Origin of the sequence: Streptomyces sp. NPDC006655, from assembly GCF_040703965.1 — a bacterium.
Taxonomy (GTDB): Bacteria; Actinomycetota; Actinomycetes; order Streptomycetales; family Streptomycetaceae; genus Streptomyces.
The window spans coordinates 1-57,671 of the sequence record NZ_JBEYJU010000026.1 but is presented as its reverse complement, the minus strand read 5'-3'; the positions used below and the strand labels follow the sequence as shown (position 1 = coordinate 57,671).

The 57,671-nt window shown below is 71.6% G+C and carries 48 protein-coding genes and 1 pseudogene (1 of these 49 running past the window's edge); 38 read left to right on the top strand and 11 right to left on the bottom strand.

The features are described from left to right. Positions 1-729 carry the end of an NAD-dependent DNA ligase LigA gene (gene ligA / locus AB0958_RS17475; RefSeq protein ID WP_366891295.1) on the top strand. Its footprint begins 1,467 nt before the window's first position, so the window shows 729 of its 2,196 coding nt (coding positions 1,468-2,196); the start codon falls outside the window, past its left edge; it ends in the stop codon at positions 727-729. A 212-nt stretch (positions 730-941) separates the two neighbouring features. Next, positions 942-3,179, top strand: coding sequence for a bifunctional diguanylate cyclase/phosphodiesterase (locus tag AB0958_RS17470; RefSeq protein ID WP_366891294.1), 2,238 nt, complete (start codon positions 942-944; stop codon positions 3,177-3,179). A gap of 50 nt (positions 3,180-3,229) precedes the next feature. Here the strand turns inward: AB0958_RS17470 and AB0958_RS17465 are convergent, their stop codons facing one another. Further along, entirely contained in the window at positions 3,230-3,817 is a 588-nt protein-coding gene (locus AB0958_RS17465) for a TetR/AcrR family transcriptional regulator (RefSeq protein ID WP_366891293.1), read from the bottom strand. A gap of 93 nt (positions 3,818-3,910) precedes the next feature. Between AB0958_RS17465 and AB0958_RS17460 the strand changes: the two genes are divergently transcribed. The 12 genes from AB0958_RS17460 (at position 3,911) to AB0958_RS17405 (ending at position 14,617) form a co-directional block, all read left to right on the top strand. Next, positions 3,911-4,282: a DUF4267 domain-containing protein gene (locus AB0958_RS17460; protein ID WP_366891292.1), complete on the top strand. Its 372-nt coding sequence runs from the start codon at positions 3,911-3,913 to the stop codon at positions 4,280-4,282. Positions 4,283-4,318: 36 nt separating this feature from the next. Next, positions 4,319-4,846: a cupin domain-containing protein gene (locus AB0958_RS17455; RefSeq protein WP_366891291.1), complete on the top strand. Its 528-nt coding sequence runs from the start codon at positions 4,319-4,321 to the stop codon at positions 4,844-4,846. A gap of 150 nt (positions 4,847-4,996) precedes the next feature. Further along, on the top strand, positions 4,997-5,293 hold the full coding sequence (gatC, locus tag AB0958_RS17450; RefSeq protein WP_007384860.1) for an Asp-tRNA(Asn)/Glu-tRNA(Gln) amidotransferase subunit GatC: 297 nt from the start codon (positions 4,997-4,999) through the stop codon (positions 5,291-5,293). 6 nt (positions 5,294-5,299) lie between these two features. Beyond that, complete coding sequence (gene gatA / locus AB0958_RS17445; protein ID WP_366891290.1) at positions 5,300-6,793, top strand: Asp-tRNA(Asn)/Glu-tRNA(Gln) amidotransferase subunit GatA; 1,494 nt, start codon at positions 5,300-5,302, stop codon at positions 6,791-6,793. Beyond that, positions 6,790-7,032, top strand: coding sequence for a hypothetical protein (locus AB0958_RS17440; protein ID WP_046726919.1), 243 nt, complete (start codon positions 6,790-6,792; stop codon positions 7,030-7,032). The genes gatA and AB0958_RS17440 overlap by 4 nt, the downstream gene beginning before the upstream one ends. Positions 7,033-7,047: 15 nt before the next feature. Beyond that, positions 7,048-8,562: an Asp-tRNA(Asn)/Glu-tRNA(Gln) amidotransferase subunit GatB gene (gene gatB / locus AB0958_RS17435; RefSeq protein ID WP_366891288.1), complete on the top strand. Its 1,515-nt coding sequence runs from the start codon at positions 7,048-7,050 to the stop codon at positions 8,560-8,562. Positions 8,563-8,890: 328 nt separating this feature from the next. After that, positions 8,891-9,253, top strand: a complete 363-nt coding sequence (locus AB0958_RS17430; RefSeq protein WP_366891287.1) for a hypothetical protein — start codon at positions 8,891-8,893, stop codon at positions 9,251-9,253. 255 nt (positions 9,254-9,508) lie between these two features. Then, positions 9,509-10,081 carry a GNAT family protein gene (locus tag AB0958_RS17425; protein WP_366891286.1) on the top strand — a complete coding sequence of 191 codons (573 nt, stop codon included), beginning with the start codon at positions 9,509-9,511 and terminating at the stop codon, positions 10,079-10,081. A 35-nt stretch (positions 10,082-10,116) separates the two neighbouring features. Next, positions 10,117-10,773, top strand: a complete 657-nt coding sequence (locus AB0958_RS17420; protein WP_366891285.1) for a hypothetical protein — start codon at positions 10,117-10,119, stop codon at positions 10,771-10,773. A gap of 199 nt (positions 10,774-10,972) precedes the next feature. Then, complete coding sequence (locus tag AB0958_RS17415; protein WP_366891284.1) at positions 10,973-11,164, top strand: hypothetical protein; 192 nt, start codon at positions 10,973-10,975, stop codon at positions 11,162-11,164. A gap of 161 nt (positions 11,165-11,325) precedes the next feature. Further along, positions 11,326-14,361: an AAA family ATPase gene (locus tag AB0958_RS17410; protein WP_366891283.1), complete on the top strand. Its 3,036-nt coding sequence runs from the start codon at positions 11,326-11,328 to the stop codon at positions 14,359-14,361. A 22-nt stretch (positions 14,362-14,383) separates the two neighbouring features. Then, on the top strand, positions 14,384-14,617 hold the full coding sequence (locus AB0958_RS17405; protein ID WP_366891282.1) for a DUF6191 domain-containing protein: 234 nt from the start codon (positions 14,384-14,386) through the stop codon (positions 14,615-14,617). Positions 14,618-14,627: 10 nt separating this feature from the next. Here AB0958_RS17405 and AB0958_RS17400 read toward each other — a convergent pair whose 3' ends face one another. Then, the gene (locus AB0958_RS17400) at positions 14,628-15,794 is read right to left on the bottom strand and encodes a PQQ-dependent sugar dehydrogenase (RefSeq protein WP_366891281.1); all 1,167 of its coding nucleotides are present in this window, start codon (positions 15,792-15,794) and stop codon (positions 14,628-14,630) included. A gap of 86 nt (positions 15,795-15,880) precedes the next feature. After that, positions 15,881-16,879: an aldo/keto reductase gene (locus AB0958_RS17395; RefSeq protein WP_366891280.1), complete on the bottom strand. Its 999-nt coding sequence runs from the start codon at positions 16,877-16,879 to the stop codon at positions 15,881-15,883. Positions 16,880-16,954: 75 nt separating this feature from the next. Between AB0958_RS17395 and AB0958_RS17390 the strand changes: the two genes are divergently transcribed. From AB0958_RS17390 to serA, 6 genes are all read left to right on the top strand, one after another. Continuing rightward, entirely contained in the window at positions 16,955-17,905 is a 951-nt protein-coding gene (locus tag AB0958_RS17390) for a 2-hydroxyacid dehydrogenase (RefSeq protein WP_366891279.1), read from the top strand. 465 nt (positions 17,906-18,370) lie between these two features. Next, the gene (locus AB0958_RS17385) at positions 18,371-21,307 is read left to right on the top strand and encodes an EAL domain-containing protein (protein WP_366891338.1); all 2,937 of its coding nucleotides are present in this window, start codon (positions 18,371-18,373) and stop codon (positions 21,305-21,307) included. A 254-nt stretch (positions 21,308-21,561) separates the two neighbouring features. Continuing rightward, positions 21,562-23,412, top strand: coding sequence for an acetolactate synthase large subunit (locus tag AB0958_RS17380; RefSeq protein WP_132889741.1), 1,851 nt, complete (start codon positions 21,562-21,564; stop codon positions 23,410-23,412). A gap of 20 nt (positions 23,413-23,432) precedes the next feature. Then, positions 23,433-23,957, top strand: coding sequence for an acetolactate synthase small subunit (gene ilvN / locus AB0958_RS17375; protein WP_046726929.1), 525 nt, complete (start codon positions 23,433-23,435; stop codon positions 23,955-23,957). A 130-nt stretch (positions 23,958-24,087) separates the two neighbouring features. Beyond that, on the top strand, positions 24,088-25,086 hold the full coding sequence (ilvC, locus tag AB0958_RS17370) for a ketol-acid reductoisomerase (protein ID WP_366891278.1): 999 nt from the start codon (positions 24,088-24,090) through the stop codon (positions 25,084-25,086). 414 nt (positions 25,087-25,500) lie between these two features. Continuing rightward, positions 25,501-27,090: a phosphoglycerate dehydrogenase gene (gene serA, locus AB0958_RS17365; RefSeq protein ID WP_366891277.1), complete on the top strand. Its 1,590-nt coding sequence runs from the start codon at positions 25,501-25,503 to the stop codon at positions 27,088-27,090. 179 nt (positions 27,091-27,269) lie between these two features. Here the strand turns inward: serA and AB0958_RS17360 are convergent, their stop codons facing one another. Then, complete coding sequence (locus tag AB0958_RS17360; RefSeq protein WP_366891276.1) at positions 27,270-28,772, bottom strand: MFS transporter; 1,503 nt, start codon at positions 28,770-28,772, stop codon at positions 27,270-27,272. 98 nt (positions 28,773-28,870) lie between these two features. Between AB0958_RS17360 and AB0958_RS17355 the strand changes: the two genes are divergently transcribed. Then, the gene (locus tag AB0958_RS17355; RefSeq protein WP_366891275.1) at positions 28,871-29,446 is read left to right on the top strand and encodes a TetR/AcrR family transcriptional regulator; all 576 of its coding nucleotides are present in this window, start codon (positions 28,871-28,873) and stop codon (positions 29,444-29,446) included. 220 nt (positions 29,447-29,666) lie between these two features. Here AB0958_RS17355 and AB0958_RS17350 read toward each other — a convergent pair whose 3' ends face one another. Next, positions 29,667-30,971 (bottom strand): helix-turn-helix domain-containing protein, encoded by a 1,305-nt coding sequence (locus tag AB0958_RS17350; RefSeq protein ID WP_366891274.1) that lies wholly within the window; start codon positions 30,969-30,971, stop codon positions 29,667-29,669. A gap of 142 nt (positions 30,972-31,113) precedes the next feature. Here AB0958_RS17350 and AB0958_RS17345 point away from each other — a divergent pair, with 142 nt between their 5' ends. Next, positions 31,114-32,040 carry a proline dehydrogenase family protein gene (locus tag AB0958_RS17345; protein ID WP_366891273.1) on the top strand — a complete coding sequence of 309 codons (927 nt, stop codon included), beginning with the start codon at positions 31,114-31,116 and terminating at the stop codon, positions 32,038-32,040. 187 nt (positions 32,041-32,227) lie between these two features. Further along, the gene (pruA, locus tag AB0958_RS17340; protein ID WP_366891272.1) at positions 32,228-33,859 is read left to right on the top strand and encodes an L-glutamate gamma-semialdehyde dehydrogenase; all 1,632 of its coding nucleotides are present in this window, start codon (positions 32,228-32,230) and stop codon (positions 33,857-33,859) included. A 9-nt stretch (positions 33,860-33,868) separates the two neighbouring features. Here pruA and AB0958_RS17335 read toward each other — a convergent pair whose 3' ends face one another. Continuing rightward, positions 33,869-34,771 carry a helix-turn-helix transcriptional regulator gene (locus tag AB0958_RS17335; RefSeq protein WP_366891271.1) on the bottom strand — a complete coding sequence of 301 codons (903 nt, stop codon included), beginning with the start codon at positions 34,769-34,771 and terminating at the stop codon, positions 33,869-33,871. Between the two features lie 95 nt (positions 34,772-34,866). On the opposite strand from AB0958_RS17335, the gene AB0958_RS17330 reads away from it, so the two are divergent. Together AB0958_RS17330 and AB0958_RS17325 are read left to right on the top strand one after the other, a co-directional pair. Then, positions 34,867-35,562, top strand: a complete 696-nt coding sequence (locus tag AB0958_RS17330) for an SDR family NAD(P)-dependent oxidoreductase (protein ID WP_366891270.1) — start codon at positions 34,867-34,869, stop codon at positions 35,560-35,562. Between the two features lie 264 nt (positions 35,563-35,826). Beyond that, on the top strand, positions 35,827-35,958 hold the full coding sequence (locus tag AB0958_RS17325; RefSeq protein ID WP_132889751.1) for a hypothetical protein: 132 nt from the start codon (positions 35,827-35,829) through the stop codon (positions 35,956-35,958). Between the two features lie 78 nt (positions 35,959-36,036). Here the strand turns inward: AB0958_RS17325 and AB0958_RS17320 are convergent, their stop codons facing one another. Further along, positions 36,037-37,584 carry a metallophosphoesterase family protein gene (locus AB0958_RS17320; RefSeq protein WP_366891269.1) on the bottom strand — a complete coding sequence of 516 codons (1,548 nt, stop codon included), beginning with the start codon at positions 37,582-37,584 and terminating at the stop codon, positions 36,037-36,039. A gap of 134 nt (positions 37,585-37,718) precedes the next feature. On the opposite strand from AB0958_RS17320, the gene AB0958_RS17315 reads away from it, so the two are divergent. From AB0958_RS17315 to cimA, 7 genes are all read left to right on the top strand, one after another. Then, positions 37,719-38,762: a 3-isopropylmalate dehydrogenase gene (locus AB0958_RS17315; RefSeq protein WP_366891268.1), complete on the top strand. Its 1,044-nt coding sequence runs from the start codon at positions 37,719-37,721 to the stop codon at positions 38,760-38,762. Between the two features lie 278 nt (positions 38,763-39,040). After that, the gene (locus AB0958_RS17310; protein WP_366891267.1) at positions 39,041-40,129 is read left to right on the top strand and encodes a branched-chain amino acid aminotransferase; all 1,089 of its coding nucleotides are present in this window, start codon (positions 39,041-39,043) and stop codon (positions 40,127-40,129) included. A gap of 138 nt (positions 40,130-40,267) precedes the next feature. Next, a complete protein-coding gene (ureA, locus tag AB0958_RS17305) occupies positions 40,268-40,969 on the top strand; it encodes an urease subunit gamma (protein ID WP_366891266.1) in 702 nt (233 codons plus the stop codon). Next, positions 40,966-42,678, top strand: coding sequence for an urease subunit alpha (locus tag AB0958_RS17300; RefSeq protein WP_366891265.1), 1,713 nt, complete (start codon positions 40,966-40,968; stop codon positions 42,676-42,678). The genes ureA and AB0958_RS17300 overlap by 4 nt, the downstream gene beginning before the upstream one ends. Positions 42,679-42,702: 24 nt before the next feature. Beyond that, positions 42,703-43,740 carry an agmatine deiminase family protein gene (locus AB0958_RS17295; protein WP_366891264.1) on the top strand — a complete coding sequence of 346 codons (1,038 nt, stop codon included), beginning with the start codon at positions 42,703-42,705 and terminating at the stop codon, positions 43,738-43,740. A gap of 16 nt (positions 43,741-43,756) precedes the next feature. Next, positions 43,757-44,359 (top strand): TetR/AcrR family transcriptional regulator, encoded by a 603-nt coding sequence (locus AB0958_RS17290; protein ID WP_366891263.1) that lies wholly within the window; start codon positions 43,757-43,759, stop codon positions 44,357-44,359. Between the two features lie 298 nt (positions 44,360-44,657). After that, a complete protein-coding gene (gene cimA / locus AB0958_RS17285) occupies positions 44,658-46,268 on the top strand; it encodes a citramalate synthase (protein WP_366891262.1) in 1,611 nt (536 codons plus the stop codon). 263 nt (positions 46,269-46,531) lie between these two features. Here cimA and AB0958_RS17280 read toward each other — a convergent pair whose 3' ends face one another. Further along, complete coding sequence (locus AB0958_RS17280) at positions 46,532-48,427, bottom strand: lectin (protein ID WP_366891261.1); 1,896 nt, start codon at positions 48,425-48,427, stop codon at positions 46,532-46,534. A 127-nt stretch (positions 48,428-48,554) separates the two neighbouring features. On the opposite strand from AB0958_RS17280, the gene AB0958_RS17275 reads away from it, so the two are divergent. The 3 genes from AB0958_RS17275 (at position 48,555) to AB0958_RS17265 (ending at position 53,601) form a co-directional block, all read left to right on the top strand. Continuing rightward, positions 48,555-51,566, top strand: a complete 3,012-nt coding sequence (locus AB0958_RS17275; protein ID WP_366891260.1) for a glycoside hydrolase family 3 N-terminal domain-containing protein — start codon at positions 48,555-48,557, stop codon at positions 51,564-51,566. A gap of 42 nt (positions 51,567-51,608) precedes the next feature. Then, on the top strand, positions 51,609-53,006 hold the full coding sequence (locus AB0958_RS17270; RefSeq protein ID WP_366891259.1) for a hypothetical protein: 1,398 nt from the start codon (positions 51,609-51,611) through the stop codon (positions 53,004-53,006). Between the two features lie 148 nt (positions 53,007-53,154). Next, complete coding sequence (locus AB0958_RS17265) at positions 53,155-53,601, top strand: VOC family protein (RefSeq protein ID WP_366891258.1); 447 nt, start codon at positions 53,155-53,157, stop codon at positions 53,599-53,601. A gap of 434 nt (positions 53,602-54,035) precedes the next feature. On the opposite strand, the gene AB0958_RS17260 is transcribed toward AB0958_RS17265, so the two are convergent. Beyond that, positions 54,036-54,218 carry a DUF397 domain-containing protein gene (locus tag AB0958_RS17260; protein ID WP_366891257.1) on the bottom strand — a complete coding sequence of 61 codons (183 nt, stop codon included), beginning with the start codon at positions 54,216-54,218 and terminating at the stop codon, positions 54,036-54,038. Beyond that, the gene (locus tag AB0958_RS17255) at positions 54,215-55,036 is read right to left on the bottom strand and encodes a helix-turn-helix transcriptional regulator (protein ID WP_366891256.1); all 822 of its coding nucleotides are present in this window, start codon (positions 55,034-55,036) and stop codon (positions 54,215-54,217) included. Before AB0958_RS17255 ends, AB0958_RS17260 begins: the two co-directional genes overlap by 4 nt. Before the next feature lie 113 nt (positions 55,037-55,149). Here AB0958_RS17255 and AB0958_RS17250 point away from each other — a divergent pair. Further along, positions 55,150-55,548 (top strand): annotated as a pseudogene (locus AB0958_RS17250) (ATP-binding protein); the annotation flags it as partial. Between the two features lie 57 nt (positions 55,549-55,605). Continuing rightward, positions 55,606-55,914: an SRPBCC domain-containing protein gene (locus tag AB0958_RS17245; protein WP_366891337.1), complete on the top strand. Its 309-nt coding sequence runs from the start codon at positions 55,606-55,608 to the stop codon at positions 55,912-55,914. Between the two features lie 115 nt (positions 55,915-56,029). On the opposite strand, the gene AB0958_RS17240 is transcribed toward AB0958_RS17245, so the two are convergent. Further along, positions 56,030-56,476, bottom strand: a complete 447-nt coding sequence (locus AB0958_RS17240) for a MarR family transcriptional regulator (RefSeq protein ID WP_366891255.1) — start codon at positions 56,474-56,476, stop codon at positions 56,030-56,032. Between the two features lie 61 nt (positions 56,477-56,537). On the opposite strand from AB0958_RS17240, the gene AB0958_RS17235 reads away from it, so the two are divergent. Then, complete coding sequence (locus AB0958_RS17235; RefSeq protein WP_366891254.1) at positions 56,538-57,656, top strand: FUSC family protein; 1,119 nt, start codon at positions 56,538-56,540, stop codon at positions 57,654-57,656. Positions 57,657-57,671 lie beyond the last annotated feature (15 nt).

The window sequence follows — 57,671 nt, the reverse complement described above, 5'->3', positions numbered from 1 at the left end:
GACCTCTTCGACCTCACGGTGGAGAAGCTGCTGCCCATCAAGGCGTACGTCCTCGACCCCGACAGCGGGCTGCCCAAGCGCGACCCCAAGTCGGGCGAGGAGAAGGTCGTCACGGTCTTCGCCAACCAGAAGGGCGAGCCCAAGAAGAACACCCTCGCCCTCCTCCAGCACATCGAGGAGGCGAAGACCCGTCCGCTCGCCCGCTTCCTCAACGGCCTGTCCATCCGGCACGTCGGACCGGTCGCCGCACAGGCGCTGGCCCGCGAGTTCCGCTCCATCGACCGCATCGAGCAGGCCACCGAGGAGGAACTGGCCGGCATCGACGGCGTCGGAGGCATCATCGCGACGGCGCTCAAGGAGTGGTTCGCCGAGGAGTGGCACCGCGAGATCATCCGAAAGTGGAAGGCCGCTGGAGTCCCGCTGGAGGACGAGTCCACCGGCGACGACGAGGGGCCGCGTCCCCTGGAAGGACTCACCGTCGTCGTCACCGGAACGCTGGAGCGCTACACCCGGGACGGCGCCAAGGACGCACTGCAGAGCCGCGGGGCCAAAGTGACCGGCTCGGTGTCCAAGAAGACATCGTTCGTGGTCGTCGGTGACAACCCCGGATCGAAGTACGACAAGGCGATGCAGGTGAAGGTTCCGGTCCTGAACGAGGACGGATTCGTCGTCCTTTTGGAGCAGGGGCCGGAAGCGGCGGCCGAAGTGGCCCTTCCGACCGGGGAGTAGCGGTTGAAGGTCACCCGTTCGGCGCATACCAGATGCATACGGGTGGCCAGGGCGCAATCGGGCAACCGTCCACGACCGTTGCCCGGGAAAGCCTTCCGCGGCCTACTGTTGGGATATGCGCCTGCCGTGCCCAGCTGCGGTCGGGGCATTCCCGTGCTCCGCAGGGCACGGACCGCATGGCGTGGGCACCGCCGGCTGTGAGAGGGACGGGAATGGAACCGACCGAGAGCGCCGCCCCGGGCGCACGGCTGCCGCTGCGCCGCCGGGCGTGCGCGTGGCGGGAGAGCCGCGGGACGGGGCGGGGCGACCGGCGCGCCGGGATGCCGGTCGCGAGCCTCGTGGCGGACGCCCGTGACCCGTTGCCGCTGGCCGCCGTCGAGCCGCCGTCCCGTCCGGCCGGCTCCGAACACGACTCCGAACGGCACCTGTCCTGGCCCGCGCTGCCCGCCGGGACCGTGGGCGCCGCCGCGTTCCTCCTCGGCGCCGGCTTCTACCGTGCCTTCACCGACCACCACGCCCTGTTCCCGTCGGGCACGGTCGGCTGGTCGCTGGCCGTGCTGACCGGCTTCATCGTCGGTCACCTGGTGCTGCTCGGGCGCGCCCGCTGGTGGGGCGGCACCGGCTCCGGCGCCGCCCTCACCCTCGCCGTGCTGCTGCTCTACGGCTGGGTCCCGGCCGGCATGGTCAGCCTCACCGTCGTCGTCCTGGTCGGCATAGCCCGGCGCCACCGCTGGCGGCAGGGCGTCCTGCACGGCGCGGTGGACATCCTCGGCATCGGCGCCGGCGCCCTCGTGCTCGGCGCGTTCGGCCGGGTGCCGACCGTCGAGTCCCCCTGGAACCCCGCCGGCTGGAGCCTCACCACGGCCCCTGAGGTCGTGCTGGTGGCGGTGGCCTACCTCGCCGTCACCCGCGCCCTGCTCTGGTACCTGCACGTCCCGCGCGGTGGCAACGTGCCCACCGTCGCCCGCACCGCCCTGGTGCGACAGGGCCTGGTCGCCGTCGCCCTGCTCGGCATCGCCCCGCTCGTCTGCGTGGTCGCCGTCGCCCGGCCGCTGCTGCTCCCGCTGTTCTCGATCCCGCTGGTCGCCCTCGACTCCACCCTGTGGATAGCCCGGGCCCGCGCCGAGGAGCAACTGCGCGACCCGCTGACCGGACTGCCCAACCGGCAGTGGCTCCTGGAGCGGATCTGGACCGCCCTCGACGACGCCGAACGCATCGGCGCCCGCTCCGCCCTCATGCTGATCGACCTCGACCGGTTCCGTTCGGTCAACGACACGCTCGGTCATCTCGCCGGTGACCGGCTGCTGCTCCAGATAGCGGACCGGCTGCGGGCCGCGCTGCCGCGCGGTGCGGAGGCGGCCCGGCTCGGCGGTGACGAGTTCGCGGTCTTACTGCCCGTCGCCGACTCCACGACGTCAGCGACCCGGGTGGCCCGGGGCCTGGTCACCGCCCTCTCCTCCCCGCTCGACCTCGACGGCCTCACCCTCGTCCTGGAGGCCAGCGCCGGCGTCGCCGTCTTCCCCGACCACGCGCTCGACGCGGAGGGGCTGCTGCGCCGGGCCGACGTGGCCATGTACCAGGCGAAGCGGGACCGCACCGGCGTCGAGGTCTACGAGTCCAAGCGGGACTCCAACACCCCGGACCGACTGGGCCTGCTGGGCGATCTGCGCCGCGCCCTGGACGCCCACGAGGTGCAGCTGCACTACCAGCCCAAGGTGCGCTTCGACGGCCAGGTGGCCGGACTCGAGGCCCTCGTCCGGTGGGTGCACCCCGAGCGCGGCAAGGTCCCGCCGGACGAGTTCATAGCGATCGCCGAGTCCTCGGGGCTGATGCCCCATCTGACGGAGTACGTCCTGGAGACCGCGCTCGGGCAGGTCGCCGCGTGGCGGGCGCAGGGGCTGCGGGTGCCGGTGGCGGTCAACGTCTCGCCGCGGGACGTCCACACGCCCGGGTTCGCGGGCCTGGTGGCGGCGCGGCTGGCCCGGCACGGCGTGCCGGCCGGGGCGCTGCAGCTGGAGATAACCGAGCACGTGCTGCTCGAGGACCCGCAGCGGGCCGCAGACACCCTCGCGGGACTGAACGGGCACGGCGTGAAGATGTCCCTGGACGACTTCGGTACGGGGTACTCGTCGCTGGTGCACCTGCGGCGGCTGCCGGTGAGCGAGCTGAAGATCGACCGGTCCTTCGTGGCCCGCCTGGCCGTGGACAACGAGGACGCCGAGATCGTGCGCTGCACGGTCGACCTCGCGCATTCGCTGGGGCTGCTGGTCGTCGCGGAGGGCGTGGAGGACGACGAGACCTGGGAGCGGTTGCGGGACCTCGGGTGCGACGCGGTGCAGGGGTGGCTGGTCGCTGCCGCCATGCCGCCGGAGGAGACCACTGCGTGGCTGCTGGCACGGGGGGCGCGGGGGTGGGAGCGGCCGCGGGCGGCTCTCCCGGCGGCCGAGTAGTTTCCCGCCCGCCCGTTCACCCTCCGCCGCCGCGGGGCGGCCGTGGTCTCTCAGGTGGGACGGGACGCTGTGAAGTGGGCGATCAGCAAGGTCAGGCGCTCCTCGTGGGCGGGTTCCGGCAGGCGGCCGCTCCGGGTCAGGGTCACCAGCCCGTGCAGGGCCGCCCAGAAGGTCTCCGTCAGGATGCCGGGGTTCTCGTGGGTGGCGGTGATCGGCTCGATCACCTGGAGGATCTCGCCGAACGCCGCCTGCAGCGGCTCCGGGGCCTCGGGGGTCGCGAACGGCAGGTCCACCAGGTGGGTGAACATCGCGTCGTAGAGGGCCGGGCGGCGGCGTCCGAAGGACGTGTACGCGGCCGCCACCGCGGCCAGCGCCTCGCGGGTGTTCGTCGCCGACGTGCGCGCCGCCCGTAGCTCCACCGCGAGATCGGCGCAGCCCTGGACGGCCACCGCCGCCATGATCGCGCCCTTGCCCTTGAAGTGGCTGTAGAGGACCGGCTGGCTGTACTCGATCTCGGCGGCCAGGCGGCGGGTCGTCACCGCGTCCCAGCCCTCCGTCTCGGCGAGTTCGCGTGCGGCCGTGACGATCAGCTGCTCGCGTTCGGTCCGTTCGCGTTCCCGGCGGTTCTGAATCGACATGCTCTGGATTCTAGCAGCGCTAGCCAAACTTTCGACGCTCTGCTAGCTTCGATATCAGTCCTAGCACTGCTAGAAACTCTCTCAGGGGAGACCATGACCGTCACCGCGTACACCCTCGCCGTCGCGCTCGACCTGTTCTGCCTGTTCCTCGGCTACCGGTTCCTGTTCCAGCCGGGCCCCGCCGCCGCCGGCTACGGCGTGCCCGCCGATCCCCGGGGCGACGCCGGCGCCTACCTCTCCGTCAAGGGCCTCAGGGACGGCACGTACGGAGTCGTGGGGCTCTTGCTGCTGGCCTTCGCCGGGGCGCACGCCGAGGCCTGGTTCATGCTCGGCGTGGCACTCGTACCGCTCGGGGACACCGTGAACGTGCTCCGCAACGGCGGGGCGAAGGCCGTCGCCTACGGGATCCACTTCGCCACCGCGATCATCGTCCTGATCAGCGCCGCCCTGCTGTTCCTCGTCTGACCGCAGGGCGCGCCGTCACCCACCGGGGGTTCCGCGATGTCGTTGTTCGTACCGAAGTTCGACGAGTCCGTGATCGTGCGGGAGGCCGCCGCCGAGGTGGTCGGCGGTGACCCGACCCGGGTCCGGCTGCTCGCCGACAGCAGCGCCACCGGCGGCGCGCTCTCCACCGTCCGCGTCACGCTCGGCGAGGGTGCCGACGGCGCCGTGCCGCACCTGCACCGCACCTCCGCCGAGCTGTTCTACCTGCTCGACGGTGCCGCCGAACTGCTCTCCGGTGACGACGTCGTCACCGCCGAACGCGGCGACCTGGTCGTCGTCCCGCCCGGCAGGCCGCATGCCTTCGCCGCCGTCCCCGGCAGCACCGCGGACCTCCTGATCGTCATCACCCCGGGCGTGGAACGCTTCGAGTACTTCCGCCACCTCCAGCGCCTGCGCCTCGGCGAGGCCACCCCGGGGAGCCTCCTGGAGGTGCAGGAGCTGTACGACAACCACTTCCTGCGCAGCACGGCCTGGGAGAAACGCCAGGGCAACCCGACGGACACGGGGCCCGGCCAAACCGTTTAACAGCCACCGGGCCCCGCCCCATAGGATTGGGCACTGGCGTCACCTTTCCGCCTGCCTCGCGACGCCTGGCACGCCCTTCGGGCGCACGGCGGAAAGGTGAGGCCAGCACCCCGCTCCACACCACCCACACTCACCCCAGAGGAACGCTGCATGCCTGGCATCACGCGCGAGGAGGTCGCCCACCTCGCCCGGCTGGCGCGTCTGGAGCTGAAGCCCGAAGAGCTCGAACACTTCGCGGGACAGCTGGACGACATCATCGGCGCGGTCGCCCGCGTCAGCGAGGTCGCCGACCAAGACGTACCGCCGACCTCGCACCCGCTGCCGCTGACGAACGTCATGCGCGCGGACGAGGTCCGTCCCTCGCTCACCCCCGAGCAGGCGCTCTCCGGCGCCCCGGCCCAGGAGCAGCAGCGTTTCAAGGTGCCGCAGATCCTGGGGGAGGACTAGACAGCCATGACGGACATCATCAAGCTCACGGCCGCCGAGACCGCCGCGAAGATCGCCTCCGGCGAGCTCACCGCCGTGCAGGTCACCGAGGCCCACCTCGCCCGCATCGAGGCCGTCGACGAGAAGGTGCACGCCTTCCTGCACGTCGACCGCGAGGGCGCCCTGGCGCAGGCCCGTGCCGTCGACGAGAAGAAGGCCCGGGGCGAGCAGCTCGGCCCGCTGGCCGGCGTCCCGCTCGCGCTCAAGGACATCTTCACCACCGAGGGCATCCCGACCACCGTCGGCTCGAAGATCCTGGAGGGGTGGATCCCGCCGTACGACGCCACCCTCACCAAGCGTCTCAAGGCCGCCGACGTCGTCATCCTCGGCAAGACCAACATGGACGAGTTCGCCATGGGGTCCAGCACCGAGAACAGCGCGTACGGCCCGACCGGCAACCCCTGGGACCTCACCAAGATCCCCGGTGGCTCGGGGGGCGGTTCGTCCGCGGCCCTCGCCTCCTTCCAGGCCCCGCTCGCCATCGGCACCGACACCGGCGGGTCCATCCGCCAGCCGGCCGCCGTCACCGGCACGGTCGGCGTGAAGCCGACGTACGGCGCGGTGTCGCGGTACGGCATGGTCGCCTTCTCCAGCTCCCTGGACCAGGGCGGCCCGTGCGCCCGTACGGTCCTGGACGCGGCGCTCCTCCACGAGGTCATCGCCGGACACGACCCGCTCGACTCCACCTCCATCGACGCCCCGGTCCCGCCGGTCGTCGAGGCCGCCCGCAACGGCAGCGTCGAGGGCATGCGCGTCGGCGTCGTCAAGCAGTTCCGCGGCGAGGGCTACCAGGCCGGCGTCATCCAGCGCTTCGACGAGTCCGTCGCCCTCCTCAAGGAGCTGGGCGCCGAGATCGTCGAGCTGGACTGCCCGTCCTTCGACCTCGCGCTCTCCGCGTACTACCTGATCGCGCCCAGCGAGTGTTCGAGCAACCTCGCCCGCTTCGACGGCCTGCGCTACGGCCTGCGGACCGGCGACGACGGCTCGCACTCCGCCGAGGAGGTCACCTCCCTCACCCGCGAGGCCGGGTTCGGCCCCGAGGTGAAGCGCCGCATCATGCTCGGCACCTACGCCCTGTCGAGCGGGTACTACGACGCCTACTACGGCTCCGCCCAGAAGGTCCGCACGCTCATCACGCGCGACTTCGAGAAGGCCTTCGAGCAGGTGGACGTCATCGTGTCGCCCACCACGCCGACCACCGCCTTCGCGATCGGCGAGCGCGCCGACGACCCGATGGCGATGTACCTGGCCGACCTGTGCACCATCCCGACGAACCTCGCGGGCAACGCGGCGATGTCGCTGCCCTGCGGTCTCGCCCCGGAGGACAACCTCCCGGTGGGCCTGCAGATCATCGCGCCGGCGCTCAAGGACGACCGTCTTTACAAGGTCGGAGCCGCTGTCGAGGCCGCCTTCGTGGAAAGGTGGGGGCACCCGCTCCTTGAGGAGGCACCGTCGCTGTGAGCAACGCACTGTCGAAGGCCAAGGGCTTCAAGAAGTCGAAGTCCGGCACGTACCTGTCCATGGCCACCACCGCGTTCGGCGCGGTGAGTGTCGCCAAGCAGATCAAGAAGGCCCGCGCCGAGCACGACACGCTCCGGCTGATCGACGCCACGGTCTCCGCCGTGGCGATCGTGACCGGCCTCGCGATCCTCTACCGCGAGCTGAAGCGGCTGGGCGACGACGACGTCCTGCTGGGCTGAGAGGGAAGTTTCACCGTGACCACCACGACCGACCTGGTGTCGTACGAGGACGCGCTGGCGTCGTACGACCCCGTCATGGGCCTTGAGGTCCATGTCGAACTCGGCACCAGGACCAAGATGTTCTGTGGCTGTTCGACCGAGCTGGGCGCCGAGCCCAACTCGCAGACCTGCCCGACCTGCCTCGGCCTGCCCGGCGCGCTCCCGGTCGTCAACGCGACCGGGGTCGAGTCCGCGATCAAGATCGGTCTCGCGCTGAACTGCGAGATCGCCGAGTGGTGCCGCTTCGCCCGGAAGAACTACTTCTATCCGGACATGCCGAAGAACTTCCAGACCTCCCAGTACGACGAGCCGATCGCCTTCAACGGCTACCTCGACGTGCAGCTGGAGGACGGCGAGACCTTCCGCGTGGAGATCGAGCGCGCCCACATGGAGGAGGACACCGGCAAGTCCACCCACGTGGGCGGCGCGACGGGCCGTATCCACGGCGCCTCGCACTCGCTGCTCGACTACAACCGCGCCGGCATCCCGCTCATCGAGATCGTCACCAAGCCGATCGAGGGCGCGGGCGAGCGTGCCCCCGAGGTGGCGCGGGCGTACGTCCGTGAGCTGCGCGAGGTCATCCGGGCGCTCGGTGTGTCCGAGGCCCGCATGGAGATGGGCCAGATGCGCTGCGACGTGAACCTGTCGCTGCGGCCCCACGGCACCGAGAAGTTCGGTACCCGCTCCGAGACGAAGAACGTGAACTCGCTGCGGTCCGTGGAGCGTGCGGCCCGTTTCGAGATCATGCGGCACGCGGCCGTGCTGAGCGGCGGCGGGACGATCGTCCAGGAGACCCGGCACTTCCACGAGGACACCGGGTCGACGACCTCGGGCCGCGTGAAGGAGGAGGCCGAGGACTACCGGTACTTCCCGGAGCCGGACCTGGTTCCCGTGGCGCCCTCGCGCGAGTGGGTCGAGGAGATCCGCTCGGCGCTGCCCGAGATGCCGCTGGCCCGCCGTACCCGGCTGCTCGCCGAGTGGGGCGTCTCCGCGGTCGAGATGCAGGCCATCCAGAACGCCGGGGCGCTGGACCTGATCGTCGCCACCATCGACGCCGGTGCCGACGCGGCCTCGGCCCGCAAGTGGTGGATGGGCGAACTGGCCCGCAGCGCCAACGAGTCGGGCACCTCGCTGGACGAGCTGGCGATCACCCCGGCGCAGGTCGCCCGGGTCACCGAGCTGGTCTCCAAGGGCGACCTCAACGACAAGCTGGCCCGTCAGGTCATCGAGGGCGTCCTCGCGGGCGAGGGCACCCCGGACGAGGTCGTGGACAAGCGCGGCCTCAAGGTCGTGTCGGACGAGGGCGCGCTCGGCAAGGCCGTCGAGGAGGCCATCGCCGGCAACCCCGGCATCGCCGACAAGATCCGCGGTGGCAAGGTGGCCGCGGCCGGTGCCCTGGTGGGCGCGGTCATGAAGGCGACCCGCGGTCAGGCCGACGCGGCCCGCGTGAAGGAACTGATCCTGGAGCAGCTCGGCGTCAGCGAGGGCTGAGCACCCGGTTCGCACGGTACGGCCCCGCGGGCGCTGCCCGCGGGGCCGTACCCGTCAGACGCGGCGGCCGGCGACCCGTACGAAGCCGGCACCGGGCCGCCATCCGGACGTGGACGCAACTGCCGGTCGGCCGCCGGGCCTCAGAGCGGCGCGGGACCACAGGCCGGCCGCGGTGCCCTGCGCGTGGAACTCCCCGGCCGGGAAGATCGCGGTCGTCGCGTCGCCTGCGGGCCCGTCAGGTCCTCGACGGACGGTCAGTCGGTCGGTTGGTGGTTTCGGTTCCGGTCATCGGTGAACGGGCTCCTTGTGATCTCCGTAGTGGTAGGCGATGCGTAGGAGCTCATGGGAACCGGCAGAAAATGCACCCGCTTCGGTCGTCGGCGAGGGGCCGGACAAGGCTGACCAGCTGAAGCCGGCCGTCCGGGCGGCGGACGACGAGGACGTCATCGAGGACGCCCGCCGGGCCCGCTGGATCGCCACCGTGACCGGGGTGCTGCTGGCCATGATGGGGGTCACCGCGTCCTCGATGAGGCTGAGCGGGGTGCCCGGCCTGGTGCCGGCCGCCTACGGTTCCGGCGCCGTGGTCTGCGTGCTCGCGTCGGTGCTCGGTGCCCGGGGCCGCACCCGCGTGGCCCTCTGGCTGATGATCCTGGGGGCCATGGTGATGGCCCTCGGAGACCAGTTCGACTAGGGCCCTTCTGATGGATCTCCGCGGCGTCGCGACGCCCGGCACGCACGCTCGACGCACGGGGTGCACGCCGATCGCACGCACCGAACGCCGCTCCTTCTCCCACGGAGATCCATCAGAAGGGCCCTAGGCGGCGGCCGGGTGACGTGATCACTGTGCTGAAGACGACCGCCTTCGGCATCGCGTCCCCCGAGTGCCGCGCCGCCCATGAGAGGCTCGACGACGTCGTGGCGGAACCGGAGAAGGAGCGACGCCCGGATGTACGCGATATCCCTGGGTGAGGGCGCCGAACTGCGGCCCCTGGAGGTCTGGCACGCCGAGGAACTGCTGGCGGACATCGACCGGGGGCGCGAGTCCATCGGGCGGCACATCGCCCTGGCCGACGTGATCCGGGACCTGGACGGCGCACGCGCCTACCTCCGTTCCTACGCCGACAAGCGGGCCGCCGACGCCGGCAGCCTGCACGGGGTGTGGCTGGACGGGCGGCTCGTCGGCGGGCTGCTGTTCCGGACCTGGGACACGGCCCAGGGGGTCTGCGAGGCCGGCTGCTGGCTGGAGCCCGCGGCCGCCGGGCGGGGGCTGGCCACCCGGGGCATGCGGATCCTTCTGGACTGGGCGTTTGACGAGCGCGGCATGCACCGTGTGGAGTGGCACGCGTCGTCCGCGAACGAAGCGAGCATCAACGTGGCCCGGCGGCTGGGCATGACCCGCGACGGCGTGCTGCGGGAGAACCACCCCCACCGGGGCGTGCGCACGGACACCGAGGTCTGGTCGGTGCTGGCCCCCGAGTGGCGTGCGGCACGCGCGCGTACCGCACAGCCCGATCATTAAGAGACCTCTCAGACAGCGTCCGTACGGTGCGAGGTATGGGAACGAAGACAGTGGACGGGGCCGGGACCGGCGCCGAGGCGAAGAACGACGAGACGGCGACGGAAGAGGCGGCGGTGGACACCAGCAAGGCTCCCGCCACGGCGGACACCACGAAGGCTCCGGCCGAGGGACCTGCGGAGACCGGGGCGGAGACCGGGAGCGTGGCTCCCGTGGCGGCCGCCGAGCCGGAGGCGGAGGACTCCGACGAGCTGACCGAGGAGGAGCCGGACGCCCTCGCCGAGGAGGAGCAGCAGGGCCCGTCCGGCGTCGGCCAGGGCGCCGGCGCCGTCGTCTCCGTCGCGCTCGGCCTGGTCTCCCTCACGGGCGGCTGGATCGGTACGGTCGCCGCGGCCCGCGAGACCCTCATAGGCCAGCTCCAGACCTCGTCGAGCGCGAGCGTCGCCAAGCAGGTCAAGGAGGTGTACGGCGACGCGTGGCAGACCACCGCGCTGTGGGCCGGCCTGTTCGCGCTGGCCGCGCTGATCACCGGCGTCGTGGTGCTCGTCAGGCCCGCCTTCGGCGCGCCCGGCCGGGCGCAGGCGCCGTGGATCAAGTCGGTCGCCTGGGCTGGTGTCGCGCTCGGCGTCATCGGTCTGCTGCTGGCGGTCCTCAAGTACTCCGACGCACTCCTCGGCCTGCCCTCGACCGGCTGAGGAAAAACGCAGGTCACCAGGGGCCTCAGAGCGGTCGTAAGCACCTTACGGACGCTCTGAGGCCCCTTACGCGTACCCAGGCCGCCGCGGCCGCCCGAAGATGCGGAACTCTCCCGATGCGGCGCACCCCCCTGGCAGACGAAGGTGGAGCCATCGCAGAAAGCGAAGCCCCACCGACTCCTCCTCCAAGGGAACCGCCATGTTCGCGTACGAACTCCACCAGATCCGGTCCGCCGAACTGCGCCGGCAGGCCGCCGACGCCCGCCTCGTCCGCGAGGCCGTCCGCTCCCGCCGCACCGGCCGCCGCACGGCGGCGGCCGGCGGCGCCGCGGAGCCGGCCGAGTCCCATACCGTCGGCCGGGGCGGGAGCCGGCTCCCACGCCCGGCATGACCGGGACCCGGCCGGGCGGCGACGCCCGCCCGCAGGCCGGGACAACAGCCGCCGGCGGCCGGACGGGGGTCGGCCGCCGGCACCCCCCTTCGCCATCGACTCATACGACAAGCGCACTGGCGCTGTGGAAAACCGCTGCCGTCCCCTCCGCGCCCCGTGCGATGCTCTGGCCTGTGGAGACCAGGTCCGTGAGTCCCGTGTTCGTAGGCCGCAGCGACGAGTTGGAGGCCCTCGACGAGGCGCTCACCCGCGCCGGGGCCGCCGAGCCGCAGGCGCTGCTGCTCGGCGGCGAGGCCGGCGTCGGCAAGACCCGGCTGGTCGAGGAGTTCGCCACGGCCGCCTGCCGCAGGGGCGCGGTCGTCGCGCTCGGCGGCTGCGTGGAGATCGGCGCCGACGGGCTGCCGTTCGCCCCCTTCTCCAGCGCGCTGCGCACCCTGCGGGCCGCCCTGCCCGACGAGTGGGCCGCGGCCGCCGCAGGCCAGGAGGAGGAACTGGCCCGGCTGCTGCCGGAACTCGGCGAGGCCACCACCAGCCGCCACGACGAACAGGGCACCGCCCGCCTCTTCGAACTCGCCGCCCGGCTCCTGGAACGGATCGCCGCCGACCGCACCGTGGTCCTCGTCCTGGAGGACCTGCACTGGTCCGACGCCTCCACCCGCCACCTCCTCGCCTACCTGCTGCGCACCCTGCGTACCGGCCGGCTCGTCGTCCTCGCCACCTACCGCTCCGACGACATCCACCGCCGCCACCCGCTGCGCCCGCTGCTCGCCGAACTCGACCGGCTGCGCACCGTCCACCGCCTCGAGCTCGCCCGCTTCAACCGCGAGGAGGTCGGCCGCCAGATCGCCGGCATCCTGGCCGCCGAACCCGACCCCGCCCAGGTCGACGAGATCTACGACCGCTCCGACGGCAACGCCTTCTTCGTCGAGGAACTCGCCGTCGCCGGCGCCGAGAGCTGCCGCACCGGCCTCACCGACTCGCTGCGCGACCTGCTCCTGGTGCGCGTCGAGGCGCTGCCGGAGAGCGCCCAGCGGGTCGCCAGGATCGTCGCCGAGGGCGGCTCCACCGTCGAGTACCGGCTCCTGGAGGCCGTCGCCGGGCTCGCCGAGGACGACCTCATCGAGGCGCTGCGGGCCGCGGTCGGCGCCAACATCCTCACCCCCACGCCGGCCGGCGACGGCTACCGCTTCCGGCACTCCCTGGTCCGTGAGGCCGTCGCCGACGACCTGCTGCCCGGCGAACGCTCGCGGCTCAACCGGCGCTACGCCGAAGCCCTGGAGGCCGACCCCGCCCTGGTGCCGGCCGACGCGCGGGTGACCCGCCTCGCCAGCTACTGGTACCAGGCCCATGATCCCGCCAAGGCGCTGCCCGCCGTCCTCGACGCCTCCGTCGTGGCCCGCCGCAGGCACGCCTACAGCGAGCAACTGAGACTGCTGGAACGGGCGATGGAACTGTGGGACACCGCCCCCGAGGAGATCCGCGCCGCCCTGCGCCCCGTCGACTACACCGACGTCTACCCTCCCTGCGGCTGCGACCCGGTCACCACCCCGCTGCGCTACCTCGACCTGATGGCGGAGGCGGCGGTCGCCGGCCGCTTCTGCGGTGAGCGGGAACGCGCCCTGAAGATCACCAAGAAGGCGCTGCGGGTCCTCGAGGACGACGATGACGCGCAGCGCGCGGCCTGGTTCTGGGTGCAGCGCTCCCGCCTGGTCCAAGGGCTGGGCCGCGGCGACGGCTGGCAGGAGCTCGGCACCGCCCAGGACCTGGTACGGGGTCTGCCGCCCTCGGAGGTGCACGCCGACGTACTGGCCAACGTGGCTGCCTGGTCGATGCTCCATGAACCCGGCCCCGAGGCCCTCGCCGCCGCCGAACGGGCCGTGGAGTACGCGCGTATGGTCGGCGCCCGCGAGATCGAGCTCAACGCCCGCATCACCCTCGGCTGCCTCATGGTCGACGCAGGTGACGTCGGGAACGGGCTCCGGGAACTGGAGCGGGTCAGGGACGCCGCCCTCCAGGAAGGGGTCGCGCATGTCGCGGGCCGTGCCTACGTGAACCTGCCGTCCGAACTGGACTCGGTCGGCAGGTCCCGCGAGTCCGTGCCGATCTTGCGGGAAGGGCTGGTCTTCGCCCGCCGGTTCGGCCTGTTGGACTCGGAGGCGTGGATCTGGGGCAACCTCTCCGACTCGCTGTACACCCTCGGCCAGTGGGACGAAGCCGCCGAAGCCGCCGCGGGCGCCCTCGGCTCCGCGGCCAGCGCCAAACCCCGGGGCGCCGGCGCGCTGCGCCTGGCCCATATCGCCCTCGCCAGGGGTGACGCCGAAGAGGCCGCCCGCCAACTGGCCATCTCCCACGCCCACTACGGCACCCATGACCCCATGCCGCAGGCGCTGCTGCCGTTGGTTCGGATCACCATCGGCGTCGCCGCCGCGCAGGGCCGGCTCCTGGACGCCCGTACCGAACTGGACCGGGCCCTGGGGTTCGGCTTCTGGCCCGGCACCCAGCGCTACGGCTGGCCCCTGCTGCTGGCCGCCGCCACCGCCGAGGCCGACGCCCGGGCCCTGCCCGCGGCCGCCGACGGCCGCGCCGAGGTCCTCGACCGGCTCGCCGAAGCGGTGCGCAAGCTCGCCACCGGCGCGCCCGTCTGGCAGGCGTACGAGCGCTGGACCCGCGCCGAACTGCACCGTGCCCACGGCACCGACACCGCCGCCCTCTGGTCGGACGTGGTCACCGACTTCGAGACCCTGGACCGCCCCTACGACCTCGCCCGGGTCCGCCGCCGGCTCGCCCAGGCGCTGCTCGAAGAGGCCGCCGGTGACGACGAGCGCGAGCGGGCACGGGAACTGCTCCGCCTGTCCGGTGCGGTCGCCGAGCACCTGGGCGCCCGTCCGCTGGCGGACGCCGTCGCCCTGCTCGCCCTGCGCGCCCGTCTCACCCTCACCGGCAAGACCCCCGGCCGGGCCCTCGGCCCCGCCGAGAGCCTCGGTCTCACCAGCCGGGAGCGGGACGTACTGCGCCTGGTCTCGGTCGGCCGCACCAACCGTCAGATCGCCGAGGAGCTGTTCATATCCCCGAAGACGGCGAGCGTCCACGTCTCGAACATTCTGGGCAAGCTGGGCGTTGCAGGGAGGGGCGAGGCAGCGGCGGTGGCCCACAGACTGGGGTTGTTCCCCGCCGAGGCCCTCGACCCGACCAGGTAGCGGGACCGGCCCAGGAGGCACCGTGTTCAACATGTTCGACGAGCTCTTCGCACCCGGCCGCAAGCACACCCACGACGAGCAGAAACGGCTGGAACTCACCCGGGAGGACGTGGGGGACACGGATCCCGGACGCGGTCCGATAGACCTCGCGTCCGGCAAGGTCGTCATACGCCTTCCCCAGGAGGAGCCCGAGGCGGAGCCCGCCGAGGACTCGGATGACGACTCGGGTGACGCCCCCGGCGACGACAGGGTGTGAGCGGCGCCGCCTACTTCACCTCCAGCTCGAGAATCCGGTCGTCGCCGGCCTTCGGCCGGCCCCGTCCGTCCGTGTTGCTGGTCACCAGCCACACCTTGTCGCCGCCCGCCGCCACCACCGTCCGCAGCCGGCCGTACTCGCCGGTGAGGAATGCCTGCGGTGCGGCGGCCGCGGTCGTGCCCCGGAGCGGAACCCGCCACAGCCGCTGCCCCTTCAGGGCCGCCATCCAGACGACCCCGTTCACGTAGGCGATCCCGCTGGGGGAGGCGTCGTCGGTGTGCCACTGGGCGATCGGGTTCACGTACTTCGGGTCGCCGGACCTGCCCTCCGCGTTCGGCCAGCCGTAGTCGCCGCCGGGCTTGATGGCGTTCAGCTCGTCCCAGGTGTCCTGACCGAACTCCGAGGCGAACAGCCGCTGCTTGTCGTCCCAGGCCAGACCCTGCACGTTGCGGTGGCCGTAGGTGTAGACGGGCGAGTCCGGGAACGGGTTGCCGGGGGCCGGATCGCCCTCCGGGGTCAGCCGCAGGATCTTCCCGCCCAGTGACCCCTTGTCCTGGGCGAGACCACGCCGCCCGCTCTCGCCGGTGCCCACGTAGAGCATGCCGTCGGGGCCGAAGGCGATCCGGCCGCCGTTGTGGATGAACCCCTTGGGGATGCCCTTGAAGATCGTGTCGGGGGCGCCCAGCTGCTCTCCCGCCGGCTTGTTCGCGTCCCACAGCATCCGCACGATCCGGTTGTCGGAGGCCGAGGTGAAGTAGGCGTAGATCATGTGGTCCGAGGCGAATCCGGGGGAGAGGGCGATACCGAGCAGGCCGCCCTCACCGGCGGCGGCCACGCCCGACACCGTGCCCAGCTCCGTGAGCTTCCCGGTCCTCTCGTCGACCTTGCTGATCGTCCCGTCGTCCCGGTCGGAGACCAGCAGCCCGCCCCCGTCGGGCAACACTGCGAGCCCCCAGGGCGACTTCAGCCCCTGGGCGACGGTCCGCACCACCCTGACCGACCCCGTGGCGGGCGCGACGGCCTCGGCGGACGCGGAGGCGGACGCACCGGCCGACGCACTCTCGGCCCAGGGCGCCGTGGGCGCCCCGCCGCCCCCGCCCCCGGAGGAACACCCGCCGACGAGCAGAACCCCGGCAGCGGCCAACACAGCGGTCGAACCTCGACGTTGCACGATCACGGCCCCTTCCCGGCAGTCTCCACCGACGTTAGTGCAGCGCCCCACGACCCAGCCGCACCGAACCGACGACAGAAGTCGGCGGTCACTCAGTCCCACGACCCCTGAGCCGCGGGCAACCGCGCCAGCTCGGCAAGATCTCCCGCACTCAGCCGCACCTCCACGGCCCCGGCGTTCTCGGCCACCCAACGCCCCCGCTTCGTCCCCGGCACCGGGACCACGTGTGCCCCCTGCGCCAGCACCCACGCCAGCGCCACCTGGGCGGCTGTGACCTCACCCCCGTACCGCCCCGCGACCCTCCGCAGTCCCGCGACGATCGGCTGGTTCGCCGCCATCATCTCCGCCGTGAACCGGGGGTGCCGGGCCCGCAGGTCATCCGGTTCGAACCCCTCACCCGGCCGGAGCGTCCCGGTGAGGAAGCCGTTGCCCAGCGGCATCGCGGCAAGGAAACCGACGCCCCGTGCCGCGCACCACGGCAGCAACGCCTCCAGCGCCTCCGGCGACCACACCGACAGCTCCGCCTGCACCGCGCTCACCGGAAAGACCTGCTGCACCCGCCGAAGCTGCCGCAATGTGGCGTCATGCATCCGCGCCCCCGACCTGCGCCCCCCGCGCGCCCCCACGGCGCACAACCCCAGCGCGCGCACCTTCCCCGCCTGCACCAGTTCCGACATGGCGCCCCAGGTCTCCTCGACGGGAACCTCCGGATCGGCGCGGTGCAACTGGTAGAGGTCTATGACGTCCGTCTGGAGCCGGCGCAGCGACGCGTCGCAGGCCCGCTTCACGTACCCGGGCCGGCCGTTCGCCACGATGTGCTGGTCGCCCACCAGCAGCCCCACCTTCGTCGACACGAAGGCCTCGGCCCGCCGCTCCCTGAGCACCCGGCCCAGCAGCAGCTCATTGGTGAACGGCCCGTACATGTCCGCGGTGTCCAGCAGCGTCACGCCCAGGTCCAGCGCCCGGTGCACCGCTCTCACCGACTCGTCGCCCCGCTGTCGCGAACCGCTGTACGCCCAGCTCATCGGCATGCACCCGAGTCCGACGGCCCCCACCGCGAGCGCCCCCGCGCCGATCGTCCTGCGCTCCACCAGCCCGTGAACCTCCTTCTTGGACCCCCCAACCTAACCTCTGCGCGATCACGCCCCTGACATAGCCTCCTGACCATGACCCAAGACGCATGGCTGCCCATCCCGCCGGACGAGTTCACAGAGCTGCCCGCAGGGCTCGACTATCTGTTCTGGGACGGTGGTCAGGAGTTTCCCGGTGACCCGGCCGACTGCGCCGTCTACGTCGTCCCCTACATGAAGCGGCAGGCCGTGAAGGTGCGGCCGCTTCAGGGGATGCGCAACGTCCGGCTCATCCAGACCCTCACCGCCGGCGTCGACGACATGATCGCGGCCAAGGACCACATCGTCCCCGGCGTCCAGTTGTGCAACGCGCGCGGCGTGCACGAGGCGAGCACCGCCGAACTGGCGCTCGCCCTGACGCTGGCGTCGCTGCGCGGCATCCCGGGGTTCGTCCGGGCCCAGCAGCAGGAGCACTGGCAGAGCGGCTTCCACCCCGCCCTCGCCGACCGCAACGTCCTCATCGTCGGCTACGGCGCCATCGGCGAGGCCATCGAGGACCGGCTCGTGCCCTTCGAGCTTGCGCGGGTGGCGCGTGTTGCGCGCTCCGGGCGCGCATCAGCGCGCGGTCCCGTGCATCCGCTCACCGAACTGCCGCATCTGCTTCCGGAAGCCGATGTCGTCATCCTCTCCACGCCTCTCACGGACACCACACGCGGCCTCGTCGACGCCGAGTTCCTCGCCCGGATGAAGGACGGCGCACTGCTCGTGAACGTCGCACGCGGGCCCGTCGTGGACACCAAGGCCCTGCTCGCCGAACTGGAGAGCGGCCGTATCACCGCGGCCCTGGACGTCACCGATCCCGAGCCGCTGCCGGCCGGACACCCGCTGTGGCAGGCGCCCGGTGTGCTGATCAGCCCTCATGTCGGCGGCCCCACCTCGGCTTTCCTGCCCCGCGCGAAGCGCCTCGTCACCGAGCAGCTGAACCGCTTCGTGAACCGGGAGCCGCTGCGCAACGTGATCCTCACGACGGGATCCGCCGCCGGCTGACCCCCGCGGCAACGCGCCCGCGATCCGCTTCCGGCACGGTCCGCAACCTCCCGGGTGCGGTGCGTGCGGGCATAGTCGCTGGTCGTCACGGAGCGTAGAGAAGCTATGTCCCTGAGTGACGAGACTGGTGTATCGTCCCGACAGGGGCTGCGCCGTGAGCCGTTCGGCGCCGGGGACGGACATGTCAGATTTGTGAGGGGGGCGACGGGCGATGCACGGCCTATGGACGAACGATCCGACGCGGCAAAGCCGCCGGCGGCGACCCTGGCGCACAGCTGCGCGCAGACGCGGCCACCACACCAACCATCACCAGCACGGGCACAGCGGACGCGGGCGGCACCTCCATCCGGCGCACCGGCACCCGAGGCACCCGGGAGCGGCGCGGACCAGGAGGATCCGGTGACAGCGTCGACGCCCGTGACGACCCCCCTCCCCGGAGCGCTGCGGGCACAGCCTCCGGCAGGGATGCCGCAGTCCCGGCCGCCGGCCGTCGGCGGCCGGACCGGCATGGTCCGCCAACTCGTCCTGGCCCTGATCTGCGCGGGATACGCCGTCGGTTCCGCGTTCGACTGGGGCTGCAACCAACTCGCCCTGTTCATGGGCGACTTCGGTCTGACCGCGGCCGCCGGCACCGCCGCCGTGTCGTGCTTCGTCTACGCCCGCTCCCCGCGGGTCCGCTTTCGATCCGCCTGGCTGCTGTTCGCCCTCTCCTCGGCGATGGCGGCCCTGGGCAACGCGGTGTGGGGATGGTACGAGGTCGTGCTCCAGCGGCCGGTGCCCAGCCCCAGCTACGCCGACCTGTTCTTCCTGTGCTTCGCGCCGCCCGCCATCGTCGGTCTGCTGGTGCTGGCCAAGCGGCCGGTGACCAAGGCCGGCTGGATCTGCCTGGGCCTGGACGCCTGGCTGATCGGCGGCTCGCTGCTCACCCTGTCCTGGAGCCTCGCGCTCGCCCAGGCCGCCCGGTTCGACGGGCCCAGCGTCGCACACACCGCGCTCTCGCTGGCGTACCCGCTGCTGGACATCGCCCTGGTCAGCATGGTGCTCGCGCTGCACTTCCGGCGTTCGCCCGGCAACCGCACCGCGGTGAACACCGCGATCGGCGCGCTCGCGCTCACCGTGATGTGCGACGCCCTGTTCACCTCGCCGCTGCTGCACAGCAGTTACCGCTCGGGGCAGCTGCTGGACGCGGGCTGGTTCGCCGGGTCGCTGCTGCTGGCGTACGCCCCCTGGGCCGCGCCCCGGCCGCAGGGCGCCCAGGAGCCCGAAGGGCACACGCGCGTCGTCCACGAACACGTGCCCGGCGGGCGGCCCCCGGCGCCCCGGCAGCCGTCCGCGCCCGCCCCGGGAGGGGATCACAGCCGTTACCCGGCCGGCCGCCCGATCACCGGCTCCCTGGCCGCCCTCACCCCGTACCTGGCCGCCGGCGTGTGCACCCTGGGCATCCTCTACAACGTCCTCGACGGCCGCAGCCCCGACCACGTGGTCCTGATCACCGCCGGGTGCGTGGTCCTCGCGCTCGTCGTACGCCAGGGCATCATGCTGCTCGACAACATCACCCTCACCCAGGAACTGGCGCAGCAGGAGAACCACTTCCGCTCCCTGGTGCAGGGCTCCAGCGACGTCATCATGATCGCCGCGCCCAACGGCATCCTCCGGTACGTCTCCCCGGCGGCCGCCGGGGTCTACGGACGGGCCGCCGAGGACCTGGTGGGCTCGGAACTGGCCAGCCTCATCCACCCGGAGGACCTCGGCTGCGTGGTGCACGAGGTGCGCCGCTTCCTCGCCGCCAGGCCCCAGGAGGAACCGACCACCCGGATCGAGTGCCGTTTCCGGTCCGGCGAGGGCGGCTGGCTCAACGTCGAGTCCACCGTCAACCGGCACCACGGCGGCCTCATCTTCAACAGCCGGGACGTCACCGAGAGAGTGCGGCTCCAGGCGCAGCTCCAGCACAACGCCGAGCACGACCCGCTCACCGACCTGCCCAACCGCGCCCTGTTCACCCGGCGTGTCCAGCAGGCGCTGTCCGGCCGCCGCTCCTCGGACCGGGGCCCCGCCCTCAGGAACACGGCGGTGCTCTTCATCGACCTGGACGGGTTCAAGGCCGTCAACGACACGATCGGGCACCAGGCCGGGGACGAACTGCTCGTCCAGGCCGCGCGCAGACTCCAGGACGCGGTCCGCCACGGCGACACCGCCTCCCGGCTGGGCGGCGACGAGTTCGCGGCGCTGATCGTCGGGGACGGCACCCGTGACCGCAGTGCCCGGGAGCGGCACATCCTGGAGCTCGCCGACCGCCTCAGGGTGACCCTCTCCCAGCCGTACCTGATTGACGGCAACGATGTCCGTGTCAACGCGTCCATCGGCGTCGCCTTCGCCGAACCGGGCCTCGGAGCGGGCGAGTTGCTGCGCAACGCCGACCTGGCGATGTACCGCGCCAAGTCGGCGGGCAAGGGCCGCGTCGAGCTGTACAAGCCACAGATGCAGCAGGACGTCGTACGCAAGGCGGAACTGGCCACCCGGCTGCGGGCGGCGCTGCACGACGGCGAGTTCGCGCTGCTGCACCAGCCCGTGGTGCGCCTGGAGACCGGCCGGATCGAATCGGTCTCCGCGCAGGCGCGCTGGCGCTCCTCGCAGGGGGTGCTGTTCACGCCGGCCGAGTTCCTTCGGGTGGCCGAGGACAGCGACAAGACCGCCGAGCTGGACCGGTGGATCTTCCAGCAGGCGGTCGAACAGGCCGCCGAGCGGGCCGCGGGCGGGCTGGTGGTGCCGGTCGCCGTGCGCCTGAGCGCCCGGCGGCTGCTCGACCGGTCCTCGCCGCTCGGCTCCGTCGAGGCCCTGCTCACCCGGCACGGGCTGCCCTCCGGCTCGCTCGTCCTGGAACTGTCCGACACCGATCCCAGGATCCCGCTGGACGAGCTGGAGCGTCGGCTGACCGCGCTCAGCAGGCACGGCGTCCGGATCGCGCTGGACGGCTTCGGCAGCGGCTACGCGGCGATCACGGCGCTCAGGAAGCTCCCCGTCGACGTACTCAAACTCGACCGCGGTCTGGTCGAGGGGATCGTCGAGTCGCCCCGGCTGTACAAGATCACCAGCGGGCTGCTGCGGATCGCCGGCGACCTGGGCCTCCAGTCCGTCGCCGAGGGCGTGGACCTGCCCGAACAGGTCACCGCGCTGCGCGCGATGGGCTGCACCCACGGCATGGGGATGGCCTTCTCCGGCCCGGTGGACGAGTACCGGCTGCGCCGGGCGCTCGGCTCCGGCCACTACCCGGTCCCGCACGCACCGGCCGAGCCGGCCTTCGCAGGGGGCGGCGCGGGGGTGTACACCAGTGGTGTGCCCGCGGTGCTCGGAGGCGGAAGTGCCCTTCGCTCACATAATGAGACTCCCGTCCCACCCACTTGACACGTGGTGCGCGTCAGAGGGAGGGTCAGTCCCATGCGCACCCGAATTCTCGTACTTGGACAGCGCGTCGGCTGAACTGGGACCCACCGGAGACGGCTCCGGAAACCCCAGCGACCACACCGGCGCGCTCCCCTCGCTTGCCTTTTGGCACGAGGGGTTTTTTGTTGCACCAGCACCACTCGTACAGCATGCGTACGACAGCAGAATCCCGTACGAACCTCGCAAAAACCCTCAGCATCGAGAAGAGAATGCCGATGACCGAGCAGAGCGCCGCGGCCCACCATCCGCAGCCGCGGCCCCGTTCCGGAGGACAGCAGTCCGCCCCCGTCGAGCACGTCACGGGTGCGAAGTCCCTCATCCGCTCCCTCGAGGAGGTCGGCGCTGACACGGTATTCGGCATCCCCGGCGGCGCGATCCTGCCCGCCTACGACCCGCTGATGGACTCCACCCGGGTGCGCCACGTCCTGTGCCGGCACGAGCAGGGCGCCGGTCACGCCGCCACCGGCTACGCGCAGGCCACCGGCAAGGTCGGCGTCTGCATGGCGACCAGCGGCCCGGGTGCCACCAACCTGGTGACGCCGATCGCGGACGCGCACATGGACTCGGTGCCGCTCGTGGCGATCACCGGGCAGGTCGCGTCCTCCTCGATCGGCACGGACGCCTTCCAGGAGGCGGACATCGTCGGCATCACCATGCCGATCACCAAGCACAACTTCCTGGTCACCAAGGCCGAGGACATCCCGCGGACCATCGCCCAGGCGTTCCACATCGCCTCGACCGGCCGTCCCGGCCCGGTCCTGGTGGACATCGCCAAGGACGCCCTCCAGGCGAAGACCACCTTCTCCTGGCCGCCGGTCATGGACCTGCCCGGCTACCGCCCGGTGACCAAGCCGCACGCCAAGCAGATCCGCGAGGCCGCCAAGCTGATCACCTCCGCGAAGCGGCCCGTCCTCTACGTCGGCGGCGGCGTCATCAAGGCGCGCGCCACCGCCGAGCTGAAGGTCCTCGCCGAACTCACCGGAGCGCCCGTCACCACCACCCTGATGGCGCTCGGCGCGTTCCCCGACAGCCACCCGCTGCACGTGGGAATGCCGGGCATGCACGGTGCGGTCACCGCCGTCACCGCGCTGCAGAAGGCCGACCTGATCGTCGCCCTCGGAGCCCGCTTCGACGACCGTGTCACCGGCAAGCTGGACAGCTTCGCCCCGTACGCGAAGATCGTCCACGCCGACATCGACCCCGCGGAGATCGGCAAGAACCGCGCCGCCGACGTGCCGATCGTCGGGGACGCCCGCGAGGTCATCGCCGACCTGATCCAGGCCGTGCAGAAGGAGCACAGCGAGGGCCACCAGGGTGACTACACCGCATGGTGGAAGGACCTCTCCCGGTGGCGCGACACCTACCCGCTCGGCTACGACCAGCCGGACAACGGCTCGCTCTCCCCGCAGCAGGTCATCGAGCGCATCGGGCAGCTCGCCCCGGAGGGCACGATCTTCGCGGCGGGCGTCGGCCAGCACCAGATGTGGGCCGCGCACTTCATCCAGTACGAGAAGCCCGCCACCTGGCTGAACTCCGGCGGCGCCGGAACCATGGGCTACGCGGTCCCGGCCGCCATGGGCGCCAAGGCCGGCGCGCCCGGCAACACCGTCTGGGCGGTCGACGGCGACGGCTGCTTCCAGATGACCAACCAGGAGCTCACCACCTGCGCCCTGAACAACATCCCGATCAAGGTCGCCATCATCAACAACGGCGCCCTCGGGATGGTCCGCCAGTGGCAGACCCTCTTCTACAACCAGCGGTACTCCAACACGGTGCTGCACTCCGGGCCGGACGACGTCAACCCGGACGCGCGCGGCACCCGGGTCCCCGACTTCGTCAAGCTGTCGGAGGCCATGGGCTGCCACGCCATCCGCTGCGAGTCCCCGGACGACCTCGACAAGGTCATCGAAGAGGCGAACTCCATCAACGACCGCCCCGTCGTCGTCGACTTCATCGTCCACGAGGACGCCATGGTGTGGCCGATGGTCGCCGCCGGCACCTCCAACGACGAGATCCTGGCCGCCCGGGACGTCCGCCCCGACTTCGGCGACAACGAAGACGACTGAGCGAGAGAGACGCAGAAAACATGTCCAAGCACACGCTCTCCGTCCTGGTGGAGAACAAGCCGGGCATCCTGGCCCGCATCGCGGCCCTCTTCTCCCGCCGCGGCTTCAACATCGACTCGCTCGCCGTCGGGGTCACCGAGCACGCCGACATCTCCCGCATCACGATCGTGGTGAGCGTCGAGGCCCTGCCGCTCGAACAGGTCACCAAGCAGCTCAACAAGCTCGTCGAGGTGCTGAAGATCGTCGAACTGGAGCCGGGTTCGGCCGTTCAGCGGGAACTCGTTCTGGTGAAGGTGCGCGCCGACAACGAGACGCGCTCCCAGATCGTTGAGATCGTCCAGCTGTTCCGTGCCAAGACCGTCGACGTCTCCCCGGAGGCCGTCACCATCGAGGCCACCGGAAGCAGCGAGAAGCTGACCGCCATGCTCAAGATGCTGGAGCCGTTCGGCATCAAGGAACTGGTCCAGTCCGGCACCATCGCGATCGGCCGCGGCGCCCGGTCGATCACGGACCGCTCGCTGCGCGCCCTCGACCGTTCCGCGTAAGGCTTGTACCCGGCTTGACACGGGCGGCCGACGGCCGTCGGCCGCCCGTATGCCGAGACCCCGAGACTTCCCTTCCGCCCGCCGTCATACGGTGGGACGCAACATCTGCACACCAAGGAGAGAACCCAAAGTGGCCGAGCTGTTCTACGACGCTGACGCCGACCTGTCCATCATCCAGGGCCGCAAGGTCGCGGTCATCGGCTACGGCAGCCAGGGCCACGCCCACGCGCTGTCGCTGCGCGACTCCGGTGTCGACGTCCGTGTCGGTCTGCACGAGGGCTCCCAGTCCAGGGCGAAGGCCGAGGAGCAGGGCCTGCGCGTGGTGACCCCGTCCGAGGCCGCCGCCGAGGCCGACGTCATCATGATCCTGGTCCCGGACCCGATCCAGGCCAAGGTCTACGAGGAGTCGATCGCCCCCAACCTGAACGACGGCGACGCCCTGTTCTTCGGTCACGGCCTGAACATCCGCTTCGGCTTCATCAAGCCCCCGGCCGGCGTCGACGTCTGCATGGTCGCCCCGAAGGGCCCGGGCCACCTGGTGCGCCGCCAGTACGAGGAGGGCCGCGGCGTCCCCTGCATCGTGGCCGTCGAGCAGGACGCCACCGGCAACGGCTTCGCGCTGGCCCTGTCGTACGCCAAGGGCATCGGCGGCACCCGCGCCGGCGTCATCAAGACGACCTTCACCGAGGAGACCGAGACCGACCTCTTCGGCGAGCAGGCCGTTCTCTGCGGCGGTACCTCCGCCCTGGTGAAGGCCGGTTTCGAGACCCTGGTCGAGGCCGGCTACCAGCCGGAGATCGCCTACTTCGAGTGCCTGCACGAGCTCAAGCTCATCGTCGACCTGATGTACGAGGGCGGCCTGGAGAAGATGCGCTGGTCGGTCTCCGAGACCGCCGAGTGGGGCGACTACGTCACCGGTCCGCGGATCATCACCGACGCCACCAAGGCGGAGATGAAGAAGGTCCTCGCGGAGATCCAGGACGGCACCTTCGCCAACAACTGGATGGAGGAGTACCACGGCGGTCTGAAGAAGTACAACGAGTACAAGACCGCGGACTCCGAGCACCTGCTGGAGACCACCGGCAAGCAGCTGCGCAAGCTGATGAGCTGGGTGAACGAGGAGGCGTAAGCCTCAGCGACGGGGCCGGAGCGCACTGCTCCGGCCCCGTTGTCCACCCCGTCGAATCTCGGACGGGTGATCCTTCCGCAGAGGCGCAGGACGACCCCGGCCACGCCACTACACTGCCGTACTACATACGCGTCAGGCCCACAGCGTCGTGCGTCTCCGCGGCTTAGCGACACCGAGGAATGTGCGGCACACCCCCACGCCGCCCGGCACGCACTCTCGCCGCGTCGGTCAAAGGCCCTAGTAGCTGCGCTACGAGGACCTTCGCCCGGCACACCGAGAGCACGCACCGGCTGTCACACGCAGCCGCTGCCGCGGCGGGCGCGGGACCGCACCGCACACTCCTCGGCGCCGCTCCCCCCTCCACCGCCTGCGGCCGTCGGGACGGCCGTCCGCATTGGACCTGTGAGGACTCACGTGAGCTCGAAACCTGTCGTACTCATCGCTGAAGAGCTGTCGCCCGCCACTGTCGACGCGCTGGGCCCGGACTTCGAGATCCGGCACGCCAACGGAGCAGACCGAGCCGAACTGCTCCCCGCCATCGCCGACGTGGACGCGATCCTGATCCGCTCCGCCACCAAGGTCGACGCCGAGGCCATCGCCGCGGCGAAGAAGCTCAAGGTCGTCGCACGAGCCGGCGTCGGCCTGGACAACGTGGACGTCTCCGCCGCCACCAAGGCCGGCGTGATGGTCGTGAACGCCCCGACCTCCAACATCGTGACCGCCGCCGAGCTGGCCTGCGGTCTGCTGATCTCCACCGCGCGGCACATCCCGCAGGCGAACTCCGCGCTGAAGAACGGCGAGTGGAAGCGCAGCAAGTACACCGGCGTCGAGCTCGCAGAGAAGACCCTCGGTGTCGTCGGCCTCGGCCGCATCGGCGCCCTGGTCGCGCAGCGGATGTCGGCCTTCGGCATGAAGGTCGTCGCCTACGACCCCTACATCCAGCCCGCCCGAGCCGCCCAGATGGGCGTCAAGGTGCTGTCGCTGGACGAGCTGCTCGAAGTCGCCGACTTCATCACCGTGCACCTCCCGAAGACCCCCGAGACGGTCGGCCTGATCGGCGACGAGGCGCTGCGCAAGGTCAAGCCGTCGGTGCGGATCGTCAACGCCGCGCGCGGTGGCATCGTCGACGAGGAGGCGCTGTACGCGGCGCTCAAGGAGGGGCGGGTCGCCGGCGCCGGCCTCGACGTGTACGCGAAGGAGCCGTGCACCGACTCCCCGCTCTTCGAGCTGGACCAGGTCGTCTGCACCCCGCACCTGGGCGCCTCCACCGACGAGGCCCAGGAGAAGGCCGGCATCGCGGTCGCCAGGTCGGTCCGCCTCGCCCTCGCCGGTGAGCTGGTCCCGGACGCGGTGAACGTCCAGGGCGGTGTCATCGCCGAGGACGTCAAGCCGGCCCTGCCCCTCGCCGAGCGCCTCGGCCGCATCTTCACCGCGCTCGCGGGTGAGGTCGCGGTCCGCCTCGACGTCGAGGTCTACGGCGAGATCACCCAGCACGACGTGAAGGTGCTGGAGCTGTCCGCGCTCAAGGGCGTCTTCGAGGACGTCGTCGACGAGACCGTCTCCTACGTGAACGCGCCGCTGTTCGCCCAGGAGCGGGGCGTCGAGGTCCGCCTCACCACCAGCTCCGAGGCCACCGACCACCGCAACGTGGTGACCGTGCGCGGCACCCTCTCGGACGGCGAGGAGGTGTCGGTCTCCGGCACGCTGGCCGGCCCCAAGCACATCCAGAAGATCGTCGCGGTCGGCGACTACGACGTCGACCTCGCCGTCGCCGACCACCTGCTGGTCCTGCGCTACGAGGACCGGCCGGGCGTCGTCGGCACCGTCGGCCGCATCCTCGGCGAGGCGGGCATCAACATCGCCGGCATGCAGGTGGCCCGCGCGGCGGTGGGCGGTGAGGCGCTGGCCGTCCTCACCGTGGACGACACGGTCGCCCCGGCCGTGCTGGCCGAGGTCGAGACGGAGATCGGCGCCACGTCGGCCCGCTCCGTCAACCTGGTCTAGCGGTAACGCAGCGAACGCCGGGTGGGCCGACGGAAGTCGGCCCACCCGGCGTTCGTGTGTTCGGTGTCCGCGCGTCCGCCTAGGGCCCTTCTGATGGATCTCCGCGGCGTCGCGACGCCCCGCACGCCGATCGCACGCACCGAACGCCGCGACTCCCACGGAGATCCATCAGAAGGGCCCTAGTCGCCGGCGGAGCGCAGCGTCACCCCCGCTCCCACCGCGGCCGCCACCAGCAGCACCGCCCCCGCGATCGCCGCCCCCTGCATCCCGCTGGTGAACGCCTCCCGCGCCGTGGCCAGCAGGGACTCACCGGCCCGGCCGGGCAACCCCGCCGCCGCGGCGAGCGCGCCGCTCAGCGTCTCGCGGGCGGCCGCCGGAGCCGTGGCCGGCATCTCGTGGCGGTAGACGGCGGTGCCTATCGACCCGAGCACGGCCATGCCGAGCGCCCCGCCGAACTCCGCGCTGGTCTCCAGCAGGGCGGAGGCGGTACCCGCCCGTTCCACCGGTGCCCCGGCCATCGCGAGGTCGGTCAGCTGGGACATGATCGCCACCATCCCGCAGGCGAGCACCCCGGCGCCGGTCAGCACCAGCCACAGCGAGTCGGTGCCGAGGAGGGCGAGCAGGACGAACCCGGCCGCCATCGCCGCGAAGCCGCCCGCGACGACGTACCCGCGGTCCACGCCCCGCTGCACCAGCTGTGCGGTGAGCGGACCGGCGACCCCGATGAACACCGAGGGCACCAGGCTCCACAGCGCGGCGGCGAGCGGGCTCATCCCGAGGACCGACTGGAGGTACTGCGTGGTGAAGATCGCCGAGCCCATCATGGCCAGTGAGGCGACGAGGTTCAGGACCAGCGCCGGGGTGAAGCCGCGGCCCCTGAGCAGCGCGGGCGGGATCAGCGGGGAGCCGGTGGTGCGCTGGCGGTGGACGAAGAGGGCCGCGAAGACCAGGCCGACGGTGACCGAGACGACGTACAGCGGGTGCCAGCCCTCTGAGGGGATCTCCTTGACGCCGTAGATCACGGGGAGCACGGCGGCCATCGAGAGCGGGACGCTCAGCCAGTCGAAGCGGCCGGGGGAGGGGTTGCGGGACTCCGGGAGCAGGACCGGGCCGAGGAGCAGGAGCAGGGCCATCGCCGGGAGGTTGACCAGGAAGACCGAGCCCCACCAGAAGTGCTCCACGAGGATGCCGCTCATCACCGAGCCGAGCGCGATCCCGCCGGTCATCACCCCGGACCACAGGCCGATCGCCTTCGCGCGCTGGCCGGGGTCGGTGAACATCGTGCGCAGCAGGGCCATCGTCGACGGCATCAGGGTCGCGCCGCCGACGCCGAGGACCGCGCGGGCGGCGATCAGGGTGCCGGCGCTGTCGGCGTAGGCGGCGAGCAGCGAGGCGCCGCCGAAGGCCGTGGCGCCGATCAGCAGCAGGCGCCGGCGGCCGATGCGGTCGCCCAGCGCGCCCATCGTCATCAGCAGGCCGGCCAGGACGAAGCCGTAGACGTCCAGGATCCACAGCTGCTGGGTGCCGCTCGGCCTGAGGTCGGCGCCGATCGCCGGGAGGGCGAAGTAGAGGACCGAGACGTCCATCGAGACCAGCAGCAGCGGCAGCATCAGCACGCCGAGCGCGGTCCATTCGCGGCGCCCCGCACCTGCGGGGGCGGTCGTGCTCTTCGGGTTCGTCATGCCGACGAATGTACGGGCGTCTTAAACGCTTGTCTAGAACGCTTGTATGAGTCATGCGTCTAGGACGTCTGTATGGATCCGGGGGTAGGCTGGTCCGCATGGGACACCGTGAGGATCTGCTGGACGGCGCCAAGCGCTGCCTGCTGGAGAAGGGGTTCGCGCGGACGACGGCGCGCGACATCGTCAGGGAGTCGGGGACCAACCTCGCCTCGATCGGCTACCACTACGGCTCCAAGGACGCGCTGCTCGCCCAGGCCTACATCGCCCTGGTGGAGGAGATGTCCTTCGAGGGCGACGACACCGGACTCACCAGCGCGCCCGGCTCGCTCGAACGGTTCCGCGAGGTCTGGTCGAACATCGTCGCCACCATGCGCGAGCCCGGCACGATGTGGCGGCTCAGCGTGGAGGTCGTGGCGATGGGCGACCAGCTGCCCGAGGTGCGCGACCAGCTGGCCCGCGCCCAGCGCGAGGGCGGCCGGGGGCTGACCTCGCTGCTGATGGGCGTGCCGGAGGACGAGGTCTCCGACGAGACCGCCGACACCCTGGGCCGCTTCTGCATGACCCTGATGTCCGGCCTGATCTCCCAGTGGACCTTCGACCCGAAGACCGCACCCGACGGCGACACCCTCACCGAGGGCCTGCGGCAGATCGTGGCGGCCGTCACCCGGGCGTGACCCGCCCGGACCGCGTACGGCGTCAGGACCAGGCGCGACGCAGCCGCCTGTAGCCGCACCTGCTCGCCCCGGTGGTCCGCGAAGTTGTCACTGCTGACGACCCTGGTGCCGAACTCCCTGGCGTGGTCGAGGAGATCGGGGTCCACCTTGTCGACGGCGGCGATCAGGCCGCGGTCCCGCCACTCGCGCAACAAGGCGCCCTCCGCGGGATCGGGGCCCCTCAGGGCAGTCGAGCCCCCTTCAGCGCCATGTGCAGCAGCAGCCGGTCCTCCCCGTCGTCCAGGTCGAGGCCGGTGAGCTGCTCGACGCGGGACAGGCGGTAGTAGAGGGTCTGCCGGTGGATGCCGAGGGTCGCGGCCGTGCGGCCCGCCTGGCCCGCGCAGTCCAGGTAGACCTCGGCGGTCCTGGCCAGTTCGCGGTGGGCCGCGGTGAGCAGTGGGGCCACGGCAGGGTCGCGGGACGCCTCCGGCGGCAGCGCGGTCAGCAGCCGGTAGGGGCCGATGCGCGCCCACTGCGCCACCGGCCCGAACCGGGGTTCCGCCAGCGCGGCGCGGGCGGCCGCGGCGGCCTCCTGCCAGACGGCCCCCAGCTCGGCCAGCCCGGTCCTGGCGTCGCCCACCCCCGCGACCGACGCCGGCACCGCCGGGCCCGCGGCGAACCCCGCCGCCACGGCCGCCGCCGTCCGCGCCCCGGCCCCGCGTGCCGCCGCCGAACGGGCCTGCTGGGCCTCCTCGGCCTCCTTGAGCAGCCGGGCCGCCGCCGCCAGCGCGGGCGCGGCCACCTGGGTGCTGCGCAGCCGGACCAGTACCGCCAGGCTGTGCCCCGTCGCCCCCCACGGCAGGGTGCACAGCGCGGCCGCGTGCGGAACCGTGCGCGGGGACGGGGCGTCGTCCGGGTCGGCGGACGGCCAGGGGGCGACACAGACCAGCGTGTGCGGGCCGTCGCCGCGCGTCCCCAGGGCCGTACGCAGCTCGGCCACCGCCATGTCCTGCTGCCAGCCGCGCTCCGCGACCAGCACCGCCCGCAGCTCCCGGCTCAGCCCCGCCCCGGCCTGCGCCTCGTCCGCGAGCAGCGCGCCGATCCGCCCGGCCACCCCCATGGCCGCGGCCAGCTGGGCGTCCGTCGGGCCGGGATCGCCGTCCAGGAGCCAGACGTACCCGAGGACGACACCCCGATGGCGTACCGGCAGGCAGATCCTGCCCCGGTACACCCCCGCCTCCGGGGTCGGCGGGATCCGGACCGGGCCGGTCGCCCGGGTGATGCCGAAGCCCTCGAACCAGGTACGGACCGCCGCCGTGGAACGCCGGGTCAGGATCGAACGGGTGCGGACCGGGTCCAGCGCGGACGGGTCCAGGTCGCCCTCGCTGTCGTACGCCCCGAAGGCGATCAGCTCGAAGTCGCGGTTCTCCAGGGTCGCGGGGACGCCCAGCAGCTCCGAGATCTCGTCGACCAGCTCCTGGTAGTCACCCTTGAATTCCGACGTCACCCGGGCATTCTCCCGCAATCCGTGGCGGCCTTCATACATCTGTCTGAGATCTCCGGCGGGGATGCGTGACAGCTGTCGATGGCCGACGATCCAAGAGATCCCTACCTTTCACGGTGGTTCCCCTTGCCGTGTCCACATCGTCGGATCGCGGCTTTTCCGGCATGTGTTGTGGAGGTGCCCCGTGCTGGGTCCCGTGATTCTCGCCGCGTCGCGCAGCGACCGGATGCGTCGCCTGATCTCGGCGGCCCCGGTGACGAAGCAGGTCGTCGACCGCTTCATCCCCGGTGAGACGGTCGGTGACATCGTCCCGGTCATCGAAGAGCTCACGGGCCGCGGCCTGGAGCTGACGATGGACGTCGTCGGCGAGGACATCACCAGCCCCGAGCAGGCCGCCGCCGCCCGGGACGCCTACCTGGCGCTCGTCGAGCACCTGCGCACCCTGGGCCTGGGCGAGCGCGTCGAGATGTCGGTCAAGCTGTCCATGTTCGGCCAGGCGCTGCCCGGCGGCCACGAGCTGGCCCTCGCGAACGTCCGGCCCGTCGTCGAGGCCGCCGCCGCCATCGGTACGACCGTCACCCTCGACGCCGAGGACCACACCACCCTCGACTCCATGTTCGCCATCCACGAGGAGCTGCGGAAGGACTTCCCGGGGACCGGCTGCGTCATCCAGGCATACCTCTTCCGCACCGAGTCCGACGCCCGCCGGCTCGCCGCCGCGGGCAGCCGGGTCCGCCTGGTCAAGGGCGCCTACAAGGAGCCCGCCGAGGTCGCCCACCAGCAGAAGAGCGAGATCGACAAGGCGTACGTGCGGATCCTGCGCACCCTGATGGAGGGCGAGGGGTACCCGATGGTCGGCTCCCACGACCCGCGCCTGATCTCCATAGCCCAGGAACTCGCCCGGCGCGCCGGACGCAAGCCCGACGAGTACGAGTTCCAGATGCTGTACGGCATCCGCAGCGACGAACACCTCCGGCTCGCCGCCGAAGGCCACCGGATGCGCGTCTACACCGCGTACGGCACCGACTGGTACGGCTACTTCATGCGCAGACTGGCGGAGAAGCCGGCGAACCTGCGTTTCTTCCTGCGGAGCATGATCACTCGTGACTGATACGACCGACCTGTGCCGCGGCTTCGGCCGGGGGTCCGGGGGTTGTCCCCCGGGAAGGCACAGCATGCGCAGACTGGCGGAGAAGCCGGCGAACCTGCGTTTCTTCCTGCGCTCGATGGTCAGCAAGGGCTGAGACCCCCCTCGACAAGCCTCAACACCCGCTCACGTACAAGGAGTTACGGAACCCATGGACGCTGTGACCCAGGTCCCCGCCCCCGTCAACGAGCCGGTGCACGGCTATGCCCCCGGCTCGGCCGAGCGCACCCGCCTGGAGGCGAAGCTCAAGGAGCTCGCCGAGAACCCGATCGAGCTGCCGATGACCATCGGCGGCGAGAAGCGGCTCGGCGGCGGCGAGCCCTTCCAGGTGGTGCAGCCGCACAACCACAAGTCCGTCATCGGCACCGGCCGTCACGCCACCCGGCAGGACGCCCAGGACGCCATCGACGCCGCCCTCGCCGCCGCGCCCGCCTGGCGCGCGATGTCCTTCGACGACCGCGCCGCGATCATCCTGCGCGCCGCCGAACTGCTCTCCGGCCCCTGGCGCGAGACCCTCGCCGCCTCCACCATGCTCGGCCAGTCCAAGACCGCCCAGCAGGCCGAGATCGACACGCCCTGCGAGCTGATCGACTTCTGGCGGTTCAACGTCCACTACGCCCGCCAGATCCTGGCCGAGCAGCCCCCGGCCAACTCCCCGGGCGTCTGGAACCGCATGGACCACCGCCCCCTGGAGGGCTTCGTCTACGCGATCACGCCGTTCAACTTCACCGCCATCGCGGGCAACCTGCCGACGGCCCCCGCCCTGATGGGCAACGTCGTCGTCTGGAAGCCGTCGCCGACCCAGACCCACGCGGCCGTCCTGCTGATGCGGCTGCTGGAGGAGGCCGGTCTGCCCAAGGGCGTCATCAACCTGGTCACCGGTGACGGCATCGAGGTCTCCGAGGTCGCCCTGAACCACCGGGACCTGGCCGGCATCCACTTCACCGGCTCCACCAAGACCTTCCAGTACCTGTGGAAGACGGTCGGCGCCAACATCGAGAAGTACCGCACCTACCCGCGCCTGGTGGGCGAGACCGGCGGCAAGGACTTCCTCGTCGCCCACCCGAGCGCCGACCGGGCCGTCCTCAAGACCGCCCTGACCCGCGGTGCCTTCGAGTACCAGGGCCAGAAGTGCTCCGCCACCTCCCGCGCGTACATCCCGGCGTCCATCTGGAACTCCGGTTTCCGCGAGGAGTTCGCCGCCGAGGTCGACTACCTGACCATGGGTGACGTCACCGACCTGACGAACTTCATCGGCGCCGTGATCGACGAGCGTGCCTTCGCCAAGAACAAGGCCGCGATCGACCGCGCGAAGACCGACCCGTCCTGCGAGATCGTGGCGGGCGGCTCCTACGACGACTCGGTCGGCTGGTTCGTCCGCCCGACGGTCGTCGTCTGCGACGACCCGGAGAACGAGGTGTTCCGCACCGAGTACTTCGGCCCGTTCCTCGCCGTGCACGTCTACGAGGACGACACGTACGACGAGATGCTGACCCAGATGGAGTCGGTGTCGGACTACGCGCTGACGGGTTCGGTCATCGCCAACGACCGCGCGGCCGCCGCGTACACGATGGAGAAGCTCCGCTACGCGGCGGGCAACTTCTACATCAACGACAAGTCGACCGGTGCCGTCGTCGGCCAGCAGCCCTTCGGCGGTGGCCGGGCCTCCGGCACCAACGACAAGGCCGGTGCCCCGCAGAACCTGCTGCGCTGGACGCTGACCCGGGCGATCAAGGAGACCCTGGTCCCGCCGACCGACTACACGTACCCGCACATGGGCTGACCCCCGCCGTCACTCCACCCGAGCACGGGGCGGGAAGCCTGACCCACGAGCAGGCTTCCCGCCCCGTTCCCACGGCCGGAACAGGGCCCACAGCCCGGCCTGGTCCGAGCTGCCCGGCGCCGCCGACAGGATCACGATCTTCAGTTCCGAATCGCCGTCCGTGAGGACGTCGCAGTCCACCTCCACCGGACCGACCTCCGGATGCTCGACCGTCTTGCGGTCCTCGCGGTGGGCGGCCACCGTGCCGTTCGCCCACAGCCGGGCGAACCGCTCGTTGCCCCCGGCCAGTTCCCGGATCAGCTCGGCCAGCCGGACGTCGTGCGGGAAGCGGCCGGTGGCCCGGCGCAGGTCCGACACGATCGCGAGGTCGGAGTCGTCGCCGTTCGCCACCCGCACCGGCCACGCCGAGAGCCGGGCCGCCTCGCCGCCCACCGGGAACCGCTCGCGGGCGAGGTTGCGCAGCTGGGGCGGTATGTCCGACGGGTCGCCGAGCAGCGCGGCCCAGGCGGGGTTCCAGCACAGCAGCTGCCAGTGCGCGGTGAACACGGCGACCGCGACGTCGCCGAGCCGGTTCAGCACGCGGTGCACGCCCGGCGGGAGGCGGTCGGGGATCGGGCCGTCGTCCGGGGGCAGCAGCCCGGCCATGCGGTAGAGGTGCTCCCGCTCGGTGCGGGTCAGCCGCAGGGCGCGGGCGAGGGCGGCGACCACCTGCCCGGAGGGCGCGGTGGCCCGGCCCTGCTCCAGGCGGACCACGTAGTCGACGGACACCCCCGCGCGGTCGGCGAGTTCCTCGCGGCGCAGTCCCGGCGCGCGCCGGGCGGGGCCGACCGGCAGTCCCAGGTCCGACGGTGACAGTCGCTCCCGCCAGGCCCGGATGGTGGTCCCCAGGTCGGTCGTCGTTTTCCCGGTCATGTCCGCCATCCTGCCTCCTCGGCGATCCTGGTACCGCCGTTCCTACGGTCCGGGCGTCCCTGGCACCGCGTCCGGGCGCCGCGCAGGATCGAGCCATGACCATCACCTTCATCACCGGAGCCAACAAGGGGCTCGGCCGGGAGACCGCCCGCCGTCTCGTCGAGCTCGGCCACACCGTGCTCGTCGGCGCCCGCGACCCGGAGCAGGGCGCCGCCGCGGCGGACGCGCTCGGCGCGCGGTTCGTGCGGATCGACGTCACCGACGACGCCTCGGTCGCCGCCGCGGCCGCCGACGTGGCCGCCCACGAGGGCAGGATCGACGTCCTCGTCAACAACGCCGGTGTCGCCGAACCGGGCGCCGACCCGGCCGGGCTCACCGCCGCCGACGCCCTCGCCGTCTTCGACGTCAACCTCTTCGGCGTCATCCGCACGACCACCGCGTTCCTGCCGCTGCTGCGCGAATCGGCGGACCCGGTCGTGGTCAACGTCAGCAGCGGACTGGGGTCGGTCGCCGTCACCCACGAGCCGGACCGCGTCGAGTCCACCGTCGTGGCACCGCTGTACACCTCCTCCAAGGCGGCCCTGGTCATGCTCACCACCCAGTACGCCAAGGCATTCAAGGACATCCGCGTCAACGCCGTCGACCCCGGCTACACGGCGACCGACCTCAACGCCCACAGCGGTCCGCAGACCGTCACCGAGGGCACCGACGCGATCGTCCGGCTCGCCACCGAACCGGCCGGCGCCGGCACCGGCCGCTTCATCGACCGGCACGGCCCGGTCCCCTGGTAGCCGCCGCGCGGTCCACTGAAAGCCCTGTTCAGGGCCGGATGGCCGGCCCGGCCGTCTCAGATAGTAGGAAGTCCGAGTAATTGTGCAGACAGAAGCGGGCCGCTCCCTTACTTTTGTAGGAGCCGAACGTCTCGCTCGATCAAGCGAATGGCGGTCGTGAGCCGGGCCCCGTGCAGGCAACCCCTGCGGCCCTCGCTCCCCGCCCCTTCCGGCGTCTCGTAACCCCCCTGCCGTACTCCCCGTATGCCGAAGGAGTCGATTCCCATGGCCGAGACGACCGTCCGCCGCCGAGTCCGCCACGTGTCCCGCACGAGCGACTCCGAGCGCAAGAACGCAGCCGCCGCCCTCCAGCGCGCCCTCGACCGTCGTGACAACGGCGGTGAGACCGGGCACTGACCGGCAGCGGCCCGCTGATCGGGAGCCGCACCCGCAGGGGGTACGGCGTGGCCGGGACGGCCGCGCCGTACTCCGGGATCAGCCGCCGCGCCGTATCTCGAAGTGGTCGATCCGGGCCCCGTTCTGGGCCAGCGCCGACACCTTCAGCCGCGGGGTGCCGCCCGGCTCCGCCTCGACCTTGAGGAAGGAGAAGCCGGTGTACCGCACCCGCGACCACTCCACCGTCTCGGCCGCGTTGTGCTGCCCCTCGGCCCAGTGGAAGCTGTCCACCGCGCCGTGCCGGGTGACGTGCCCCTCGTAGCTGTCCTGCACCCCGGAGGGGAACGCGTACAGGGCCCGTCCGCCGCCGCCCGCCGTGACGTGGACGATTCCGTCCCGGGTCGGGTCGGTCGAGCCGCCGACCGGGACCGCGCGGCCGACCCGGCCGTCCTTCACCGCGTCGGTGCGCTCGTAGACGTGGTTGTGTCCGTTGATCACCAGGTCCACCTGGTACCGGGCGAACAACGGCAGCCAGGCCGCGCGGACGCCGCCGTCGGAGGCGTGCGAGGACGTCGAGTACGCGCAGTGGTGGAAGAAGACCACGACGAAGTCCACGTCCCCGGCCGCCCGCAGCTCCTTCAGCTTGCGCTCCAGCCACGCCGTCTGCCGGCCGCCGCTGTAGCCGAGGTTGGCGGGAATCTCGTACGACACGTCGTTCGCGTCCAGCGCCACGAAGCCGACGTTGCCGTACGTGAACGCGTACACGCCCGGCGCACCGCGCGGGTCGAAGCCGTTGTCCGGGAGGGCGAAGCGGGCGTACTGGCCGCCGTAGCCGTCGGGGGAGTACCAGGCCTCCATGTCGTGGTTGCCGGTCGTCACCATCCACGGCACCGACCGCGCCACCGGGTCGTTCTGCTTCAGGAACCGGTCCCACTCGCGGGCGTCGTAGCCGTCCGAGGTCTTCCCGGCGCCGTTGCCGTCGGCGTAGCAGATGTCACCAGCGTGCAGGTGGAACGCGGGTTCCTGCTTGAGCAGCGCGTTGTCACCGGCCAGCGCGGCCCGGCCGACGCCCTGGTCGCCGAAGGCCGTGAACACGAACCGCTCCGGGCTCGCGGGCGCGGTGCGGAAGGGGGTGACGGCGGAGCGGTGGCCCGGGGCGGCCGGGTCCCAGCCCTCGTGGCCGACGCCGTAGTAGTAGGTGGTGCCGGGGGCGAGGCCGTCGACCGCCGCGTGCAGGTAGTACTGCTCGACCACCGGGCGCACGCCCTGCACGCCGGGTGTGTGCAGGTGCCGTACCTCCGCGTCGACGCGCCGGGCAAGGTCGTCGGGCCGGGTGCCGATCCGGACGAACGGCCGGCGGACGGGGGAGGGCACCTGCCAGGAGATCCGCATCTGCCGTCCCGGGTCGGCACCGAAGGCGAGATGGCGGCCGAACGGCGGGACCGCCGCACCCCGGACCGCCGAGGTGGCCGGCGCCGGGCTCGCCGACCTCCCCGCGCAGCCGGCCAGCAGACCACCGCCCGCCACCGCGCCCGCCGTCACCAGGGTGCGGCGGCTCACCAGCCGGGTGCGCAGGTACTCGTACTGTTCGGCCATGCTCATCCGGGCCGCGAGACGCGGCGGAATGCCGAAGTCGGGGACGTCCATGCCGCAAAGATGCCCAGCACACGTCGACAACCGCCCTGCGTACGGGTGAACGCCGGGCGACGGGATGACCGGTCCCCCGTCCGCATGGCGGACGGTGTGTGTCATCCCATGGGACGAAGAGTAGGGTGCCGAGCATGTCTCGCAGCATCGATCTCGCAGTGATCCCCGGTGACGGCATCGGGCAGGAAGTCGTGGCCGAAGGCCTCAAGGTCCTCACCGCCGTCCTCCCGCAGGATGTGAAGCTGGAGACCAAGGAGTACGACTTCGGCGCCCGGCGCTACCACGCCACCGGTGAGACCCTCACCGACGCCGACCTCGACGCGCTGAAGCAGCACGACGCCATCCTGCTGGGCGCGATCGGCGACCCGAGCGTCCCGTCCGGCGTCCTGGAGCGCGGCTTCCTGCTGAAGCTCCGCTTCGCCTTCGACCACCACGTCAACCTGCGTCCGTCGAAGCTCCTCCCCGGTGTCGCCACCCCGCTGGCCGGCGAGCCCGAGATCGACTTCGTCGTGGTCCGTGAGGGCACCGAGGGCCCCTACACCGGCAACGGCGGCACCATCCGCAAGGGCACCGAGCACGAGGTCGCCACCGAGGTGTCCGTCAACACCGCCTACGGTGTCGAGCGGGTCGTCCGGGACGCCTTCGCCCGCGCCCAGGCCCGCCCCCGCAAGAAGCTCACGCTGGTCCACAAGAACAACGTGCTGACCTTCGCGGGGCACCTGTGGACGAACATCTTCACCAAGGTGGCCGAGGAGTTCCCCGAGGTCACCACGGACTACATCCACGTCGACGCGGCCACCATCTACCTGGTCACCGACCCGGCCCGGTTCGACGTGATCGTCACCGACAACCTCTTCGGCGACATCATCACCGACCTCGCCGCGGCCGTCTCCGGCGGCATCGGCGTCGCGGCGAGCGGCAACATCAACCCCTCCCGCGAGTTCCCCTCGATGTTCGAGCCGGTCCACGGTTCCGCGCCCGACATCGCCGGCCAGGGCAAGGCGGACCCGACCGCCACGGTCCTGTCCGTCGCCCTGCTGCTGCGCCACCTCGGCTACGAGGCCGAGGCCGCCCGCGTCGAGGAAGCGGTCACCGCCGACCTCACCGAGCGCCAGGGCAAGCCCGCCCGCTCCACCTCGGAGATCGGCGACGCGCTGGCCGTACGAGTAGCCGGCTGACCCGTCCCCAGAGCTCGAAAAGCCTGGGGGGACCCCCAGGCCACTCGAAGCCTCACGAAGACTTTCGAAGCCGCCGGGTCGCACACGCATCCGGCGGCTTCCCCGTGCCTGCCACCGGGTGCCACCATCAACCCCGGCTCCGCTTTCACCCCGATTCCTTCCACCCAGGCCCCCGCGCGATAATCGAACGCGAAGCCGCGGTATGAGGGAATGCTCGGACGTCCTACGACAGGGGTGTGAGCGCGGCCACTACTACAACCGGTGAAGGACTACCACTCATGACGACGCCCACGATCGAGCTCAAGCCGTCCGCGCACCCGACCGCCGCCGCCGAGCGCGAGGCGATCCTCGCCAACCCCGGATTCGGCCGCCACTTCACCGACCACATGGTGACGATCAAGTGGACCGAGGGCCGCGGCTGGCACGACGGCCAGCTCGTCCCGTACGCGCCGATCCCGCTCGACCCGGCCACCAACGTCCTGCACTACGCCCAGGAGATCTTCGAGGGCCTGAAGGCCTACCGCCGCCCCGACGGCTCGGTGGCCACCTTCCGGCCCGACCAGAACGCCAAGCGCTTCCAGCGCTCCGCCCGCCGCCTCGCCATGCCCGAGCTGCCGGTGGAGACCTTCATCGAGGCCTGTGACCTCCTGGTCCAGCAGGACAAGGACTGGGTCCCGGCGCACGGCGGCGAGGAGTCCCTCTACCTGCGCCCCTTCATGATCGCCACCGAGGTCGGCCTGGGCGTCAAGCCGGCCAACGAGTACCTCTTCCTGGTGATCGCCTCCCCGGCCGGCGCCTACTTCCCCGGTGGCGTCAGGCCGGTCTCCATCTGGGCCTCCGAGGACCGGGTCCGCGCCGTCCCCGGCGGCATGGGCGACGCCAAGACCGGCGGCAACTACGCGGCCAGCCTGCTCGCCCAGGCCGAGGCCGCCGCCCAGGGCTGCGACCAGGTCTGCTACCTCGACGCGGTCGAGCACAAGTGGGTCGAGGAACTCGGCGGCATGAACCTGTACTTCGTGTACGGGGACAAGATCGTCACCCCCACCCTGTCCGGCTCGATCCTGGAGGGCGTCACCCGTGACAGCCTCCTGACCGTCGCCCGTGACCTCGGCTACGAGTCCGAGGAGGCCAGGGTCTCCATCGACCAGTGGCAGCGCGACTCGGAGAACGGCACCCTCACCGAGGTCTTCGCCTGCGGCACGGCCGCCGTGATCACCCCGGTCGGCACGGTCAAGCGGACCGGCGCCGAGTGGCGGCAGTCGGGCGGCGAGCCCGGCGAGGTCACCCTCAGGCTCCGCGAGGCGCTCCTCGACATCCAGCGCGGCACGGCGGAGGACAAGCACGGCTGGATGCACCAGCTCGGCTGACCGCTCTCCCGGTCGCGGATCGGTGCGGTACGCAGCAGCTTGGAGCGGCGTTCAATGTGAGGCGCGATGCTTCCGAGTCAATTCCTTTCCCTCAGAGGTGTCACTCGTTAGAGTGACGTTCAAAGTGAAGGGAACGATATGCGGCTGACCCCCACCGAACGCGACCGGCTGCTGCTCTTCGGAGCCGCCGAGCTGGCCCGTGCCCGCCGCGCGCGGGGCCTCAGGCTCAACGTGCCCGAGGCCACCGCGCTGATCGCGGACACCGTCTGCGAGGCCGCCCGGGACGGAAAGCGGCTCGCCGAGGCCGTCGAGGCCGCCCGCGCCGTCCTCGGCCCGGCCGACGTGCTGCCCGGCGTCGCCGACGTCGTCACCGAGGTGCACGTGGAGGCCGTCTTCGACGACGGGTCGCGGCTCGCGGTCGTCACCGATCCGATCGTGGGCGGGGCGCTGGGGGAGGACGCCCCCGGCGCCCTGCTGCCCGGCCCCGCGCACAGCGACCCGGAGGCGGTCGTCCGGCTGACCGTCACCAACACCGCCACCGTCCCGGTCTCCGTCACCTCGCACTTCCACTTCTTCGAGGCCAACCCGCGCCTCGACTTCGACCGTGCCGCGGCCTACGGCCTGCGGCTCGCCGTCCCCGCGGGCTCCTCCGTGCGGTTCGGCCCGGGGGAGTCGCTGCGGGTCGGCCTGGTGCCGATCGGCGGCGACCGGGTCGCCATCGGCTTCGCCGGGCTCGTCGACGGCCCGCTGGACGCGCCCGGCGCCCGCGAGGAGGCCCTGCGCAGGGCCGCCGCCTGCGGATACCTGGGCGTACCGGGAACCGCGGAGGCCGGCCGATGAGCCGCCCGGGAGGCCACCCCGCCGAGGCCCGCCGGCTCACCCCGCACGAGTACGCCGCCACCCACGGCCCGCGCGCCGGCGACCGGGTCCGGCTCGGCGACTCGGGACTGGTGATCCGCGTCGAGGACGACTCCCAGCGCCACGGCGACGAGTTCCTGGCCGGGTTCGGCAAGACCGCCCGCGACGGGCTGCACCTGAAGGCCGCCGCGGTCCGGGACACCTGTGACGTCGTCATCAGCAACGTGGTCGTCATCGACGCCGTGCTCGGCATCCGCAAGGTGTCCATCGGCATCAGGGAAGGGCGCATCTGCTCGATCGGCCGGGCCGGCAACCCCGACACCCTCGACGGCGTGGACGTCGTGGTCGGCACCGGGACGTCCATCGTGTCCGGTGAGGGGCTGATCGCCACCGCCGGGGCCGTCGACACCCATGTCCATCTGCTGTCGCCCCGCATCATGGAGGCCTCCCTCGCCTCCGGCGTGACCACGATCATCGGGCAGGAGTTCGGGCCGGTGTGGGGGGTGGGCGTCAACTCGCCCTGGGCGCTGAAGCACGCGTTCGGGGCCTTCGACGCCTGGCCGGTCAACATCGGCTTCCTGGGCCGGGGTTCGTCCTCGCACCGGGCGCCGCTGGTCGAGGCGCTGGCGGAGGGCGGCGCGTGCGGCTTCAAGGTGCACGAGGACATGGGCGCCCACACCCGCGCCCTGGACACCGCGCTGCGGGTCGCCGAGGACCACGACGTCCAGGTCGCCCTGCACAGCGACGGGCTGAACGAGTGCCTGTCCGTCGAGGACACCCTCCGGGTCCTGGAGGGCCGGACCATCCACGCCTTCCACATCGAGGGCTGCGGCGGCGGACACGTCCCCAACGTCCTGAAGATGGCCGGCGTCCCCCACGTCATCGGCTCCTCGACCAACCCGACGCTGCCCTTCGGCAGGGACGCGGTCGCCGAGCACTACGGGATGATCGTCTCCGTCCACGACCTGAAGACCGACCTGCCCGGCGACGCCGCCATGGCCCGCGACCGCATCCGCGCCGGCACCATGGGCGCCGAGGACGTGCTGCACGACCTGGGCGCGATCGGCATCACCTCCTCCGACGCGCAGGGCATGGGCCGGGCCGGCGAGACCGTCCGCCGTACCTTCGCCATGGCCGGGAAGATGAAGGCCGAGCTGGGCGCCCCGGACGTCGGCCACGACAACGACCGCGTACTGCGCTACATCGCCAAGCTGACCATCAACCCCGCCATCGCCCACGGCCTCTCCCACGAGGTCGGCTCGATCGAGGTCGGCAAGCTCGCGGACATCGTGCTGTGGTCGCCCGAGTACTTCGGCGCCAAGCCGCAGCTCGTCCTCAAGTCCGGCTTCCCGGCCTACGGCGTGACCGGCGACCCGAACGCGGCCACCGACACCTGCGAACCCCTCGTCCTCGGACCGCAGTTCGGAGCCCACGGCGCGACCCCCGCCGACCTCTCGGTGGCGTTCGTCGCACAGGCCGCCCTCGACCAGGGCGACGACACCATGCCCACCCGGCGCCGCCGGGTCGCCGTCCGCGGCACCCGCGGTATCGGCCCGGCCGACCTGCGGCTCAACTCCCGTACCGGAGCGGTCGACGTCGACCAGCGCACCGGCCTGGTCACCCTCGACGGAGCACCCCTGCGCTCGGAACCCGCCGACGCCGTCTCCCTCAACCGCCTGTACTTCCTGTAACTGTCACCTTCTGTGAGGACCCCCGTGAACAAGGCAGCCTCCGACGGCTTCCGGATGCCCGCCGAGTGGACCCCGCACGAGCGCACCTGGATGGCGTGGCCGGGCCCCAACCCCACCTTCGACGACCCCGACGACCTGCGTCTGTCCCGGATCGCCTGGGCCTCGGTGGCCCGCGCGGTGCTCCGCTTCGAGCCGGTGACGGTCGTGTGCGGCCCCGGTCAGTCGGTGCAGGCGCGGACGCTGCTCGGCCCGGGGATCGACACCGTCGAGCGCGACCTGGACGACGCCTGGATGCGGGACATCGGCCCCACGTTCCTCACCGACGGGCGGGAACTCGCCGCCGTGGACTGGACGTTCAACGGCTGGGGCGCCCAGCACTGGGCCCGCTGGGAGCACGACGCGAAGATCGCCGCCCAGGTCGCGGACCTCGCGGGCGCGCGGACGTACGCCTCGAACCTGGTGAACGAGGGCGGCGCGATCCACGTCGACGGCGAGGGGACGGTCCTGCTGACGGAGACGGTGCAGCTCGGCCCCGAGCGCAACCCCGGCTGGACCCGCGAGGAGGTCGAGGCCGAGATCCACGGGATGCTCGGCACCCGCAAGGCGATCTGGCTGCCGCGCGGACTCACCGGCGACTACCCCCCGCACGGCTTCGGCACCCTCGGCCACGTCGACATCGTCGCCGCCTTCGCCCGCCCCGGCCTCGTGGTCGCCCACCACCAGCCGGACCCGGCGCACCCCGACCACGAGGTCACCAAGGAGGTCATCGGGCTGCTGCGGTCCGCGACCGACGCCCGCGGCCGCGCCCTGGAGGTCGTCGAGGTCCCCGCGCCGACCGTCCTGGAGGCCGACGGACACTGGGCGGACTACTCCTACATCAACCACTACCTCTGCAACGGCGGTGTGGTGCTGTGCGGCTTCGACGACCCGCGCGACGAGACCGCGGCCGGGATCTTCCGCCGTCTCTTCCCCGAGCGGACCGTGACCCTGGTGGACGCCCGTACGATCTTCGCGGGTGGTGGCGGTATCCACTGCATCACCCAGCAGCAGCCGAAGATCTAGGAAACCAGGAGCCGACATGGCCGGTGCGCGCAGGAACGCCCCGCCCCGCGAGGACGTGCTCGCCGCCGCCATGACCATGATCGCCGACCGGGGTCTGGAGAAGCTCACCATGGCCGCCCTCGGCCGCGAGGTCGGGATGAGCAGCGGCCACCTCCTCTACTACTTCCACTCCAAGGACGAGCTCCTGCTCCAGACCCTGGAGTGGAGCGAGGGCCGGCTGGGCGCCGAGCGCGGCCGGCTGCTCACCCGTCCCGGCACCGCCCGCGAGCGCCTGGACGGGTACGTCGACCTGTACGTGCCCGACGGACACCGCGACCCGCACTGGACGCTCTGGCTGGAGGTCTGGAACCGCTCGCAGAACGCCGAGGAGGGAGCCCGCGACCGGCAGGCGGCCATCGAGGGCTCGTGGCACCGCGACCTGGTGGCGCTGCTCGCGGAGGGCGTGTCCACGGGCGAGTTCCGCCCGGTCGACCCGGACCGCTTCGCCACCCGGCTGCGCGCCCTGCTCGACGGCTTCTCCATCCATGTGGCGATCGGCCTGCGCGGCACGGACCGGACCCGGGCTCTCGGCCACGTACGGGAGTTCCTGGAAGCGGATCTCGTGCGACACCCGGTGTGACGACCGCATCCTGAGACGGTGAGTGAGCCGGGGACACGGTTGTGCCAGACTGCCCCCGTGCTCTCGTTCGCCACGATTATTGGCAGCAGGCGCGCCGGTCCGCAGTGACCACCACGTACGACCAGGTACGGGTGGCCATCGTCGTCCTCGACCCGCGCGCAGACCTCTCGCACCCGCGAGGGGTTTTTTCGTTTTCCGGCCCACCTTCAGCCGGGAGGCAGGCGCGAGGGACCATGGAGGCACGGTGGAGCCGGTCATTCCGGTACGACCGAGATTCGACATCAGGAGCCTTGAGACCATGACCGAGACGGAAACCAACGGGCTGGACGACTCGTTCCACGTCTTCGACACCACGCTGCGCGACGGCGCGCAGCGCGAGGGCATCAACCTCACCGTCGCGGACAAGCTCGCCATCGCCCGGCACCTGGACGACTTCGGCGTGGGCTTCATCGAGGGCGGCTGGCCGGGTGCCAACCCCAGGGACACCGAGTTCTTCGCCCGTGCCCAGCAGGAGATCGACTTCAGGAACGCCCAGCTCGTCGCCTTCGGAGCGACCCGGAGGGCGGGCGCCAAGGCGGCGGAGGACCCCCAGGTCAAGGCGCTGCTGGAATCCGGCGCCCCGGTGATCACGCTGGTCGCCAAGTCCCACGACCGGCACGTCGAGCTGGCCCTGCGCACCACCCTCGACGAGAACCTGGAGATGGTCCGCGACACCGTCTCCTTCCTCAAGGACCAGGGCCGACGGGTCTTCGTCGACTGCGAGCACTTCTTCGACGGCTACCGCGCCAACCCCGAGTACGCGAAGGCCGTCGTCCGCGCCGCCTCGGACGCCGGCGCCGACGTCGTCATCCTCTGCGACACCAACGGCGGCATGCTCCCCGCCCAGGTCAACGCCGTGGTCTCCACCGTCCTCGCCGACACCGGCGCCCGGCTCGGCATCCACGCCCAGGACGACACCGGCTGCGCGGTCGCCAACACCCTCGCCGCCGTCGACGCGGGCGCCACCCACGTGCAGTGCACGGCGAACGGCTACGGCGAGCGCGTCGGCAACGCCAACCTGTTCCCGGTGGTCGCCGCCCTGGAGCTGAAGTACGGCAAGAAGGTGCTGCCCGACGGCCGGCTGCGCGAGATGACCCGGATCTCCCACGCCATCGCCGAGGTCGTCAACCTCACCCCCTCCACCCACCAGCCGTACGTGGGCGTCTCGGCCTTCGCCCACAAGGCCGGCCTGCACGCCTCCGCCATCAAGGTGGACCCCGACCTCTACCAGCACACCGACCCCTCCCTCGTCGGCAACACCATGCGCATGCTGGTCTCCGACATGGCGGGCCGCGCCTCCATCGAGCTCAAGGGCAAGGAACTGGGCGTCGACCTCGGCGGCGACCGGGAACTGGTCGGCCGGGTGGTGGAGCGCGTCAAGGAACGCGAGCTCAAGGGCTACACCTACGAGGCGGCCGACGCCTCCTTCGAACTCCTGCTGCGCGCCGAGGTCGAGGGCAAACCCCGCTCCTACTTCCGCATCGAGTCCTGGCGGGCCATCGTCGAGGACCGCCCCGACGGCACCCACGCCAACGAGGCCACGGTCAAGCTCTGGGCCAAGAGCGAGCGCATCGTCGCCACGGCGGAGGGCAACGGCCCGGTCAACGCCCTCGACCGGGCCCTGCGGGTGGCTCTGGAGAAGATCTACCCGCAGCTCGCCAAGCTCGACCTGGTCGACTACAAGGTCCGCATCCTGGAGGGCAAGCACGGCACCGAGTCCATCACCCGGGTCCTGATCTCCACCTCCGACGGCAGCGGCGAATGGTCCACGGTCGGCGTCGCGGAGAACGTGATCGCCGCGTCCTGGCAGGCCCTGGAGGACGCCTACACCTACGGCCTGCTGCGCGCGGGCGTCGAGCCGGCCGAGTAGGCGGCACCCGGACGCCTGCTGCCGCGCCCGCCGTGCCGGAGGCCCGGTGCTCGCGCCCGCCGTGCCGGAGGCCCGGTGCTCGCGCCCGCCGTGCCGGAGGCCCGGTGCTCGCGCCCGCCGTGCCGGACGCCGGGCGGTCCGCCCGGCGCCGGTTCGGCCGACGCCGGGTGGGCCCCTCCTCTCACCTTTCTCCCGACCGAGTCGGGTGGTGGGTGGGCGAGGGCCCGGGGGTCCAGGGGGCGGAGCCCCCTGGGTGGGTTCGGCTACTGCAGGCGCCACTTCTGGTTGGCGGCGCCGGTGCACGACCAGATCTGCGCCCTGGCCCCGTTCGCCGACGAGTTGTCCGTGACGTCCAGGCACTTGTCGGCCGCCGTGTTCACCACGTCACCGGTGGACGAGTTGTACGACCACTGTTGCGCCCCGGTGCCGTTGCAGTCGTACAGCTGCACCTTCGCGCCGTCCGCCGTCGACGCCGAGGTGACGTCGAGGCACTTGCCGAGGGCGCGGATCGACCCGTCGGACTGCACGGTCCACTGCTGGGCGGTGGAGCCGTTGCAGTCGTAGAGCTGGACGGCGGTGCCGTTCGCGGCCGAACCGCCCGCCACGTCCAGGCACTTGCCGGCCAGCCCCACGAAGGCGCCGCTCTGGCTGCCGCCGCCCGACTGGGTGCCGGACCAGGTGAAGGTCGCCGACGTCTTGCCGGGGAGCGAGTAGGTGGCGTGCTGGGAGCCCCAGTTGACGGTGACGGTCTTGGCGGAGGACGCGTCGTTGTAGGCGATCAGGGCCTTCGAGCCGTCCGGGTTGCGCCAGGCCACGTTGGGCACGGCGGTGGACGCCGTGGAGGCGATCCGCTGCGCGCCGGGCCGGACGAACTTCGTCAGCTGGCCCATCGTGTAGTACTCGACGGTGTAGTCGACCGTCCCGCTCGCGCCGTCCCCGTTGTGCACGGTGATCAGGCCGGTGCAGGTGCCGCAACCGCCGTTGTGCGGACCCATGTTCTGGTCCACGGCCAGCGACCACTTGGTCACCGACTTCGCCCAGTTGCGGGTGTAGTCGATGATGTTGTTCATGTCCTCGCGCTGCTGGTCGGCGACCCAGGTGCCGCCGGAGTGCTCGGTGCCGAAGGCGTCCAGGTTCGGGTACTGGTTGTGGACGGTGGTCTGCTTGGAGACCCCGCTGATGTCGCTGTAGCCGTGCCAGGCGATCCCGCCGAAGTTGGGGTGGTTGCGGATCGTCGCGTCGTCCACGGACGCGGCCGCGTAGGAGTCGTAGACGTCCCAGTTCCAGTCGTGCGCCAGGACCTTGGTGGACAGCCCGGCCGACTGGAGCTGCGGCAGCAGGTCGTTCTTGAGGAAGTACTGGAGCCCCGAGGCGTTCCAGCTCATCGACGGGTAGCCGGAACAGCAGGTCGGCTCGTTCTGCGGGGTCACGTAGGAGACGTTGACGCCCTGGTTCTTGTACGCCTGGAGGTACTTCACGAAGTAGGCGGCGTAGGCCGCGTAGTCCTCGGACTTCAGCCAGCCCCCGTTCAGCGAGCCGCTGTCCTTCATCCAGGCCGGTGCCGTCCATGGCGAGGCCATGACAGTCAGAGAGGGGTTCAGCTGGAGCGCCTGCTTGGTCAGCGGCACGACGTCGGCGAGGTCGTGCGAGATGGAGAAGGCGTTCAGGTTCGGGTCGGTCTGCCCGGCGGGTACGTCGTCGTACGTGTACCCGTACCGTGCCAGGTCCGAGGCGCCCATCGGATTGCGCAGGAACGACAGGCCGATGCCGTCCGCGGGGGAGAACAGCTTCTTCATGGTGGCGTCCCGGGTGGCCTGGGACAGCGCCCCGCTGCTGTTCATCAGCCAGGCCGCGGTGTCCGTGAAGGACGCGCCGCCGCCGGTGAAGGTCTGGTACCGGGTGTTCTCGTCGACGGTGATGTTCTCGCCGCCGCCCCCGGTCCCGGCGGAGAAGGCGAACGGCGTCTGCGCCTGGAGCCCGCGCGTGACATGGCGTCCGGCGGCGTCGTCGGTGGTGGTGAGGTACGCGGTGACCTGCTCACCGGCCGCGTGCGCCGGCGGTACGACGGCGCTGAACCCGGCCGCGGTGAGCAGCCCGGCGAGCAGCAGCCGGAGGGTGCGGGGGGTGCTTCTCGCCGGCACGTGGGGGGTGCTTCTCATCGACACATCGCCCTTCCTGACGGGACGTCTTGACGGGTGTGCGGGCCGTTAGTTAACTCACGTCGTGATCTAAGCCATGAGTGAACTCCGAGAGCCTTGAGTGAACCAGAGAGTCGAGGGAAGGTCCATGCCAAGAGCCGCCCTGCTCGTCTCCACCGCACTGCTCGCAGCCCTGATTCCCCTGTCCGCCGCCAGTGCCGCCGACGACCCGGCCCCCACCCCCGTCGACCGCTTCGAGGGCGAGGTCCCCTTCGCCTCCCAGCCCGCCGAGGGCATCTTCACCTGGGGAGGCGACAGCGACGACCCGCCTGCCCTCCAGCTCGCCGAACGCGCCGACGCCCCCGAGGGCGCCAAGGTCCTCTCCGGGACCTACGACATCAGCGGCTACGGCGGCTTCAGCCACGACTACGCGGCCGCCGGGCCCGCCCACGACTGGTCCGCCCACAAGGGCATCCGTTTCTGGTGGGACGGCCAGGACAACGGCAAGAAGATCGCCTTGGAGATCAAGGACGGCGGCGCCAACGGTGAGGCCTCCGAGCTGTGGACGACGTCCTTCACCGACGACTTCACCGGCTGGAAGCAGATCGAGATCCCGTTCACCGACTTCGTCTACCGAACCGACTACCAGCCGGTCGGCGGCATCGACCACGTCCTCGGCCTGACCCAGATGTGGGGCTACGCGGTCACCCTCCCCGTCGGGGCCAAGGGCCGGTTCGCCATGGACGACGTGGAGCTGTACGGCAAGGCCGACCAGGCGCTGCGCGCGTCGGTCACCACGGACGCGGCCGTGTACCCGGTCAAGTCGGGCGGCACGGCGACCGTGCAGGTCACCGTCGCCACCACCGGCTCCGCCCCGATCGACGACCCGGTCACCGTCGCGTACACGACGCAGGGCGGGACCGCCGAGGCCGGCAAGGACTACAAGGCGGTCTCCGGCACCGTCACCTTCCCGGCGGGCACGGCCTCCGGGGCCACCCGGACCATCAAGGTGCCCACGCTGAAGGTCCGTTCGGCCGAGGCCGCGAAGACCGTCCCGCTGAAGCTGACGGTCGACGGGGCCAAGGCCCCGGCCGAGACCCCGCAGGTCGTCATCGACGCGCACGGACTGCCGTACCTCGACAGCAGGTTGCCCGTGCGGAAGCGGGTCGCGGACCTCCTCTCCCGGATGTCCCTGGCGGAGAAGGCCGGGCAGATGACCCAGGCCGAACGCGGCGCCGTCGGCACCGGCGGTGACATCGCCGCCTACGACCTCGGCTCGCTGCTCTCCGGCGGCGGCTCGACGCCCACCCCCAACACGGCCGCGGCCTGGGCGCGGATGATCGACTCCTTCCAGCTCCGGGCGCAGGCCACCCGGTTCCAGATCCCGCTGGTGTACGGCGTCGACGCCGTGCACGGCCACAACAACCTGGCCGGCGCCACGATCATGCCCCACAACATCGGCATCGGCGCCACCCGCGACCCGCGACTGGCCGAGCGGACCGGGGCGGTGACGGCGGCCGAGGTCCGGGCCACCGGCATCCCCTGGGACTTCGCACCCTGCCTGTGCGTCACCCGTGACGAGCGCTGGGGCCGCTCCTACGAGTCCTTCGGCGAGGACCCGGCGCTGGTGACCTCCATGGAGACGGTGATCCAGGGTCTGCAAGGACGTGCCGACGGACGCGACCTGAAGGACGACGACAAGGTGCTCGCCACCGCCAAGCACTTCGTCGGCGACGGCGGCACCGCCTACGGTTCCTCGACGACCGGCACCTACACCATCGACCAGGGCGTCACCACGGTCACCCGGCAGCAGCTGGAGGCGATCCACCTGGCGCCGTACCGGGCGGCCGTGGACCGCGGGATCGGCACGGTCATGCCGTCCTACTCCTCGCTCGACATCGTCGGCGACGGCCTCGGCCCGGTGAAGATGCACGCCCGCGCCGACATGATCAACGGGGTCCTCAAGGACCGGATGGGCTTCAAGGGCTTCGTGATCAGCGACTGGAACGCCATCGACCAGCTGCCCGGCGACTACGCCTCCCACGTCCGCACGGCCGTCAACGCGGGCGTCGACATGATGATGGTGCCCTACGGCTACCAGGACTTCACGAAGACCCTGATCGACGAGGTGAAGGCGGGCACCGTCAGCGAGCGGCGGATCGACGACGCGGTGTCCCGCATCCTCACCCAGAAGTTCAGGCTCGGTCTCTTCGAGCACCCGTACGCCGACACCTCCGGCGCCTCGAAGATCGGCTCCGCCGCGCACCGGGCCGTCGCCCGGCAGGCGGCCGCCGAGTCGCAGGTGCTGCTGAAGAACTCCGACGGCGTGCTGCCCCTGAAGAGGTCGGAGAAGGTGTACGTCGCCGGGTCCAACGCCGACGACCTCGGCAACCAGACCGGCGGCTGGACCATCACCTGGCAGGGCCAGTCCGGCACCCACACCACCGGCACCACCGTCCTCCAGGGCATGAAGAACGCCGGGGGAGACGTCACCTACTCCAAGGACGCCTCGGCGCCGACGAACGGGTACGACGTGGGCGTGGTCGTGGTCGGCGAGACCCCGTACGCCGAGGGCGTCGGAGACGTCGGCAACGGCCACGCCCTGACGCTGTCCGCCGCCGACCGGGCCGCCGTGGACAAGGTGTGCGCGGCCATGAAGTGCGCGGTGCTGATCGTCTCCGGGCGCCCGCAGCTCATCGGCGACCGGCTCGGCGAGATCGACGCCCTGGTGGCGTCCTGGCTGCCGGGCACGGAGGGCGACGGCGTGGCCGACGTGCTCTACGGCAAGAAGGCCTTCACCGGGCAGCTCCCGGTCACCTGGCCGAAGTCCGAGGCGCAGCTGCCGATCAACGTGGGCGACGCGTCGTACGACCCGCAGTACCCCTACGGCTGGGGTCTGACCACGCTGACCAAGGCCCCCAAGGGCGGCGAAGCCACCCTGAAGGCGCTCGGCGCGGCGGCCAGGGCGGCCGAACGGGCGGGCTCCGACGCGGTGGGGCGGAAGGTGGTCGGCACGGCCCGGCTGCTGGTCCAGGCGAAGATCGGGCAGGCGGTCACGGCGGCCGTCTCGAAGCCCTTCGCCGACGCGGACCACCTGCTGCTGACCGGGAAGTACGCGGCGGCGGTGCAGAAACTGGCGGAGGCGTACCGGGCAGCGTAGGAGGACAGCGCTCCAGGGGAGGCTTCGGGGTAGGTTCGGAGCATGAACGCGGTGCGACGGACCACCCGAAGTCTCCCGGGGCTGCTGTTCCTGGCGCTTGCGCTGGCGCTGGTCGCCCTGACCGCGTCCGCCCCGCGGGCCGGCGCGGCGACCGGCGTCTCGGCGATCGCCGAGGCCCTGCGCAAGAACCCGGTGTACGTCGACCCGGCGGCCGCCGCCCAGCTCTCCGCGGCCGACGCCGACGCGCTGAACCGGCAGATCAGGGACGCGGACAAACCCCTGTTCATCGCGGTCCTGCCGGCCGGCTATCCCACCGCGAAGCTCTTCACCGACCTGCGCACGGCCACCGGGATCACCGGTCTGTACGCCGTCCGCCTCGGCGACCGCTTCGACGCCCGCGCCGACTCCTCGGTGCTGCCCCGGACGGCCGTCCAGAACCTGGTCACCAGCGTCCAGGGCGAGAGCGCCAGGACCCAGCTGACCGACTTCACCGACCGTGCCCTGGCCAACATGGGCGGCAAGGCCCCCGCGAGCTGGGGCGGCGCCGGCACGGGCGGCTCGGGCGTCTCCAGTACGGCGCTGATCGCGATCGGAGCCGTGCTGGTGGCCGGCGGGGCGGGCGCGTACGCCCTGGTCCGTCGCAACCGCCGGCGCCACGAGCAGGAGCAGCGGGCCGCGCTGGACCGGCTGCGGGTGGTCGTGGACGAGGACATCACCGCCTTCGGCGAGGAACTGGACCGGCTCGACTTCCACCCGGCCGAGTCCGGCGCGGACGACGCGATGCGGGCCGACTACGAGCGGGCGCTGAACGCCTACGACCAGGCGAAGTCGGCGATGGCCGACGCCCGGCGGCCGGAGGACGTCCGCGCGGTCACCGAGGCTCTGGAGGACGGCCGGTTCTCGCTCGCCCAGCTGGCCGCCCGCCGCACCGGAACCCCGCTCCCGGAGCGCCGCCCGCCGTGCTTCTTCGACCCCCGGCACGGCCCCTCGGTCGCGGACGCCAGCTGGACCCCGCCCGGCGGCGCGCCCCGTGAGGTACCGGTCTGCGCGGCCGACGCCGCCCGGCTGGCCGACGGCCGGGACCCGGCGGTCCGCGAGGTCGACACCGACCTGGGCCGCCGCCCCTACTGGGACGCGGGCCCGGCCTACGGTCCCTGGGCGGGCGGCTACTTCGGCGGCGGCATCCTGCCCGGCCTCCTCCTCGGCACCGCCCTGGGCGGCTGGATGTCCGCGCCCGCCTACGCGGCCGACTACGGCACCGGCTACGGCGACTTCGGCGGCTTCGACACCGGCGGCTACCAGGGCGGCGACGTCTCGGGCGCGAACTTCGACCCCGGGGACTTCGGCGACTTCGGCGCAGGCGGCGGGGACTTCGGGGGCGGCGGGGACTTCGGGGGCGGCGGGGGAGGGGACAGCGGCGACTTCGGCGGTGGCTTCTGACCTGCTGTCCTCGGTGAGGCTCAGCACGGACCGCCGCCGGTCCGACGGGTCCGGCGTGGACCCAGTGCCGCATCAGGCAACGTTCGCCCTGTTGTGACGGTAGCGTTGCTGCGGGTGGCGATCTCTCGCGGCGTACGGGGGGCAACTCATGAACCAGCAGGTGAACCTGGTGACACTGGGGGTCGAGGACTTGAAGGCCAGCCGCCGGTTCTACAGCCATGGCCTGGGCTGGACACCGCTGCTCGATCTGGACGAGATCGTCTTCTACCAGATCGGCAAGGGACTGGCCCTGGCGCTCTTCCCCCTGGCTGACCTCGGTGCCGACACCGGGCATCCGGCAACCGCCGGCACGCCCTTCACCCTCGCCCAGAATCTCGGCTCGCCCGCCGAAGTCGACAACGCTGTGCAGCGGGCTCGTGCGGCAGGAGCGACTGTCCTCAAAGAGCCGCAGCCCGCGGCGTTCGGCGGCTACCACGGCTACTTCGCCGACCTTGACGGCCACCGCTGGGAGGTGTGCCACAACCCTGGCTGGTCGGTCGCGGACGACGGCACCGTGACACTGACGGCCATCGAGGAAGCCGACGCGGAGGAATGACGCCGTCCGCGCCGGGCATGTCCGTGGCGAAGACAGTCGAAGTGACGTTCACCAGCGCGGACCGGGAGACTCTCACGCTCCCGGAGCGCCGGGAGATCAATAAGGTCGCCAAGGTGGTTCCGCAGGAGGTGGGACACGTCGGCGCGGGTCCTGACGCGGTCGGCGCGTGCGATCTGCGCGAGGACCCACCATGGCGGCGGGGTGGTACTCGTAGGCGGCCCAACCTGGCACAGCGCAGCCCGGCCGCGTGCCACCAGGCGGGCGGGGAAGGCCCGTCGGCCTCCCGCCGGCACGCGAGGTCCCACCGGAACTCCTCATCCGCGAACGGCATCCAGTGGATGCCGCGTTCACGCAGTCAACCGCAGAGGGCGACGAAGGGATGCGGACGCCCCGGCACGTTCTCGTACGAGGTGATGAGGACCCAGTCGGTCTGCTCAGTCGCGGGCGACGCGGTCAAGGAACTCGCTCCAGATGGAGGGGGAGACGGTGAGTATGGGTCCGCCGGGTGTCTTCGAGTCACGGACGTGGACCTTCGCGGACGTGGCGGCGACCTCGACGCAGTTGCCGCCTTCGCTGCTGCTGTAGCTGGACTTGAACCACTGAAGTGCGGTGCTCATCGGTCTCCTAGCAGTCCGTCGAGGAGGCGCACGCTCTCATCGGGTGAGAGGGCCTGTGACCGCAGCATTCCATACTTGTGGTGATAGTCGCTGACCTCGTCGGGATCGTCCACGAGGAAGCTGACGCGCTGCACTTCCAGGTACGTCAGACGCTCGTGTTCGGGTGTCTCCAGCAGGACCATGGGACCACCGAGACCGGCGTGCGGTGTCCGGTCCTCGGGCATGATCTGAAAGCTCATGTGAACCGGCTCGGTGTACTTCAGGATCTGCCGGATCTGTTCCCGCATCACCTCCGGACCCCCGACATTCCGCCGCAGGACGCTCTCCTCGATGATGAAGTGACCGACAGGCGGCCGCTCCCGCTGCCAGACCAACTGCCGCTCCATACGGGCGTCCACCCACTGCTCGGACGTCTCGCTCCCCAGGGCCGGATACCGGTAGCCGAAGACTGCACGGCAGTAGTCCCGCGTCTGGAGAAGCCCCGGAACGACCAGACTCTCGTACGAGAGGATTCCCACCGCCTCCTGCTCGTGATCGACCAGCCCCTGCGCGAACTGCACGATCCGCTCCCGGACCGGCAACTTGGCCACCAGCACGGCCAGCACCCCACCCGTCCCCAACAGTTCGTCGAACTGCTCGGCCCGGTCCGGCTGAAGTGCCAGCCTCCCCTGTTCGATCGACCCCACCGTGTCCACGTGAATGCTCGCCATCTCGGCGAACTGCTCCTGTGTGACGCGCGCCTGTTTCCTGCAGTGGGCCAGCACCGCTCCGACCGCCTGCCACGAACCGACCTTCTTCGGCTTCCTCGCCACCTGCATGCGTGTCCCTTTCCCCCGGTGGGCGCCCGAACCGCTCGTAGTGAACTCGTAGAAGTCAGAACTACGGCCTCACTCACTGATCCACGGTAGTCACTCACGGTGACACTCGCCTCATGAACGCGGAACTCCAACACCCCCACACCCGCCAGGCGCTCTACCGCCGGGACCGCAGATCCGTGCGTCTGGCCCGGGAGTTCACCCGAGAGGCCCTCACCGACTGGCAGGTCGGCCCGCGCGCCGACGACGTCCTGCTCTGCGTGAGCGAACTGACCACCAACGCGTTGCTCCACGGAGTTCCGCCGGGCCGCGGCTTCCGCCTCCGGCTCGCCCTGCACCCCGACGGGGTCCTCCGCACCGAGGTCCACGACAGCGGTCCGGGCGAACTCCGCTTCGGCGACGTGTCCCCGGAGTCGGAACACGGCCGGGGGCTGTTGCTGGTCACGCTGCTCGCGGACAAGTGGGGGACGGGGGAGCGGGAGCCGGGGAAGGTGGTGTGGTGCGAGTTCGCGGTCAGGGGGGCCCGCGTCGCCCTAAGCTCTTTCGTAACGCCCTGCCCCCGTGATTGCACGATGACCGCGACCGGCCCCGAGCAGGTCGCGTTCATGGAGAACGCAGGCCTGCCGCTGAGCTCGACGTCGCACAAGACCTTCACCGAGGTCGAGCCGACCCGGCGTCTGGCCTACACCACGCTCGCCGACTTCATCCCCGGCGTCGAGCCGTACGAGTTCCTCACCGAGGTCGAGCTGCGTCCGGCGGTCGACGGCGGAACACACGTGACCATGACGGCCGACACCATGCACGACGAGGAGTGGACCGGGCGGCTGGCCGCCGGGCGAACGAACGAGATGGACAACCTCGCCAAGGTGGTCGCGTCCTGAACCGACGGCTTCGGCAGAGGCGGCGGCGACTTCGGGAGCGGCGGGGGAGGGGACTTCGGGGACTTCGGCGGAGGCTTCTGAGCGGGCTCGGGCCCGTCTCCGGTCTGTCCCCGGCCTACTCGAGATCCCCCAGCCGCTCCAGCACCGGGGCGGCGAGCAGCAGCACCCCCCGTTCGGTCTCGCCGAGCGTGCGCAACGCCTCGGCGAGCCAGGCGTCCCGTTGCGCCATGTCCGCCTCCAGCGCCCGCCGCCCGGCCTCGGTGAGGCTCAGCACGGACTGCCGCCGGTCCGACGGGTCCGGCGCCCGCCCGATCAGCCCCTCCGTCTCCAGTTCGGCGAAGACCCGGGTGAGCGACTGCGGCCGCTGCCGTTCGGCCGCCGCGATCTCGCCGGGTGTCGCACGGCCGTGCCGGTGCAGGTGGCCGAGGACGACGAGCTGATTGGCGCTGAGGCTCCCGTCCCCGCGTTCCCGCCGGAGCCGACGGCTGAGCCGGATCAGGGCACGCCGGATGCGGGCGGCGTCGGAGAGGGCGTGATCGACGTCGGGGAGAGCATGATCCATACGGCTTATAGTAAGCGAAAGCTGATGACTGTGCCGCTGTTTACCTCGTACTCTTCTCGTCGTGACCGCAAAACTGATACGCAATGCGTACGAAGCGGTGCTGACGACGACCGCAGTCCTGCTGTCCTGGTCCGCAGCCCTGCTGGTGGAGAACCTGGCCGGGCTGCACACCGACGTGCTCGTCCTCGCGTGCGCCCTGACCCTGACCCTCGCCGGCAGTCAGCGCACCGCGGACACCCGGCGTCGGCTCACCGCGCTGGTGCTGCTGCCGGTGACGGCGGGCGCGTCGATCTTCGTCGGCCGTTTGATCGCCTCCCACTACCCGATCGGCGCCGCCGTCTACACGGCCGGCATGGCGCTGGCCATCTGGATCCGCCGCTACGGCCCCGCGGCGACCAAGGCCGGCACCCTGATCGCCCTCCCCCTGGTCGCCCTGCTCGTCGTCCCCGGCCCGGCGCTGCCCCCCGAGGCCCAGAGCGGGCTGGTGACCTGGCGCTGGTCGGCGCTGATCGGGGCGCTGGCATGCGGCACGGTGTGGCTGGTGCAGGGGCTGGCGGACCGCTTCGGCCCCTGGCGCCCCGACCCGGCCCCCGCTCCACCCGCGCGCCGCTCCCCCCTCCACCCCCGCCCCAGCACCCGTATGGCCGTGCAGATGGCGGCCGCAATCGCCGTCGCCTTCGCCGTGGGCGACCTGCTCTTCGCTGACCACTGGCCCTGGGTGGTGCTGACCGCGTACGTCGCCGCGAGCGGCAACCGCGGCCGAACGGACGTACTGCGCAAGGGAGTCGAGCGGCTCGTCGGCGCCTTGGTCGGCACCCTCCTGGCGACGGTCGTGGCGGCCGCGGGCATCACGGGCCACACCGCCGTGGCCCTGATGTTCACGGTCCTCGCGATCGCCCTCTGGCTGCGCCCCCTCAACTACGCCTACTGGGCGGCCGGCGTGACCTGCGTCCTCTCCCTCCTCCTCGGCTACTTCGGCCAGAACGCACAGCACCTGCTGCCGGTCCGCCTGGAGGGCATCGCGGTGGGCGCGGTCCTGTCGGTGGCGTCGGCCTGGTGGCTGCTGCCGGTACGGAAACGAACCGCCCCCGGCCTACTGCGGCCGGCTCGGACGGCGTCGCGACGCCCGGCACGCACGCTCGACGCACGGGGTGGCGGGTCAGGTGGCGGAGCCACCTGACCCGGAGGGCGGAGC

Bases quoted from the DNA above. Each gene is read 5' to 3' on its own strand.
- AB0958_RS17470 (WP_366891294.1), top strand. From the start codon at position 942: ATGGAACCGACCGAGAGCGCCGCCCCGGGCGCACGGCTGCCGCTGCGC.
- AB0958_RS17465 (WP_366891293.1), bottom strand. From the start codon at position 3,817: ATGTCGATTCAGAACCGCCGGGAACGCGAACGGACCGAACGCGAGCAG.
- AB0958_RS17460 (WP_366891292.1), top strand. From the start codon at position 3,911: ATGACCGTCACCGCGTACACCCTCGCCGTCGCGCTCGACCTGTTCTGC.
- AB0958_RS17455 (WP_366891291.1), top strand. From the start codon at position 4,319: ATGTCGTTGTTCGTACCGAAGTTCGACGAGTCCGTGATCGTGCGGGAG.
- gatC (WP_007384860.1), top strand. From the start codon at position 4,997: ATGCCTGGCATCACGCGCGAGGAGGTCGCCCACCTCGCCCGGCTGGCG.
- gatA (WP_366891290.1), top strand. From the start codon at position 5,300: ATGACGGACATCATCAAGCTCACGGCCGCCGAGACCGCCGCGAAGATC.
- AB0958_RS17430 (WP_366891287.1), top strand. From the start codon at position 8,891: ATGCGTAGGAGCTCATGGGAACCGGCAGAAAATGCACCCGCTTCGGTC.
- AB0958_RS17425 (WP_366891286.1), top strand. From the start codon at position 9,509: ATGTACGCGATATCCCTGGGTGAGGGCGCCGAACTGCGGCCCCTGGAG.
- AB0958_RS17420 (WP_366891285.1), top strand. From the start codon at position 10,117: ATGGGAACGAAGACAGTGGACGGGGCCGGGACCGGCGCCGAGGCGAAG.
- AB0958_RS17415 (WP_366891284.1), top strand. From the start codon at position 10,973: ATGTTCGCGTACGAACTCCACCAGATCCGGTCCGCCGAACTGCGCCGG.
- AB0958_RS17410 (WP_366891283.1), top strand. From the start codon at position 11,326: ATGCTCTGGCCTGTGGAGACCAGGTCCGTGAGTCCCGTGTTCGTAGGC.
- AB0958_RS17390 (WP_366891279.1), top strand. From the start codon at position 16,955: ATGACCCAAGACGCATGGCTGCCCATCCCGCCGGACGAGTTCACAGAG.
- AB0958_RS17385 (WP_366891338.1), top strand. From the start codon at position 18,371: ATGCCGCAGTCCCGGCCGCCGGCCGTCGGCGGCCGGACCGGCATGGTC.
- AB0958_RS17380 (WP_132889741.1), top strand. From the start codon at position 21,562: ATGACCGAGCAGAGCGCCGCGGCCCACCATCCGCAGCCGCGGCCCCGT.
- ilvN (WP_046726929.1), top strand. From the start codon at position 23,433: ATGTCCAAGCACACGCTCTCCGTCCTGGTGGAGAACAAGCCGGGCATC.
- AB0958_RS17360 (WP_366891276.1), bottom strand. From the start codon at position 28,772: ATGACGAACCCGAAGAGCACGACCGCCCCCGCAGGTGCGGGGCGCCGC.
- AB0958_RS17355 (WP_366891275.1), top strand. From the start codon at position 28,871: ATGGGACACCGTGAGGATCTGCTGGACGGCGCCAAGCGCTGCCTGCTG.
- AB0958_RS17350 (WP_366891274.1), bottom strand. From the start codon at position 30,971: ATGTATGAAGGCCGCCACGGATTGCGGGAGAATGCCCGGGTGACGTCG.
- pruA (WP_366891272.1), top strand. From the start codon at position 32,228: ATGGACGCTGTGACCCAGGTCCCCGCCCCCGTCAACGAGCCGGTGCAC.
- AB0958_RS17335 (WP_366891271.1), bottom strand. From the start codon at position 34,771: ATGACCGGGAAAACGACGACCGACCTGGGGACCACCATCCGGGCCTGG.
- AB0958_RS17330 (WP_366891270.1), top strand. From the start codon at position 34,867: ATGACCATCACCTTCATCACCGGAGCCAACAAGGGGCTCGGCCGGGAG.
- AB0958_RS17325 (WP_132889751.1), top strand. From the start codon at position 35,827: ATGGCCGAGACGACCGTCCGCCGCCGAGTCCGCCACGTGTCCCGCACG.
- AB0958_RS17320 (WP_366891269.1), bottom strand. From the start codon at position 37,584: ATGGACGTCCCCGACTTCGGCATTCCGCCGCGTCTCGCGGCCCGGATG.
- AB0958_RS17315 (WP_366891268.1), top strand. From the start codon at position 37,719: ATGTCTCGCAGCATCGATCTCGCAGTGATCCCCGGTGACGGCATCGGG.
- AB0958_RS17310 (WP_366891267.1), top strand. From the start codon at position 39,041: ATGACGACGCCCACGATCGAGCTCAAGCCGTCCGCGCACCCGACCGCC.
- ureA (WP_366891266.1), top strand. From the start codon at position 40,268: ATGCGGCTGACCCCCACCGAACGCGACCGGCTGCTGCTCTTCGGAGCC.
- AB0958_RS17300 (WP_366891265.1), top strand. From the start codon at position 40,966: ATGAGCCGCCCGGGAGGCCACCCCGCCGAGGCCCGCCGGCTCACCCCG.
- AB0958_RS17290 (WP_366891263.1), top strand. From the start codon at position 43,757: ATGGCCGGTGCGCGCAGGAACGCCCCGCCCCGCGAGGACGTGCTCGCC.
- cimA (WP_366891262.1), top strand. From the start codon at position 44,658: ATGACCGAGACGGAAACCAACGGGCTGGACGACTCGTTCCACGTCTTC.
- AB0958_RS17280 (WP_366891261.1), bottom strand. From the start codon at position 48,427: ATGAGAAGCACCCCCCACGTGCCGGCGAGAAGCACCCCCCGCACCCTC.
- AB0958_RS17275 (WP_366891260.1), top strand. From the start codon at position 48,555: ATGCCAAGAGCCGCCCTGCTCGTCTCCACCGCACTGCTCGCAGCCCTG.
- AB0958_RS17270 (WP_366891259.1), top strand. From the start codon at position 51,609: ATGAACGCGGTGCGACGGACCACCCGAAGTCTCCCGGGGCTGCTGTTC.
- AB0958_RS17265 (WP_366891258.1), top strand. From the start codon at position 53,155: ATGAACCAGCAGGTGAACCTGGTGACACTGGGGGTCGAGGACTTGAAG.
- AB0958_RS17260 (WP_366891257.1), bottom strand. From the start codon at position 54,218: ATGAGCACCGCACTTCAGTGGTTCAAGTCCAGCTACAGCAGCAGCGAA.
- AB0958_RS17255 (WP_366891256.1), bottom strand. From the start codon at position 55,036: ATGCAGGTGGCGAGGAAGCCGAAGAAGGTCGGTTCGTGGCAGGCGGTC.
- AB0958_RS17245 (WP_366891337.1), top strand. From the start codon at position 55,606: ATGACCGCGACCGGCCCCGAGCAGGTCGCGTTCATGGAGAACGCAGGC.
- AB0958_RS17240 (WP_366891255.1), bottom strand. From the start codon at position 56,476: ATGGATCATGCTCTCCCCGACGTCGATCACGCCCTCTCCGACGCCGCC.